A 57,671-nucleotide genomic window follows, 5' to 3' on the forward strand; every position below is an offset into this window, starting at 1 on the left:
CAATACCAGGAAGTCATCAGGGCCAACCTGCATATCTTCTTCGTGGAACTGATAAGGCAATATAACAAAGCATCCTCCGCTAATGTTAACCTCTATACACAGGAACGGCTGGAAGAATTTGTATCGCTGCTGGAAACACATATCACTCATATTAAACAGGCCTCTGAATATGCTGATATGATGCACCTTTCTCTCTATCAGCTGAATGCCATCACAAAATCAACATTGGGCAAAACGTGCTCTGAAATGATCAATGAGCATATCATCCTGGAAGCAAAACGATACCTGCTGGCCACTTCCAGCCAGGTGAACCAGGTAGCGGACCAATTGGGCTATGAAGATGTCTCTTATTTTATCCGGTTCTTTAGAAAGCACACAGGACATACGCCGGAAATGTACAGACAACAGTTCAGATCAGCCTAACAGATCACCAGGTGCCACAACTTCGCACAAGTTCCATTCAATTACATTTCTGTCCTATCCCTGAAATGTTCATGTATCCTAGCTTTACCGGCAAATAACAACAATACTATGCAACAGAAATGGGATGAACGTTATAAAGAACCTGAATTTGCCTTTGGTAAAGCCCCTAATCTCTTTTTCAAAGAATGGCTTCCAAAATTCACCCCGGGCAAGATACTGATGCCGGCCGACGGAGAAGGACGTAATGGTGTTTTCGCAGCGCGGCTGGGATGGGAAGTGACAAGCTTCGATTATAGCATAGAAGGCCAGTCAAAGGCTTTACAACTGGCAAAAGAAAACCAGGTCAGGCTTGAATATATTGTGGGCGACTTTGATGATCTCCATTTTGAGAAAGAAACGTTCGATGCTATCGGGCTTATTTACGCGCATTTTTCAGCTGATAAAAAATCTCTCTTCCACAGGAAATTAAATGAGTATCTAAAACCCGGCGGTGTTATCATACTGGAAGCATTCAGCAGCAGGCACCTGTACTTCAACAACCTGGATCCGAAGGTAGGAGGCCCAAAAGAGATAGACATGTTATATTCCGAAGCGGAAATAAAGGCCGATTTTGACAACTATGAAATGCTGCAGCTGGCTGAGGAAGAAATTCAGCTGAATGAGGGCAAATATCATATTGGCAAAGGCGCCGTGATCAGGTTCGTAGGAAGAAAGATCAGGTAATGTTCACGATCATTCCCGGACATACCTGTTTACTTCCCCATGATCTCTTTGCGGTGTGCCAGCCCCCAGAAATGCAGTTCGTCCAGCACCTTTTCCAGGGACATACCATGCGCTGTGATCGAGTACTCCACAGCCGGCGGGAAGGTATCATGCGTTTCACGCTTTACCAGCTTATTGGCTTCTAAATGCTTTAATTCCTTAGACAGCATTTTATCGGTGATACCACCGACTTCCTTTGATATCTGTTTAAATCGCTTCGGACCAGCGTACAATGAGAATAAAATCAGCAGTTTCCATCGTCCTTCCAGCGCCTCCAGGGCATCTTTGATAGAAAGCATCGTTTTAGGGCATCCTTCCCGTGTCAGCATTTCTTATTTCTTTTAGCAGTTTACAGTGTTCACGTTACTATACTGATGGAAAGCGCTATCCGCCGGGATAGCGTTTTCTTCTGAAAAGCAAACATAGATACTTTTGAGCCGCTAACGAAAAATCCTTATTTGCATGACAAATCAACAGCCATCTTCCAGGGCACTGAATATCGTCCTCTGGATAGCGCAGGTATTCCTGGCAGCCGGTTTTCTCTGGGCGGCCGCTATGAAATTATTACAGCCTATCGAAAAACTGGCAGCCATGTGGCCATGGACCGGGGAAGTACCTTCCCTCATTGTAAGACTGCTCGGAATAATAGATCTCCTGGGCGCTCTCGGGCTAATACTACCTGCTTTACTGCGTATTAAACCAAGGCTTACGGCAACTACGGCGCTGGCCATCATTGCACTCATGATATGCGCCAGTGTCTTTCATATTGTACGGGGGGAAGCAGCTGCAATATGGTTCAACATCTTCTTTGCTGCTATTGCGGCATTCATAGCCTGGGGAAGAGGGAAAAAATAAAGGTCCCGCTTCAAGGAAGTCATTGACAATCGCCGGGAGGTACGTCAAACAAGAAAAATCCTTAATTAATTTAGTAACAGCAGTCCGTTCTGCAAACCTTACTAAACTAATTAAGGACTATAAATAATACAAACGCTATCAAAAATAAAATGTAAAATATCCAGGTAAATACACGCACTAACTCTGTTTCCTCACATACTGTGTCAGGATCACGATCACCTGCCCTTCTATTTTGCCCTCTATCTGCGCGGTATTGTTCTCTACCAGGCGGATATTCTTCACCACTGTACCCATTTTAGCATTCAGTGTAGAGCCTTTAACATCCAATGACTTGATAAGCACTACCGCGTCTCCGTCCTGCAGTACCTGACCGTTACAATCCTTGTGCAGCTCTACTGCGGCATCGTTCTCATGATCGCCGGTCGCTTTCGCCCAGGCCAGCCGCTCATCGTCCAGGTACATCATTTCCAGGTTCTCCATGGCCCAGCTTTCCTGCTTCAGGCGGTTCAGCATACGCCAGGAAACAACCTGGATGCCAGGCACCTCGCTCCACATGGTTTCCGATAAGAAGCGCCAATGATTGCTGTCCAATTCGGCCTTCTTTTCCAGCTGCGTCCTGCATGTATTACAGATAAGGATACTATTGTCTGCATCTGCACCTGAAGCAGGCGGCACCTCATAGATCTTTAAAGCCGCTGTCGATTTGCACAGTTCACATTGATTTTCACTTCTTTTCAGTAGTAGTTCGTCCAGTTTCATTGCTAGTTTTATAAAAATATGCGCGAATGTAAAGCTTTTGCCCTGGCAAAAAAGTGATATAATGCAGGTACGATGCTGCTCATAGCGCCCCAGGGGCTACCCGATCGCTTTTTTTGCTTATCTTACCTCCATGTATGCCAGCCTCATCTCAGCCATCGAATATTTCATCCGTCTTGACGATACGGAGAAGGAATTAATATCATCACTTGCCATTCCTAAAACATTTGCAAAAGGTGATTATTTTTTGCGGGAAGGCCAGGTATGCCGTGAGGTGGGCTTTATTGAAAAGGGACTGATCCGCTATTACATGACCAACAACAATGGCGAAGAGATCACCCAGTCCTTCGGTAAGGAAAACGAATTCACCTGCAATTATCAAAGCTTTCTCGATCACTCTGTATCCACATTGGCCATCCAGTGCCTGGAGCCCAGCGAAATACTGGTCATCCCCTACAATAACCTGCAAAGGATATATGAAGAGGTGAAAGAGGGGCAGAAATTCGGCCGGCTTGCCTGCGAATATATCTACCTGCAGGCGACAAGCCAGTTAAGATCTATGTATACGGATAACCCCGAACAGCGCTATATCAATTTCGTAAATAACTATCCGGATCTGCAACAGCGGGTACCCCAGTATTATATTTCCTCCTTTGTCGGCGTGAAGCCGCCCTCGCTGAGCCGTATAAGAAAAAGACTTATCTTATGATTTATAACCCGGAGCAGCGCTATATCAATTTCGTAAACAACTACCCGGATCTGCAACAGCGGGTGCCTCAGTATTATATTTCCTCCTTTGTCGGTGTGAAGCCGCCCTCGCTGAGCCGTATAAGAAAAAGACTTATCTTATGATTTATAACCCGGAGCAGCGCTATATCAATTTCGTAAACAACTATCCGGATCTGCAACAGCGGGTGCCTCAGTATTATATTTCCTCCTTTGTCGGCGTGAAGCCGCCCTCGCTGAGCCGTATAAGAAAAAGACTTGCCTTATGATTTATTAACCTGGGTGAACGAACAGGTCTGAGGGCGATCCTACCTTTGATACATCAATTCAAAAATGTATCAAAAATGAAAAAAACAAGTGCTGCAATCGCTTATGGGCTCACCTTCATTACCGGTTCGCTGCTCATATTTATCGGCGCCCGCTTTTTCCTCTCACCCGATGTAGCTGAGCATGCCTTTGGTATACAGACTGTTACCGGCAACGATTTTTCCTTTCATTACATCAAAGGCATACGGGATCTTTCGGTTGGCATTGCCATACTGGCGATGCTGCTGACACGTACCCAAAGGGGCCTGGCTATCCTGTTGCTGGCCGGATCTCTCGTTCCGGTCACCGATTTCCTGGTCGTGCTGAACGCTCCCACCCATCTTACATCACAATTGTATCCTCATTTAACGGCCATTGTACTTGGCCTGCTGCTCGGATGCTATTATCTCTTCACCAAACCTCAACCTGCTTCATATGTTGCTCTTTAATACCATACTCCTGATCCACTTTTTGTGTTTTGCCATCTACTTATGTGTACTACTGGCCCAATGGCGGGATTATGATACCCGTGTGCGGAACGCCTCCGGCCTGATCCTGGGTATCATTCTGCTGATCAGTGGTATAGCGCTGGTAGCATTGAAATATCCTCACGTGAACTACTATAAAATTGTTCCTAAAACCAGCTTATTTGCACTGGTCACTATTATCAATATTCGTTTCACCGGGAAGCCATATACAAAGCAGGCCTATTATGCACTGATAGCCATTGCCATACTGGCCGCATGTATTGCTGTATACCGTGTTTAAGGCATTAGTTCCGGTTTTAGGTAAGCGTGTGTCAGGATAAGTTCCATACTTTTTTCTGACACACGCTTTGTTATAGTCCCCCTGATTTCTATATTTAACCCCTAATAGGCAAATATTGCCATACTCAGGTCAATAAACTTTTCAAAATTATGAGGAATTCCACCGCAGGTCCTTTCATGCTTGGGCTTGCCATGCTATTTGCTGCCACGTCAGGTAAAGGGCAGTCGCCAGGCAGCTACACGAAATATGTCAATACTTTCGTGGGCACAGCGCCGCTTACAGATCCGAAGATCCTGGGCTACCAGTTACCGGAAGGCTGGCGCTCCTGGGCAGGCCTTACATTTCCCGGCAGCTCTTTGCCGAATGCGATGGTACAGTTAAGTCCGATGACAGAATACGGATCAGGCGCCGGATATGAATACGAGGATACCGTTATCCTGGGCTTTACGCATACCAACAAAGGACACTGGAATCTATGTAACATTCCCATCCTGCCGCTTTCCAATCCGGGCGCTACATTCGGCTCGAGGTTCTCGCACAAAAAAGAAAGTGCCTCCCCTGGCTTTTACCAGGTGTACCTGGACGACTACAACGTAAACGTCAATCTGACCTCCACGCTGAGATGCGGCTATCATCAGTACACCTATAAAAACAACGCAGGAAGACAGATACTCTTTGACCTGGCCAAAGCCAACAACAGGATCTCCGACTGGCATATTGAACAAGCGGGCACCTCAGCTGTACAGGGCTATCAGCGTGCAGGCGGTAATATCTACTTCTATGCCGTACTGAACACCCCTATAGAAAAACTGGAAAAAAACCAGGAAGGCCAGCTTAACGGTTATGCCATCGTTCATGTAAAGGACGGCAGCAATGGTCCTGTTGAACTGAAAATAGGATTATCATTCGTCAGCACGGAAAATGCGAAGCAGAACCTTGAACAGGAGATCGGCAACAGATCATTTGCCGATATCCGTAGTGAAGCGAACCGTACATGGGAAAAATTACTATCCTCCATACAGGTAAAAGGCGGTACTGAAAAACAAAGAAGGATGTTCTATTCCTGCCTGTACAGGTCATTCCTCTGGCCGGCCTTACGCAGTGATGTAAACGGGGAATTCACGGATGCAAAAGGCAAAGTGACCAAAGCCGGTTTTAACTACTATACCGAGCCTTCTCTCTGGGACACCTACCGCAACAAAGATGTGCTGTTGGGACTGATCTCTCCCCAGGTAACGCTCGACGTCATCAAATCCATGAAAGACGTGGGCGATAAAACAGGATTCATCCCCACCTTCTTCCATGGCGACCATGGCGCGTCTTCCATTGCAGGGGCCTATCTCCGGGGTATCGACAACTTTGACGTGAAAGGCACCTATGAAATATTACTGAGGAATGCCAATGTAGAAGGCGCCCGTCCGCACCTGAAAGAGTACATTGAAAAAGGTTATATCTCCGATCCGGATATTGCAGATCCGCATGTAGAAACAAAGGCAGCAGCAGGCGTATCTAAAACACTGGAATATTCCTACGACGACTATTCCCTTGCCCAGATAGCCAAAAAGCTGGGCGATACCGCCAATTACCGGATACTGATGGCAAGATCCAAAAACTACAGGAATATGTTTGATCCCGGCACACGCTTTATGAGAGGAAGACTGGCGGACGGATCCTGGATCAAAAACTTCAATCCGCAGTACCCCTACTACGAATATATGTACCGGGAAGCCAATGCATGGCAGGTCTCCTTCTTCGCCCCTCATGATATGAAAGGCCTGATCGAACTGTATGGCGGAGCGAAAGGATTTGAATCCAAACTGGATTCTCTCTTCACCCTTCCATGGAACCCGCAGTACATTGCCAGGAATGTGGAAACCATGATAGGCCAGTATTGCCATGGCAATCAGCCAGACCATGAAGCGCCCTTTGCCTATTATTTCATCGGTAAACCGGAAAAATCACAAAAGATGATCGACACCATCCTCAATAGCCTGTACGGCATTGGAGAAGAAGGTATCGCCCTCTGCGGAATGGATGATGCAGGAGAGATGTCGGCATGGTATGTATTAAGCGCTTCGGGCCTGTATACGTATTCCGCTACCGATCCTGAATACCTTGTAACCGTTCCGCTTTTCGACGAAGTGAAATGGCGGACCAGCACCGGCAAGCTGCTGACCCTAACAAAAAAGGGAAAAGGCAGAGCCCTTACAGCCATCAGCGTGAACGGAAAAGAACAGAAAGGATACTTCGTACCTCATGACCTCTTCAGGAATGGCGGGAAGATTGAGATCGTTACCAAATAAAACAACGGAAAAAACAGAAAATTAAAGAAAAGGTACTTCATATCTCGTGACTTGTCCGGGATTGATAAGCAGATTGAAATGGTCACGATATCCTGTTCTGATCCACAACAACAGAAAGAGGCTATCTCCTGTCTATACAAACAGCAGATAGCCTCTTTTTTTTCGCCTCTATAAAATGAGGGCATAAAAAATGTAAAAGACGTCGGTAAAAGAAGCCACCCAACAACCCAACAACCCAATAACTCAATAACTCAATAACCTAATAATCTAATAACTCAATAACCCAATCAGCAGCCAGGAAAGGCTGCAGGTGGAGATTCCTGGCCTAAGTTATTTGAAGCATGCTGACATGCTTCACCAGGGGTTAAATCGACAAACCGATGCCCAACCAACCTACCAAAGCCAAATACCTGGAATGCTTCAAAGAACTCAGCCAGGGGTCCCACCTGCGAGCCTTTCCGGTAAGCCACCACAACAACACCATTACGCCTTGTGATATGGACGACAATAACCAATATCAGCAGCCTTTCTGTTTAGCCCACCATCACAACACCAATTCGCCTTGTGATATGGACGGCAATAATTCAGTCCGAACAACTAAGCTTCCGGCACCTCACATATGTAATCAAGGACGCCCTTTCGGCTTAGGGATCACCTTTGTACCCTGCAGCTCAGGTATATAAACCCCATTCACCTTCTTATCTATTTTCTCAGTATAAGCGGCATCAAATACAATACGCCCTTTTTTGATCTCGTAGAACTTCGCCGGAACGTAATACATTGAATCCGCAGCAGGATAAGCCTCGGTCAGCTCACTTCCGCCGAACTCCAGCAACTCATCATGGTCCCAGTCTTTGATATCAGAAGCCACGGCCGTCATCAGCGAATCAGCCACCGAGTTATTAATACCGAATATAACCAGCTTATTCCTGCCCGGATTAGCTGTAACCTCTAAAAACAAAAATACATTGCCACCATCCTCCATCAGGCGGTTACGTTTGCTTTTATAAACAATATTGTCTGAAGCAAATTTGAAGGTCTTGTTGCCATTCACAATGATAGTGCCTTTGTACACCGCAATTTTCTGTTGTTTGCTGCTTGTAAAGTGCAGATTGTCCTCTGCCTTCTGGGCAAAAGCCGGTAGGCCGATGAACAGCAGCAGTAGATGTCTGAGTTGAAGATGCATAGGAATATTTTTTAATCAGGTGCCGAACTTAAACAATTTTTCCCGAACCATATCATTCACAAAGCGGGGATTTTTACAAGGTGGGCAACCTCACCTCACCAGGTGAGGAAAAAGCTTCTCATCGATCCTTTTCTTTTGTCGCAGATGATGCCTCATATGCATTTCCGCAAACTGCAGCCATTCAAAGGCATCAAAGAACGCAAACCCCGGATGTTCTGTTTTTCCGAGTGCGGTTGACAGGTCAATGTTATCAAACAAGCTATTCACTTCTGCTTTAATAGATGTCAGCGCCTGCACTAATTCATCCTTACTTTGCGGCGGTGTTAAATTGATATCGTTAAACGGATTCTCAAGCGCCATATCGGGGAAATCATTGTTCTGAAACATGATCCTGGCACGTGAACGCATACTTCTTTCAGCATAGCGGTTCTTTGATGCCAGCGCCGCTTTCATCTGCTCCAGGTAGAAATTGGTATCTTCTATAATGTGCACATACACCTGTCCCAGCGACCACCCATCAGCCTGCGGCTGTTGAAGCAGCATGTCGATTGAATAGTGTTCCAGTTGATCTATCCAATGCTGTGTAGTATGATTGAATTGTATAAGTAAGGCTTTTACTTTGCTGGTTTCCATATAAAATTGGGGTTTAATATCCCTGTATATCAACTGCAATTTATCATTTAACACAATTCATCCCAAAGATATTAACGCGCTCATCAGGAAGAACAGTAACCATTGAATAACAATCAGTTAACCAACATGCAGGTAAATAGTTCCTACCTTTATTGCACTATTACCAACTAAACGCTGAACGATGAAAAAATACCTATTGCCAACGGCAGCACTACTGTGCTGTATATTGTCATATGGCCAGCAGAACAGTACGCTCAGTGAAGTGGCCACTCTTCTATTCAGAAATGCAAAAACGAATTTAACAACAGCAGAAAAAAACCAGATCGCCACGAAACTTGGCTTCGTTCTTTCAGGCAATAGAGAGCTTCCTTTTGCCCAGGACATGGAGAGCAGGGCTTATCCATTTAACGCCATCGTTTATCCGACCGACCTGAATAAGGACGGTAAACAGGAGATCTTTGTCTGGTTTGGCAACTCCTACACGTCAGGCAGTGCAGGCTCCAGTATCTCGCTGTTCATTAAAAATTCCGGCGGCGCTTATATAGATCATCTTGGCTTTCCCGGGCTTGCGCCCGACGTGCTGACCACGGTCAGCAAGGGATATCCTGACCTCCTTATCGGAGGCCCCGGGTTAGAATTCCCCGTGCTGAGATGGAATGGCAGAACATACGCCAATTTCCAATCCGTCAGGAACGAGGATTATGACAAGCTGAAGAAAACGGGTGTAGAGGCCTTCGTCGTAAAAGAGTAATTGCCCGGCCAACTTACAGCTACCGGCCTGTCGTTCCTGTTAACAATGGTCCGGCAGGGGGATATTATTGACAGAGATCAGGCTGTCCAGCCTGATCACAAGCCCGTTATCCATCCTCATATATTCCACTTTGTTCAGGGCATATACGTCTGCAATACGTGCGCTAAGGTCCTGCTCTTCGCCTGCTTCATCTCTGAATACGATCCTGCAAATAGTGCGCATGGTTGCCCAGGCCTCCAGTCGGTCATAGTAATTGCAATCAATTGGCTGATACGGCATATCTGGCATGTCCATTAATTTACTTAGCATAAAGTTACCTTTTGCCCGCTTATTTTTCCAACAATTATCCGATGCAGACCGCTCATAAAGCGTAACGCTTCCCCCGCAGACATTTTACTAATTTGGAAGCACCAACAATAAAGGCTATACTATGAAGACATTGTTCCTATCGCTTTACCTGCTGGCCGCCGGTTGCCTTACACCGGTCTTCGCTGCCCGGCTGGAAAGGGTAAATCAATTATCTGCAGGCGGACCATTACCCGCTTCCCTCTCCGATACCAATCTCACTATGTTCGGGCGTGGCATGTATCCCGGAGATGATACGACTTATGAGCACCTGAGGAATTCCGGTTTCAATACCGTGATCCTCTCCAGCTTCTACATCCACGCCAATGGAGACGTTTATTCCGGTGATGACCACAGGAATCCTGTCATACATGACGGTCAGTATGTAGGGAACAAAGCGTGGCTCAAATACGTAGCCTCGCTGAAGCAACAGCCTTCCTCTGTAACACGTATTGAAATATTGCTGGAAGGCAGGTGGTACAATCAGCCGCCCAATACGTACGACTACATACAGGACTGGTATGACTCCACCCGCACTGTGGACGGCATTGTAACAGGCATCGGTCCTAACAGCACCTTGTACAAGATCATCCGGGTGATGAAGGAAGACATCGGCGTAGATGCTATCTGTATCGATGATGAATCTGTATACAACAGCGAATCCATCGCCAAACTGGGAGAACTGGCGGGCCATCTCAACCTGCATATGACACTATGCCCTTTTAGGAAAACCGAATACTGGAAAGACATCATCTGCCGTTCCCAGCCCGGCCTGATAGACGCCATCTACCTGCAATGTTATGATGGCGGCAGGTTCAATGTGCCTGGTACCTGGAAGAACAAGCTACAGACCATGCTTCCGGTATATCCCATCTTCCTTTGCCGTGGCGCCTTCAGTACCTGCAACCCGGTACACAACAGTAAAACACCGGCCGATATCAAAGCTGAAATGATCAGGTTCAGAAAGGATTATCCCGAAATGAACGGCGGCGCTATCTGGCAGATGGCGGATGTAAAAAACTATATCAGGAATAACTGCGCTGTGCAATATCCGGAATCCGGCACATCCACCACATTAAGCCAGTATATCCTCGACCTCCGGAATAGCCTGAAGGACGGTCTTAGCGAATAGATCCTGCCACGCTTTCAATACAGGCAAACATATTTTCTATAGAAGGCCTTGTGTTCAACAGACACAGGGCCTTTCTTATATACCTCCCAGGGTAGCGACAATTTTGTACTGATCTGGCATCCCATGGTTAAATATTTCTTAAAATGACCATTTACAGACGGGGGCATTAGCAGCAGCACAGGGATCATACTATATTTAGGCCATCACTGAAATCCCGATATATGCTGCAACTGGCAGATTTCGAAAAGGCGTACAACCACACGCCCGTCCTGCAAATTCCCCGGCTCGAAATAGGACCGGGCATCTACTGGATCAAAGGAGCCAATGGCTCGGGAAAGAGCACATTGCTAAAGGCGATTGCCGGTATTATTGACTTCTCAGGAAATATCCTGCTGAATGATACCAGTATCAAGAGGCAGGCGGTCGACTATCGCCGGCGTATCAGTTTTGCGGAAGCCGAACCAGTGTTCCCGGAATTCCTGACGGGCAGGGAAATGATAGCGCTTTTTATGACTGCCCGGCAGGCACCCGCCGGACAAGCAAGTCCTTACCTGGAAAGCATGCAGATGCAGGCATACCTCGATCAGCCTTTAGGCGCCTATTCCAGCGGTATGCTGAAAAAGCTGTCACTCCTGCTGGCATTTATAGGTACGCCCAGCCTGATATTGCTCGATGAACCACTGATCACTTTAGACACAGCCTCACTGGCGATTCTTTACGACTGGATCAGGGAAAGACAAGCGGCCCAGGGCACTTCCTTCCTTCTCTCCTCGCACCAGGCACTGGAACAAAACACCCTGCACATCAGCGGCACGCTTCAGGTGGCAGATAAAACCGTAAAATGGCTTCCGGCATGATCTCTCCGCTCACTATCGTACTGACTAAAATATTCTCCCGCGGCTTCTACCGGGCAAATGCAGGATCGCTGCTGTTCTTTTTTGTGGTGGTGATCAGTTACGCCATTTTTATCACACCTGCAGGCACCATGTCGCACGAAACCTTCCAGTTATACGAGGTGATTGTGATGATGACATTGATCAGCAACCCGGTAGCAATGAGCGTGATCTTCTTTGCCTGGCTGCTGTATACCATAAAAAGCTGGCAATATGTAACAGGGCAACTGACCGCTGCGGAAAATGGCTTCCTGTACTATAGCAGTACAGCATTGAGTAAATTCAGGCAAGTCCGCAGCTGGTGGTGGATGCAGTTCGTGATCACACTACCCCTTACAAGCTACGGACTTTTATCTGTCGGATTCGGCATCATTTATCATCACTATCTGCTGCCCTTGATCACCATATTGTACCTGTTCCTGCTCATCACCGTCAGCGCTGCACTTTATGTGTGGCTGGCCAATCGCCTGTCGGCCGGTACACCTGCCACTGTTAGCCTGCGATTGCCCATACGCTGGAAGAAACCCTTCTTTAGCCTGTTCCTTTATCACATCGTTCATAAGATCAAACTGGGAGCGCTGCTCACTAAAATATTCTCTCTTTTCTGTCTTGCCAGCGGCGCTTATTCACTCTTCAGCGGCAACCGCCATGATACCCGTGTTGCCGGACTGCTGGTACTCACTGCTACAACCGGTCATCTTTACCTGCTCTACCAGGAGCATCGTTTTGAAGTAATGACACTGGCCTTTTCCAGGACCTTCCCTTATAGCCGTAACCGGCATTTCCTGTATATGGTGTTGCGCTATTTGTTGTTATTCCTGCCGGAGATCGTTTTCCTGGTTGCTACCACTCCCCCACCTATGGCCATCCTGCTGCCAGTATACGCCATCAGCGTCATGTTGTGCTTCCGGAGCTTATTATATTGGCTGGGACTGAATATGAATATTTACCTGCCGTTGATTTTCGGGTTATATATAGTCCTCTTCTGGCTGATCATGTACGGATATCTATGGCAGTCTGCTGCTGTAATGTTACTCCTTGCCTATGGGCTTTTCTACGCCAGGTACTATAAATTAGCGCCTGCTGAGTAAACAGCAACCCTGACTGCGACTATAAAAAATATCATTTAAATGTCCTTTTAACACTTTTTTATTACTACTTTGGAGTAATGAAAAACACGATACTGATCATTGCCTTTGTTCTTTCAGGTTGTACTGCATTTGCACAACAAAAGAGCGATTTCCACACCTGGGCAGCCACGCCTCCGATGGGATGGAACAGCTGGGATTGTTATGGCCCTACTGTTACTGAGACCGAAGTAAAAGCCAATGCCGACTACATGTCGCGTTACCTGAAAAAATACGGATGGGAATACATTGTTGTAGACATCCGCTGGTATGTGGCCAACGACAAATCCCACGGTTATAATGAAAATAATCCCGACTACAATATAGACGCATACGGCCGCTTCATACCATCTGTCAATCGCTTTCCTTCCGCTGCAGGCGGTAAAGGCTTTAAGCCGCTGGCCGATTATCTGCATAGCAAGGGACTGAAATTCGGTATCCATATTATGCGGGGTGTGCCGGTGATCGCTGTAAAACAGGGACTGCCCATTAAAGGAAGTAAAGCCACTGCCAGAGATATTTATACCGAAAAGGACCAGTGCAAATGGCTGCATGATATGTATACCATTGTTCCCGGTAAAGAGGGTGCACAGGAATACTACAACTCTATCTTCGAGCTATATGCCTCCTGGGGACTTGATTTCGTAAAAGTGGATGACCTGTCTGCCCCTATTTACTTCGCGGAGGAAATAGAAATGATCCGGAAAGCCATTGCGCGTACCGGCCGTAAGATCGTGCTAAGCACCTCTCCCGGAGAAACGCCGGTTGCACAGGGGGCGCATGTACAGCAACATGCGAATATGTGGCGTACCGTGAATGATTTCTGGGATAACTGGAAGCCATTGAACGAGCATTTCGAAGTATTTGAGCGCTGGAATCAATGGCGTGCGCCAGGTGCATGGCCCGATGGAGATATGTTGCCGCTGGGACGTATCGGCATCCGCGCAGAAGTAGGAAATCCGCGTATGACTGCTTTCACACACGATGAACAGTACACCCTGATGACACTCTGGTCTATTTTCAGATCGCCGCTGATGTTTGGCGGGAACCTGCCCGATAATGATCCTTTCACACTTTCCCTGATAACGAACAAAAACGTATTGTCTGTCCTGAACAAGAGTAAGAACAATAAGCCCGTTCTTACTGACGCCACCAGGGCAATCTGGACAGCAGAACCGACCGACAAAGCAGGTAAATACCTGGCTGTGTTCAACAGAACAGAGCAGAAAATGGCCATTACAGTTGAGCTCTCATCTTATGGCTTCCAGTCTCCGGTTACCATTACAGATCTCTGGACGGGTAAAGTACTGGGCCAATTCACCGGCACTTTTGCGCCGGATATCAATGCCCATGGAACGGGATTGTATCTCGTTTCGGGTAAATAGACTACATGCTGGCTGCCTGCCGTTTGAACTGGTTGGGGCTGAGGCCCACTTCTTTCTTAAACAGGCGGGAGAAATAAGGAGGATTTTCGAATCCCAGGTTATAGGCAATTTCTGCCACCGTCTGGTCAGCTGATTTCAGCAGGTTCTTTGCCTCTGAGATAAGAGAAATATGGATCAGTTCTATGGCAGTTTTGCCTGTTTCCTGTTTCAGCAGGTCACTCAGATAACGGGGAGAGAGATGTAACTGGTCGGCCATGTAATTGACAGAAGGCAGGCCTTTATCCTGCAGGAGCCCTTTATTGAAGTATTCCTCCAATATACCATTGAATTTAGAAACCGTCTTTCCGGATACTTCTGTACGATGAATGAACTGCCGTTTGTAAAAGCGCTGCGCGTATTGCAGGATGGAGCCGACATGCGCCAGTATGATATTCCGGCTGTATTCGTCCTGGTTATTGTAATATTCTATTTCAATCTTCTTATAGAGGTCCCAGATGATCTCTTCCTCTTTAGGCGAAAGGTGCAATGCCTCATTCACCTCATAGTCAAAAAAACTATATTTTTTGATGTCTGCATGCAGCACATGACCATTGATGAAATCTTCATGAACGAAGATGAGGAACCCGTCCTCTTCAAATTCAAGTCCCGTCATTTGTATAACCTGCCTTGGTCCCACAAATGACATAGAACCATTCTGATGATCATACTGCGTTCTTCCGTACTTAAAAACACCCGCCTTCAGTTTTTTAAAACCGATCATATAGAAATTAGTCGTGAATGCCCGGTCACCAATGGTGCAGGACCTGTCGCAGCGCGCCAGGCTCATTAACGGATTTTCCGGGAGGGCAAACCCATTCTCACGGTGCAGGTCGGTCAGGTTGCTGTAATGTTTCATATGATCTCATTTAAAGCCGGGACTATGTGTAGAACATAGTTCCGGCAAGTATTGTTGTACGTTAATGTCATTAATGACCATGGGCGGTTATGGAAACATCTTTCCACTCCTCTATGCTGGCCAGGCGTTGTGCATATACATCCTTTACAAAATTGTACGCCACTTTACCGAACAACACGCGCAGTGGCGGATTTGGACTGTCTACGACTTTCAGGATGGCATCTACGGTTGCTTCCGGCTTACCCCAGGTATCGGGAGTAGCGCCTTCTGAGAAAGCCTGTTTCAGCGGACTATATAATTCCAGTGCCTGGGTCTGGAAAGCGGAGGCGCCGGACCAGTCTGTCGAATAGCCATTTGGTTCAACCAGGGTCACATTGATACCGAATTGCTTTACCTCTGTGGCCAGTGTTTCGCTCAGTCCTTCTACTGCAAATTTGGATGCATTGTACAAACCAAGTACCGGCAATGTTACCAGTCCCAGAACGCTGGATACCTGGATTATATGACCACTTTTCTGTTCCCTCATCACCGGCAGTACTGCCTGGCTAAGCCAGAGCAGGCCAAAGAAGTTTGTTTCCATCTGCGCTCTTGCTTCCTGTTCGCTGGTTTCTTCCACCGCGCCAAACAGACCGTAACCGGCATTGTTGATCAGTACGTCGATCCTGCCAAAATGTGCTTTTGCCTTTGCTACCGCTGCAAAACTCGCTTCCCTGCTGTTTACATCCAGTTCCAGGGCCAGGATATTATTGCCGTATTGCTTTACCAGGTCATTTAATGTGTCCAGGTTCCTTGCCGTAGCAACTACTTTATCTCCTCTTTTCAGAAATGCTTCTGCCCATAACTTACCAAATCCGCGGGACGCGCCTGTTATAAAAATTGTCTTTGCCATTGTTTGATGATTTAATGACACAAAGCTATTTTAGACCGCCCGGTTTATTTTATACAAAAGTAGGGAATAAAGATACATTTTCACGTAGGGGTAAAAACACCTTGCAGGCTATTATGCTGTTTTTATTCAGATTCAGTCACCCCGATGATCACGCCAAAATTGCCATCTGCCTGTACCCAGTGCTGCGCAGGAAGATACGTCCTTGATACAAAACCATCCAGGTATAAAGCCTGCTTACAGCCAAGGCGCTTAAAGTAATCCGCAAAATCATAGAAGTTGATGCCCGACTTAGACATCGCAAAGACAAGTTTGCCGTCAGGCAGTAAGCCAACGCCATTTCGGACATTTACATTAGCAGAGCCCTTTTTAAAAGCAGGATGGATATCCCCATCAATGAGCAGCATTGGCCCTGACTGCGTGGCAAACTTTATCTGTTTACTATATTTAAATGCAGGAGTGACGGATATGCCAGCTTTGCCGTCTTTCGTAATATATAACACACCATTGGGCTTCAGATAAAAATTCCCGTTCCCTGAGCTGGTATCCAGCGGAGTCTCCATAACGTGCTGCATAATAAAAAGCCCTACCGGCGACTGGTCAGGCTTAAACATACCACCATTCATGGCAAATACCAGCTTGCGATGTTCTTTCGAAACAAGATCTTTCAGGCGCTGAATACTGCCCAGCGGCTGCCCGTTTTCGTCTTTCCAGTAAAAGCGGAGGTCCTGTACTGCCGGATCCACCGTATAACTTACCATGTCATCGTCAATGGCATGCTTATGTATAATGGCAACAGCAATGGCTGTTAACAAAACCAATATCAGGGATAAAATGGTTCTTTTCATATACCTGCAATTTATTTAAAAGGGCTTATACCCGCTGTAAACTTCGGTGTAAAGAAGGCCAGCCGTCTATCCTTCGATACATTACCGATGCCATTCATGTAACGGTGATCAGGGAAAACAACATCATACCTGCTGTAGCCTGCGGTAAAAGATTCCTGGATTCAATCCTCACGCTATAATGTCAATGCAGCTGCAATCAGGGAAACAACATCACACCTGCTGCAACCTTCCGCTAAAAGCGCTCCAGGCATCCAGCCTGCGCTGCATCAATTGTTCTACCAATATCACGGCCTGTTCAAAACGTTCCTCCCAGTTACCTTTGACCTCTTCAATGCGAATACCATAGCGCTGTAACACGCGGCGGTGCGACTGGTCGAGCAGATTCCGCTCTTCCTCGCCCAGCCGGGTTCCGTCTTGTATATATGGCGCGTCATTGTTCAGATAAAGATACAGGTCGGCCCTATTGCGCTCAAAGATGGACGGCGCAATGTCCAGCACTGTCCCAAAGGCATGTTCGCCATAAGACAGGGTGATATGAATATCGGTGTCGATGATCAGTAATGGGCTCTCTCCCGTAACCTGCCTGTCAATGCGCCTGGCATGTTCTTCGGCTATCAGGTACAGATCGTCGATCCCGAAATCATTGGAGTCAGCTACGATATCCCTGCCGGCCTCCATTACAGCGCTGCAGTTAAAGTGGGCCGCCAGCCGGCCGGTGAGTGTGGTCTTTCCGGTCGACTCCGTGCCGAGTAAAACGACTTTAGTGATCAGGGATGCCCTTACACTATCAGGCAGGTAAGCCCAGCTGGCGGGCAGGTTCGCCCTTATTTTCGTTGCAGACACCGGGTACCGGCTTTTCTGCATATCAAAGGGGATATGTGTGATGCCCATATAATCCGCTACCAGTTCTCCATAAGGCTCTGAAGTAACGACGATATGGTGATCAGGGAAAAGCTGCTTAAACTGCTTTGCCCAGACGGCAGACACAGCTGCAGATGTTTCAGAAGTATTCGGTAACAAATGTTCGTCATATCGGTATACCAGCACCTGTACCCGGGGCTCATCCCGGAAAGTAGCTGCTACCCACGATTCACGTACGGCGGCAGGCAATGTTTCGCGGTTACTGCAACAAACCAGTACAGACACGATGTCGCAATGAGACAGGGCAAACCTGATCATTGCCTCATGCCCCTTGTGAAAGGGCATAAATTTTCCGAAAACAAAGCCTTTACGCATACGTCATTTTTTTCCGCCATTGTAATAGTCCGTAGGTGGCCAGTCCTAAGAACACCAGGTATTCCAGTGATAAAAAGTAAACCCCTTTTATAAGATATAATACAACACTCACCACATCCACTACGATCCATAGTATCCAGGTCTCTATCCGTTTCTTTGCCAGCAGGAATGTAGCCAGCATGCTTGCCACCATTACAAAGGAATCTGCAAAAGGATAGGTAGCAGGTAATGGAAAATAAGCAGGCATCCAGCGATGGAACTGCTGAATAATGAAGCCTGTCAGGAGGGTACCCGCCAGCAATGTGATGCCGTATACAGCCACCATCCGGGGCCACATACGGCTGATGGGTACTTCTTCCGTCTTATTATGCCAGTTATACCAGCCAAAGACAGTTACCACCAGGAAGAAAACCTGCAGCAGCATATCGGCATACAACTGTATCTGGAAGAACAGGCCAAACAAAGCCACTTCATTCACGATACCGGTAGGCCAGGTAAGTACATTAGCTTTTGATGCATAGTATACAGAGATCAATCCAAACAGGGTCCCTATCAGTTCAATATAACTGATGGGGTAACCCAGTACACGGATCGCGATATTGGTAACATCAAAGAAATTCATCAGAAGCTGTATTTGAATGCAACATACATATTCCGCGGCGCCTGTACAAAATACATGCGAGTACCATCCGCCGCTACAGCGCCGTTATTATAATACCGGGCGCCGGAAATATTGTTAACGAACACTGAAAGCGTGCATCCGCCCAGAGTATACTGCGCTCTCGCATTCAGCAACACATATTCCTTCACCGTCGCTTCGTTTGCAAAATCGATATATGCACGCTGCTGATACCTGCCTGATACGGCCAGCCCCAGACGCTGGTGGCTATAAGCCACTTCCTGGTTGATGATCAGGGCAGGCGTCAGTATAGGACTGAAGGACGTTGCCTGTTCCTTAATGCGGCTATGATTGAATGAAGAGTTGTTGGTAAAAGTAAAAGCATGCAACTGACAGGCGGCATACAGTTCAATACCTGTGCGGTAACTGCTTTTCACCTTATTGGTCAGGAGCAGCCCGTTCGGGCCTGTCTGTCCATTCAACACTATTTCATTCTTAAAATTCATATAATAGCCATTCAGCTGCAGGGTAAAATGGCGCTGCTGAAAACGTAGGCCCAGTTCATGATCTACGACCGACTCTGCGTCACGGTTATAGATAATTGCCTTACCGCTGCTGTCTGCCGTCAGGTCGTCATTGCCGCCAAAGATGTCGTTGCGCGTCGGTTCCCGGCCGGTCCTTCCCGCACTATAATAAATACTGGCATGATCATTCACAGCAAAGCTCACACCGGCCTTGGGGTTCAGGAAATGCCAGTTCATTCTGTCAAAGGTCACACTGCCTTTATAATCGAAAGTGGTATACCGGTATTGCAGGTCCGCATACAATGTAAAACGGTGCAGCGAATATTCTATCTTACTGAATGCACTGATCTCATTTTTATAACCGTCATTTTTATACAACTCCCCCAGCCAGTTGTCAGTGCCCTTATGCTGACGGGTATACAGGTTGCCGTGTATGCCGCTGGTCCATTTGAAACGGTCGTAGGTCAGCGTATAATTGCTGAAGAATCCTCCGAAATGTGAACGGAAATGATAGGTGAACAGGTTCCCTTCAGAGGCAAGCCCCAGGTAATTGTTCAGGTCAAAATCATAACCGCCTTTCAGGTAAGTATAATAGAGGCTGGAACTAAGCGTTACATGACTGCGGGGTTGCCACACGTTCTGTAATTGTACCAGTCCCTGGAAGAAGCGGTCTTTTTCATCCCTTGTATTCGCGTTGGACCTTCTGTCTTTGGCGATCAGCGAATCTGCCACTGCCAGCCAGGCCATACCATTCTGCTGATGCCCGGCCACTACGTTGAGCTTCCAGGTGCTTTTATCATAATACAGTCCGCCGCTCACAAACACCGACTGCGAGTTGTTGGATGAATGATATTTATAGCCATCTGTGTATACCTGCGAAGCGCGTACATACAATGACTTCCTGTTCTTTATGGCGCTCTGGTGCTCTGCGAATATCCTGAAGCTATTGTAGGAGCCATATCCTATACCCAGGTTGGTACTGGCGGTATTCCCTGCTTCGGGAGAGAAGAGTTGCACACTGCCGGCATAACTGGCAGCCCCGTTCTTGGATGTACCTACTCCCCGCTGTACCTGCAGGCGGCTCACAGAATTCAGGATATCCGGGTAGTTGGAAAAATAGGCTCCCTGGTCTTCCGGCTCGTTCAGCGGCATCCCATCCAGGGTGGTGTTGATCCGTGTCTGGTCCATGCCCCTCAGGCGGTAATACGAGTAGCCCTGCATGTTACCGGCATCAGAATATACTGTAATGGAAGGTGTTTCTGATAAAAGAAAGGATGGTTCCTGGCCGGTATTCTTCTCATCCAGTACTTTCATATTGAAGTTCTGATAGGTTACCGGGGTAGCTTTACCGGCCTGATAGGTAACGATGATCTCCTTTAAATGCTGGCTGCTGTCTTTTCCGTTCGGTAAAGTATCCTGGGCATTGGCTAACAAAGGCAATAACAGGGCGGAGACGGAAATAGCGCTCACATGACTGAAAACGGGCATAGGTAAAAATTGTAATAATTACACAAATGTATTAAGACAGCTGGGAGATCGACTAACATGTTCGTGTTAGTTATTTTGAAAAATGACACTCCGGGTGAAAATAATGTTTATATTTATCGTCCGGCGCAAGCTATGCCACACCGATCAATCTCTACCTTAGAATGCGTATTATCCCAATAATTTGCGATATGAAAAGCGATGCACCACTCCTCAACAAGCTGGAACAGAATAGAAAATTCCTGTTAGGATATCATCTGGCTTTTGAAACGGACACGCAGAGAAAGAACTGGCGACAAATTGTGCTGCTATGGTTTTCCGCCGCTTCGGCAGGGCACCTCAGAGCGCAGTTCTACCTTGGCACCTGCTATGATTATGGTCGTGGTGTTGAGAAAAATCCTGCTATTGCCTACAAATGGTATTTAAAGGCCGCCCTGAAAGGCCATATGGAATCGCAGTATAATGTCGGTTTCTTTTACCGCGAAGGCGAAGTAGTGAAACAAAACGACAGGAAAGCCGTGTACTGGTACAAACTGGCGGCTGCCCAGGGCGACACTGAAGCTGAAAGAGACCTGGGATACTGTTACTTCTATGGTTATGGCGTAAAGAAAGACGAGCAGAAAGCAGTCTTCTGGTATAAGAAAGCCGCGGCCAAAGACGATCCCAAAGCCCTCTACAACCTGGGGCTGTGTTATAAGCACGGCGATGGCGTTAACAGATCCCAACGCTGGGCGAAATATTATTTCGAGCGCGCAGCCAGGCTGGGAAACAGTGCTGCCTCCATGCAACTGCGGGAAATCACGATCACCGGCCAATTCTCCTGAAAACACCCTTTACCGGCTCCTACCCCTATTCCTCCCCTGCCAGCCGCAGGAGCCAGGGAATGTATAGTCTGTCCCTTTCCCGATGCACTGAGCTTCCACCCGTGTAAAAAAAGCTACATCAATCATCCTCCTGACTTATATTGGAATACGTTATTGTATCGTCCGCTTTATTATCACCTCTCCATAAAATATGACCATGAGATCTTTCAACATGCTTGTACTGTTTCTATTCCTGTTGTGCCCCGGAATAGCAGCAGCCCAGTCCACAAAGCTGATCACGAACCACGTAGGGTACGAGTTCAGCAAATCCAAACGTGCCATCATCATGGCGGAAACCAAAATCGCCGTAGGAAATTTTGAACTGGTGGATGCAGCAACTGGGCGGAAAGTGTACACAGGAAAACCCGTTTACAGTGGTCCGGTCAGTAAATGGAAGAACTGGCTGTTCTGGACCATCGACTTCAGTGATTATAAAACGCCAGGCACTTATTTCTTAAGAACAACAGCCGGCGGACAGCCCCTTCAGTCCTATCCCTTCACCGTTGGTAAAAATGTGCTGGAACAGGCCACTATTTCCGATGTGATCTATTATTTCAAAGGGCAGCGAAGTTCCGGCCTGCTGGACCAGGCAGACCATCACCTGCTCTTGTCAGGACAAACAACCGATACCATCGATGCGCATGGCGGCTGGTATGATGCCACGGGCGACTATGGCAAACATCTCTCCCACCTTTCCTTTTCCAGTTACTTTAATCCGCAGCAGGTATCGCTCACCGTATGGAGCCTACTGAAAACTTATGATCTGCTGAAAAGGAAACCGGGTACCGACTACCGGCAGTACATCCGGCGGGTGCTGGATGAAGCGATGTATGGTGCAGACTATCTCGTACGACTAAAGGCGCCGGGCGGCTCTTTCTACCGCTCCGTATCGGCGCCTGGTCCCGGTAAACTGGCCAAAGACCGCACGATCAGGGCGGAAGACAAAGGCTACAGGATCAAACAATCCAAAGATCAGTCCTTTGGTGCAGGCCTTGCAACAGCAACCAGCAACTGGCGCAGCTACCAGTCCAGTTACCGCTCCGGCGCCGGTCTTTCCATCGCAGCTTTGGCAATCGCCTCCACTTACGATACTGCGGGTGAGTTCACCAACAAGGATTACCTGAAAGCAGCGGAAGACGCCTTCGCCTTCCTGGAAAAAGAGAATGCACTGATGACCAACGATGGTAAAGAGAATATTGTAGATGATTATTGCGCCCTTAGCGCCGCAACAGAGCTCTATAAAGCCACGAAGAAGCCCTTATACCTCGAGGCGGCTAACAAGCGCGCAAATCGCCTTATAAACAGGTTGATCAGCAAGGGTAAATACAACTATTTCAGGGCCGATGAAAAAGACAGGCCCTTCTTCCATCCTTCTGACGCCGGACTGCCCATCGTGAGCCTCCTGCATTACTACCCGCTGGCCAGCACCGGCGTGCAGGCATCACTGAAAACGACTATCCGGAAATACATGCAATATGAACTGGCGGTGACAGCTGAAGTGAACAATCCATTCGGATACAGCCGGCAATATACCGAAGACACGGCCGGCATCAGGAAAACAGCCTTCTTCTTCCCACACGGCAGTGAGGCTTCTCCCTGGTGGCAGGGCGAAAACGCCAGACTTGGTTCCGTTGCCACCGCCGCCAGGATGGCCGCGCAGCTCTTTAAAGACGACAAGCCATTCCATGACAGCCTGGAGAACTTCGCACTGAACCAACTGAACTGGATACTGGGACTGAACCCCTATGATGCCTGTATGTTGCAGGGCACGGGGCATAATAACCCTGCCTATGGTTTCTTTGGCACTTTTGAATATACCAATGCACCGGGCGGCATTGTGAACGGGATCACTTCAGGACTGGAAAATGAAGATGATATTGACTTCAACCTGTCTTATGCTGTAACAAAGAAAGACTATGACTGGCGCTGGGCAGAACAATGGCTGCCACACGCGGCCTGGTACCTGCTGGCTGTTGCTGTCAATGAATAATGACCGACCGGGTGCGCCGATAAAAAAAGCCTGTCCGCCTTTTAGGCGGACAGGCTTTTAAATTAAGTTCCTTTTATCACTAGTTCAGCAACTCTGCCAGCTTCTTATTCAGTGCTTCTCCTCTCAGGTTGTTTCCGATGATCTTTCCGTCAGGCCCGATCAGGAAACCCGCCGGTACCGCTGTTACACCATAGAGTATACCTGCTTCATTAGACCATCCCTTCAGGTCAGACACATGAATCCATGGTACGCCATCTTTTTCGATCGCTTCTTCCCACTTCTTTTTATCGCTGTCCAGGGATACCGCCAGTATCTCAAAGCCTTTCTCCTTGTACAGTCTGTACTGCTCCTTCAGGTTAGGGTTCTCTGCGCGGCAAGGGCTGCACCAGCTGGCCCAGAATTCCAGCAGCACCGTTTTCCCTCTCAGGTCTTTCAGTGAAACAGGGTGTCCCTTTACGTCTTTCATTGTAAAGACCGGCGCAACGGCGCCTTTAGTGGTCAGCTGTACGGACTTGATACGCTGATCTACCTCCTTCCCTTTCTTGGAATTACGGTATTTCGCATTCAGCGCATTGTAGACAGGTGTGATCTCTGCCATGTCCTTTTTAAAGGTCAGCACTTCTGACAATGCTACCAATGCGAACACGGAATTCGGATGCTCTTTGGCGAACTGTAACTGCTTCTCTGTTCTGTCAGCCACACGCTGGCGGAATTTTTGATCAACAGCCTTCAGGAAGTTGGAATCAGCCCGCTGTGCTTCCGTACCGGAGGAATAATCGTAGTTTGCATTTTTGGTAATAGCCATGATGGTACCGCCAATGGCCTTGTTATAGGCATCTTCCTCATCATGTACTTTGGAACCGGTAAATACAGCATTGCTCAGTGAATCTTTCGAGCTGATAACAAAGTTCTCCGGGCCAAACTGGAAATAGATCACATCTCCTGTGTACACTGCCTTCATTTTCCCGTCTCCATGATGCGCGAGCGCCATACGGCAGGTCGCAATACCAGACAATTCCCCGGTGAATTTGAAGGTACCGTCCACTACATCTGCAGAATCTTCCCTGCCACCTCCGGCATTCAGGAAATCAGTGTAGTCGAAATAAACCCGGGCAGGTGCGTTGAGATGACCTATTTTACCTGTAATGGTAAAAGTGTTGGATTGCGCTTTTGCGAGCATGGGTAAAAGTGCTGCAACAAGCAAAATTTGTTTTTTCATGGTTGATCTGGTAAGTTGGTTGGTTTGCCTCTAAACTAATAAATGAAAACAATAAAGATTGTTAACAGATATTAAAGCTGCAAACATCCTCTTCCTGTTGACGTTACACACAAACAAGGGCATACCAGTCTATCAATAAACTATACTATCAGCCTGTTTATTTACCCGGGTATTTCTTTTGCAGATATACTGCGGATGCTTCTACCAGCTGTGCCAGTACCTGTCCATCTACATCAGACAGTTTTTTGATGTAGAGACAACCTTTACCGGCCTTATACTTCCCCAGTTTGTCCAGCAAGGCCGGTCGACTGTCAAAGTTCATCACATACAACGAGATATTCTGTTTACGCGGAGAAAAACCAGCCAGGCAGGCATCACCTTCATGCCCGCTTTCGTATTTATAATGGTACTGACCGAAACCTACTATACTGGCGCCCCACATCCTGGGAGGAAATCCCGTTGCTTTTTCCATCAATTGTGCGAGCGCAATGCAGTCCTTCCTTACATTTTCATCTGTCACGCCTTCCAGGAAGCTTGTTACTGCCTGTTCGGTTGGTTTGGTTTTCTGTTCTGCCATATGGGGGTCATTAATGCTTGTACATAAAGTTAGGATAAAAAAGATTGCCCCTCTCACCAGTGCAGATGAGAGGGGCAACCTCAACTCAAAAACCACCAACTGATCACACAGTATCGATGATCAGCGGCTTATCTTTCAAAAATAACAAATTCAGTTCTGCGGTTTGCCTGATGTTCTGCTTCGGAGCAGCGCACGCCATTGGCACAACGATTGATCAATCTTGTTTCGCCATAGCCTTTCGCTGTCAGTCGTTTCTTATCGATGCCTTTAGCCAGGAAATAAGCCAGGGTAGATGCAGCGCGGCGCTGAGACAGTTTCAGGTTGTAACTGTCATCAGAGCGACTGTCTGTATGGAAGGACATATCCACTCTCCAGGATGGATTTTCCTTCAGCAAACTTATCAGCTTATCCAGTTCTCTGGCTGCATCCGGACGTACGTCGGCCTTACCGAGATCGAAATAGATGTTCTGCGGATTGAATTTACCTGCCAGGTCGATCTTTTTGGGAACGCCTATTCCCTTAACCGGCACAGGATCTTTCGGCTTATTTTCCACAGTCTCCACTTCTATCTTTTCCAGGTAGAGGTCGCGGTGTAGTACTGCAGATTCTGTTAATCCTTTAGTGATAACGGCAACCCCTGTTTCCGGTCTGAACAAGGCCTTTTCGCCATCCAGGCCATAGGCAGACAAACTGTCCAATGCAAAATGAAAATTCCCTTCGCCGTCGGTCGTGAATTTCTTTACGGCGCCGGTTTCCTTATTGCGCAGGGTGATCTCTGCACTACCCAATGGTGTATTCGTTTTCTTATTCAGCGCTTTACCTTCCAGGCTGAAGACCAGTATTTTCGCCGGCGTAAACCGATAAAGGTCGTCACTGCCTTTTCCGCCTTTCCTGTTGGAGGAAAAGTACAATGTGTTGGTGCCGTTATAGGCGGGTGCAAAATCGTCCTGCGCACTGTTTACCGGTACGCCCATGTTCAGTACTTCCCAGGCGCCGTTCATCTTGACGGCCCTGAATATGTCCAATCCACCCATACCAGGCCGGCCATCGGTCGAAAAATAAAACACACCGGTGCTATCGAACATCGGCGAACGTTCATTGCCGGCGCTGTTGATGCCAGGCCCCATGTTAACAGGCTGCTGCCACTGTCCGCTGGCGTCTTTCGTACAGTAATAGATATCTGTGCCACCCTGTCCCTTTTCGCCATAGTCGGCTACAAAATAGAGCGTTCTGCCATCTGCGCTGATAAACGGGTCTCCTACAGAATAGTTAAAGATCTCGTTATAAGGGAAAGCGGGACCCTGTTGCCAGGCGCCTTTGTTGTCATCCCACTGTTGTGTTCTGAGCTCGATATTCAGAGTATAGGGCTGCTCTTTCCCCAGCAGGCTGCCACGCTTCCTGGCCAGGTTGGTCACTGCATAATAACAGGTCTTTCCGTCAGCTGTATAACTGGCATCTGCACTGTGGTAATCGCCATTCACTGCGCGCGCCATCGTCATTACGTGCCCGCTGTCCAGTCCTTTGCTTTCATACAGGTGCAGGTAACTGTTACCGGTATAACCATAGCGCTTTCTTTTGATGTTGGTGTTATTAAAAAGTGCGTCTCGCCGCAGCGAATCGTAAGGGCGGTCGGAGGCGAAGATCACTTCTCCCTGTCTGAAGGCAGTGCTCCAGTCAGACCATACACTGTTCAGGCCTTTCAGGTTCTCCATATCCCCTCTTACGGGAGCTGCCAGCCATTTCACGGCGCTGTCACAACCCGCCTTCATACTCTCCGCTATTTTATCGCCCGGTGTTTTACCCAGGTAGCCGGTCAATACTGTTTTGGCAGCTGCATACTGCTCATTATTCATCAGGATGCCCGCATAATGCAGTTCATCGGCTGCCGTATGCTCCGGCATCGCCACGAGCTTTTCATACCAGCCTGCAGCAGCTGTATAATCTTTCAGCCGCCGGTAGCCGTCTGCCAGTCCGCGTGCGGCTTCCACTGTTTCTTTCTTCCTGTATGCTTTCTGGTATAAAGGAATAGCAGCAGCATAGTTATATAATGTAGCCTGGTTGTTGGCCTCCTTGATAATATATTGTCCACTTGCACTTGTAAACATTCCCATCACCAGCATAGCACTTAAGAGTGCCGGAAGGGTATAGTGTTTTCTATTCATAATGGCTGTAATATTCAGTTTTAAAAAGCAATGATCCCCGCAGGCTTAGAAATATCGTGGAGATAACATCCTTGCTTTGGGGTTTGCCCAGGTGTAAGTCAATGATACCTCATGAGTAGAAAAGCTGTTCGCTCCCGTACCGTTTGTAGTCTGATCATAAGCATAGCCAATGCGTAGCTTGCTGTTGATGAAGACATCGATCATACCGGCAATAGCGCCTGATTTAGTCAGAGAGTTTTCGATCTCTCCTTTATTAAAGACGGCAGTACGGTAGGAAGCCCCTATCCACAGCTTCTCATGAAACAGGAAAAAGGCGTTCAGATCTGCACTGGTAGGACCGGCAAAATCTTCTTTTACCAGCAGGGATGGCTTGAATGAAATATTTTCAGATACCGGCAACAGGCCTCCAACCGTCACAAACAGGTTCGGTTTCAGCGGGAGATAAGTTCTGAGTTTATCAGATTTCTGGAAAGAGCCGGAAATGATATTATCGGCAGATACACCAGCAAACAGGCGCTCGCTATTATAGAAGATACCTACACGGGCATCCGGCATCATAGAAGTACCTTTTGCATTCATCAGCAGTGCGTCGTTCTGTGAAGCGGGATTGAGTGCTTTCAGGTCCAGTCGTTGCTGTATAAAGCCTGCGCTTACACCGATCGCCAGGCGTTTGTTGCCATCAGCATCCAATGGAATGCGATAAGCATAGGTACCATACAGGGCGGTATTTTTCTCAGCCCCCAGCTGGTCGTTTACCACCTGGAGCCCCAGTCCTACCCTGCCGTCATTGATCACTCCATCGGCCGCGGCGGAGAAGGTCTTAGGCGCCCCCGGCAATCCTGCCCACTGGGTACGGTAGAATAAATTGACGTTCCATTGCTCTTTGTAGCCTGCATATGCCGGGTTGATGTACAACCCGTTAAACATATACTGGCTGAATTGTGCATCATGCTGAGCATGCGCAGACTGGAATGATAGGAAGAAAGCTATTGAAAGAATAATCTTATAAAACTTGCTAGTCATGATCTCTTTTTTTTACGTTTAAAAGGGAGTGGCATTCATAACAAGACTGCCGGCAACTGCCGACAGTCTTGTTTTACTGCTGCTTATCGCAACAGCATGATGTAACCATTGTAGGTATGCCATTGTCCATTAGCGTCCAGCCCCTTCAAAGTATAATAATAGGTACCTGCGTTCAGTCCTTGTCCATCCCATTCACCCTGGTAATTTTGCTTCCTGAAAAGCACATTGTTCCAGCGGTTATAGATCACGATCTCGTTCTGCACAAATTTCTCCAGTCCTTTGATCACCAGTTTATCATTGCTGCCATCACCGTTTGGCGTGATCACGTTCGGTACTTCTACTTCATTCGGGATGATATTCAGGTTCACTGTTGCTACGTTACTCCAGTTACCGTGCTGGTCTTTCACTTTATAAGTGAAGGAATCCGGGCCGGTATATCCTTTTTCGGGAGTGTATACAACAGTGCCGTCTTCATTGACTACAATTGAGCCATGTGCAGGCTGTTGTACGATTTCCAGCGAAGCAGGATCAAGCGGTGTATTGGGATTTCCCGGTGTATCGTTGCTCAATACAGGAATGGTCACCGGGTTGTCGGCCCTCACATCGCCATGATTGTCGGTAGCAGCTACCGGCAGTGGTTCAGGTGTAACAGGAGCCGCAGCACATGCCGGGCAGGCCGGTGCAGGATCAGGTGTTTCACTGGTCACAGCAGCCACATTCACCAGGCTGCCAGTAAAGCCTTCCGGCGTTAATACTTTCACCTCATAAGTCACCACAGCCGCATTTGGCATCACGGCGATAGTCTCATCAATATCACCGCTGCCGCTGGTATGAGGCAGGGCAACAGTACCATTGGTCACAGTAGCGGTCCAGCTGCTGATAGTAGTACCCGCCGGTGCGATGTCCTTAATATTCACCTTGGCAGCATCGCCCGGGCCATTGTTGGTCACAGTGATCACATAGGCAACTTCCTGACCTGCAACAAAAGTGGTTTGTGCTGCATCTTTCAGTCGCTTTACCGTTACGATGTCGGCACCTACTACAGGTGTAGGATTGATACCTGGCGTAGTGCTGGTATTATTGCCGGGAGCAGCATCCGGAGTGCTGCTTTGTACAGCGGCGCTGTTGCTCAGTGTACCTGTAAAATCAGCCGGCGTCTTCACGGTTACTTCGTAAGTAACGACTGCTCCATTCGGCAGGGTGGCAATTGTCTCATTCAGGTTACCAGTACCGCTGGTGCTTGGCAGGGTAACAGTTCCTGTCTTTACAGTGGCAGACCAGGCACTGATGCTGGTTCCGGCAGGCGCGTCGTCTTTAATATTGACAGTCTTTGCGTCACTTGGACCGTTGTTGGTCACGGTGATCACATATACCACATCTTCACCAGGTACAAAAGTTGTCTGACTTGCATCTTTCAACTTCTTCACAGTAACGATGTCAGCAATCGCGGCTGGCGTGATAGCTGGTGTAGTACTGCTGTTATCTGTCTGATCATCATCCTGGCTGCTGGTGGTTACAGTAGCTGTATTGCTCAGATTAGCTACATAGGAAGCTGGTACAGCTACCGTCACTGTATAGGTCACCACGGCCCCATTAGACAATGTAGCAATGGTTTCATTCAGGTTGCCGGTACCGCTGGTATTAGGCAGGCTTACAGTACCTGTTGTTACCGTTGCAGTCCAGGAGCTGATAGTTGTACCTGTTGGTGCATTGTCTTTAATATTGACAGTCTTCGCATCACTTGGACCGTTGTTCGTCACAGTAATGGTATACACCACATTCTGACCAGGCGTAAAGCTAGTAGCTGCGGTTGTCTTCACTACAGACACATCGGCTTTTGACGCTGGTGTAACAGAAGAAGAGGTATTACTGTTATTACCTGGTGTAGGATCGGTTGTTGTACTTGTTACTACAGCAGTGTTGCTCAGGCTACCAGAGAAGGAAGCAGGCGTTTTCACGGTTACTTCGTAGGTAACGACTGCTCCATTCGGCAGCGTGGCAATGGTCTCGTTCAGGTTGCCGGTACCGCTGGTATTAGGCAGGGCAACAGTTCCTGTTGTTACCGCAGCATTCCATGCGCTGATTGTGGTACCATTTGGTGCATCGTCTTTAATATTGACAGTCTTCGCATCACTTGGACCATTGTTAGTCACAGTGATCACATATACCACATCCTGACCTGGTACAAAGGTTGTCTGACTTGCATCTTTCAACTTCTTCAGGGTAACGATGTCAGCGATAGCAGCAGGTGTAATAACTGGTGCGGTGCTGGTATTATCTGTCTGATCATCATCTGGATTTGTAGACGTTGCAGTTGCTGTGTTGCTTAAGCTAGCCGTGAAGGAAGCTGGTACACTTACCGTCACTGTGTAAGTCACTACAGCGCCGTCAGGCAAAGTTGCAATGGTCTCATTCAGGTTACCGCTACCGCTGGTATTAGGCAGAGTAACTGTACCTGCTGTTACAGCTGCACTCCATGCACTGATAGTTGTTCCTGCTGGCGCTACGTCACTCACATTTACATCCTTCGCATCACTCGGGCCGTTATTGGTTACTGTAATAGTATATACCACATTCTGTCCAGGCGTAAAGCTGGTAGCCGTGGTTGTTTTCATTACAGATACATCGGCTTTCGGAGTCGGTGTTGTAGAAGAAGAAGTATTATTGTTATTACCTGGTGTAGGATCGGTTGTTGTACTTGTTACTACAGCGGTGTTGCTCAGGCTACCAGAGAAGGATGCAGGTGTTTTCACTGTTACTTCGTAAGTAACGACTGCTCCATTCGGCAGCGTGGAAATTGTTTCGTTCAGGTTACCGGTACCGCTGGTATTAGGCAGGCTTGCTGTACCTGTCGTTACAGCAGCACTCCATGCACTGATAGTTGTACCTGCAGGTGCTACGTCGTTCACATTTACGTTCTTCGCATCACTTGGTCCATTGTTAGCCACAGTGATCACATATACCACATCCTGACCTGGTACAAAGCTTGTCTGACTTCCGTCTTTCAACTTCTTCACAGTAACGATGTCGGCGATAGCAGTAGGGCTGATAGCCGGTGTTGTACTGCTGTTATCCGTCTGATCATCATCCGGAGTAGTAGATGTTACATTAGCGGTATTGCTGATAGTGGCAGTGGAGGAAGCCGGTACACTTACCGTTACTGTATAGGTTACTACAGCGCCATCAGCTAAAGTAGCAATCGTCTCATTCAGGTTACCGCTACCACTGGTGTTAGGAAGGGTCACTGTACCTGTTGTTACAGCCGCTGTCCACGCACTGATAGTTGTGCCGGCAGGTGCTATATCGCTCACATTCACATCCTTCGCATCGCTTGGGCCATTGTTGGTCACAGTGATGGTATAAACTACATCCTGGCCAGGTGTAAAGTTAGTAGCTGCGGTTGTTTTCGCTACAGATACATCGGCTTTAGGAGATGGTACAATAGTAGTTGCTGTGCCGCTGTTATTTGCCTGATTATCATCCGGAGTAGAAGATGTTGCAGTTGCTGTATTGCTCAGACTAGCCGTGAGGGAAGCTGGTATGCTTACCGTCACTGTATAGGTTACTACAGCGCCATCAGCTAAGGTAGCAATCGTCTCATTCAGGTTACCGCTACCGCTGGTATTTGGCAGGGTAACAGTTCCTGTTGTTACAGCAGCACTCCATGCACTGATAGTTGTTCCTGCTGGCGCTACGTCACTCACATTTACATCCTTCGCATCACTTGGACCATTGTTGGTGACAGTGATGGTATATACCACATCCTGACCTGGCGTAAAGTTAGTAGCTGCGGTTGTTTTCACTACAGATACATCGGCTTTAGGAGTCGGTGTTGTAGAAGAAGAAGTATTATTGTTATTACCCGGTGTAGGGTCGGTTGTCGTACTTGTTACGACAGCGGTGTTGCTCAGGCTACCGGAGAAGGAAGCTGGTGTTTTCACTGTTACTTCGTAAGTAACGACTGCTCCATTCGGCAGCGTCGCAATTGTTTCGTTCAGGTTACCGGTACCGCTGGTATTAGGCAGGGTAACAGTTCCTGTTGTTACGGTTGCACTCCATGCACTGATCACAGTACCTGCAGGCGCTACGTCGTTCACATTTACGTTCTTCGCATCACTTGGTCCATTGTTAGCCACAGTGATCACATATACCACATCTTCACCTGGCACAAAGCTTGTCTGACCTGCATCCTTCAACTTCTTCGCAGTAACGATGTCGGCGATAGCAGCAGGTGTAATAGCTGGTGCTGTGCTGCTATTATCTGTCTGATCATCATCCGGAGTGGAAGATGTTACATTAGCGGTATTGCTGATAGTGGCAGTGAAGGAAGCCGGTACACTTACTGTCACTGTATAGGTTACTACAGCGCCATCAGGCAAAGTGGCGATGGTCTCATTCAGGTTGCCGGTACCGCTGGTATTAGGCAGGGTAACTGTACCTGTTGTTACAGCCGCTGTCCACGCACTGATAGTTGTGCCGGCAGGTGCTATATCACTGATATTTACATTCTCCGCATCACTTGGGCCGTTGTTGGTCACTATAATAGTATATACCACATTCTGACCAGGCGTAAACTTAGTAGCTGCGGTTGTTTTCGCTACAGATACATCGGCTTTAGGTGCTGGTACGATAGTAGTTGCCGTGCCGCTGTTATTTGCCTGATTATCATCCGGAGTGGAAGATGTTGCAGTTGCTGTATTGCTCAGACTAGCCGTGAGGGAAGCTGGTATGCTTACCGTCACTGTATAGGTTACTACAGCGCCATCAGGCAAAGTGGCAATCGTCTCATTCAGGTTACCGGTACCGCTGGCATTAGGTAATGTAACAGTTCCTGTTGTTACGGCAGCGCTCCATGCACTGATAGTTGTGCCTGCAGGTGCTATATCGCTCACATTCACATCCTTCGCATCACTTGGACCGTTGTTGGTCACTGTAATAGTATACACCACATCCTGTCCAGGCGTAAAACTGGTAACTGCGGTTGTTTTCACTACAGCTACGTCAGCTTTCGGCGCAGGCGTCAGCACGCCTGAAGTACTGTTGTTATTTCCGGGTACATCATCCCGACTGCCGGTAGTTACTGTCGCAGTATTGCTCAGGTTACCGGTATGGTCAGCAGGTACGCCGACGGTCACCACATATCGTACTACCGCTCCGTTTGACATACTGGTAATAAGCTGGTCAATGTCACCCATACCACTGGCGGTCAGCGGAGATACCGTACCTGTTATTACACTGGCAGTCCAATTCCTGATGATAGTACCCGCAGGCGCTACATCTTTGATGTTCACATCCTTCGCATCAGCAGGACCATTATTGGTAACTGTGATGGTGTAGATCACATCCTCTCCCGGCGCATAAGTGGTTTTTGCAGCATCCTGTACGACTTTCACCGCAGCGATATCTGCACCTGGTTCCAGTGTAATGGGCGTAGTTGTGCTGGTATTATTACCCGGTGTTTCATCCAGTACCGGACCGGATGCGGAAGCTGTATTGCTCAGGGCACTGTTATACCCAGCGGGTAATGTTACCTGTACTACATAGGTTACCGTCTCTCCTGCCGGTATGGTGGCAATCGTCTCATTAATATTGCCGGTGCCACTGGTATGCGGCAAAGCCACAGGACCAGCAGCAGTAGCCGTCCAGGCACCGATGGTAGTACCTGCAGGTGCAACGTCCGTTACATTAACATTTGTTGCTGTGCTGGGACCATTATTCGTGACAGTGATCACATAGTTCACTGTTTCACCAGGGGCGTAGGTCGTCTTTGTGGCATCCTGTGTTGTCTTTACTACCACAATATCCGCGCTCGCCACAACAGCTACACCACTGTTATATTTAATGTTATTACAATTCTCTGTAGTTCCGCCATTCTTACATTCCACATGTGGATCTGTAGGTGGCACTGCAGCATTAGGATTCGTTGCATCAGGATCGGTCACGTCTTTCGGACGCATGATACTGGTTTCTATATTGATGTTGCCGCCCGCCAGAGAAGGACCTGCTGTACCTGTGAGATTGAAAGTAACGATACAGCCATTCGGCAGATCAAGCAGGGCGGTATAATTACCTGAAGCATCCAGCGCAGCATTCTTCACGGTGCCGCAACTTGTGCTGGCAGTAACTGCCGACAGGTCAGCAACAGTAAAACCGGCAGGCACTTTAATAGCAAAGGGCGCACCGGTTACATCGCTTGGACCGTTATTCACAACAACAACCTTATAAGTGACCGTTTTACCCACAGTTACCTGGGTAAGGGGTGTGGCCGGACCTACACTTTGAATAGCGAGATCTGCTTCCACGATGTTGAGCGTGGTATTCCGGGAAGCCATGTCACCAAGTACATAGGTCCAGGTATCCATTGTTTTCACGTCCCCATAGTTGTTACTCCATTTGTGTCCGTTTGTATTACTGGAAATACCGCTGCCACTGTTACCATTGGACCTGGGATTACTGGCTCCGGTCGCGGTGGCGAAGGAAGCATCATCCCAGTAAACGATGTCGCTCTTTACGGTATTATCATCGTTTAGTTGTTCTATGATAAGACCATTGGGGTTATTTTCCACATCGATAAAAGGGAAATGTATCTCAGCGCCCTGCAATTGTATATTGGCAGTAACTGAAGCTGTTCCTAATGCAGGTGTTACACCGGCGCCATCCTTACCATCCCAGAAAATGCTGTTATTGCCGGCAACAGCCGTACCTGTTATCTGTTTGGTCACAAAAGAACCGGTCCCTACCAAAGAAATACGGTAAGTACCTCCGACGCTGGCGGTGAACTTAATATAGGCGCCCTTCTTACTTACCTGTCCGGCAGTACCTTCCACACCATCCACACTGATATTGGTCACGGCAGGGATGATCTTTGTCCCTCTCAGCCAGGTTGTTTTACCTCCGGGCATGACAGACGAAGCCGGCATATCTGTAGCAGGTACATGATAGAACATTTTGTGCGTGACACTATATGTGCCGTCGTCTGACCGGGGATCCCATACATTGAAGTCCGTTCCCCTGTTCGTACCCGCCACACTTTTATAAAGAGGCTCACCGGCATCTGTAGCGTTTGTGGTAAGTCCCTTGTTGTTCACAAAGGCTACAAAGCCGATACCGCTTGATCCGTTATTATTTACTTTGTATACATAACCATCTTTCGTCAACACATAGATAACACCTCTGTAGTTACCGAAGTCCACAAACATATTCAGCACATTCGTATACACCCTTCCCGGTATGATCGTTCCACCTGCGCTTCTTACGGAAATATCCCAGGCAGCAATGGCGCTGCTCGCAGTATTCTGTGTCCATGCCGCATCTGCCGCCACATTAGCGCCCGCACCTTCTGCAATGTTGGCCGGAGGATTTGTAGATACCAGTTCTATCTTCCACACTCCCGCCTGCCCTGCACCTACTACCTGCGAAAAAGGCGTATAACCTACCCACGGTCCCTGTAGTTCCTGCGTACGATTGGCGATCTGACCTACAGTAGTAGTACCTGCCGTTGAAGTATATACGGTACCGTCGGGCGCAGTCAGGATGATCTGTCCCGATCCTATCCCCTGCGCACTGCTGGCTGCGCCCAGGGTTTCGCCCGCCTTGAGGTAAGCATAATGTACCCCCATGTTGGTCAGGGTCCATCCGGTCTTGGTTCCCGTTGTAGAGACCAGGAACGCACGACCACCTGCTATGCCGCTGGGGTAAAGGTCCTTCGAACCTTCCGCATAGCCCCGGTGGCCTGCCAGCAGGCCTGACATGATGAATAAAAGGGAAAACGTCGCTTTGTAAAGTCTACTCATAAGTATTGAATAAGTAATAAATATCCCGGCGGAAAGGCTTCCCGCACGGACATAATCGTCCCGGCACGACAAGTGTGGTTGTCATGCAAATATGTTCGTAAGAGTAATGTGTTGCGATAGCAATAGCATGGAGCCCCCTTTAGGGCCCTGGCGGTTTCCTTTACATGTTACAGTATCTTTTTTCTAAATTATTTCACAGGGTCCATAATCACGGTTTCGGGTCTTTTTCAGGATTCTTTTCTCAACAACATAGTATCTTATAGTATCTTAACATCTATACAAAACACCTATACGAAAGGTCATTTTTTCGCCACAAAATTACTTTGCCATCCCTTATTCATGCATAGTAAATATTTGACATACTTGTAGTACAATTACTACAAGCTGTCGATTGACATTACAAAATAAAATATTATAAATTTGCTCCATATGCCTTAAAGGCTGCGTAACCATATACCTATTTATCCGTTAATGAATGAACTATATCCTTATTGCCCATGAACCCACCATCATGCGTGATGGCCTTTCTCAGATCATTACCATGTTGCCCGCACCTGTTACCGTACTAATGGTGCAAACCGCAGATGACGTCATGGCAGCTATGAAAAAACAGCCATTTAACCTGCTTATCCTGAGCAGATATTTCCCGGGGGCCGAAACGCCGTCAATGATAGACATGATCAGAAAACAATCTCCTGCCACCAGGATATTGCTCTTTTCTTCCCGTCATGAAAAAGCATTGATCATCGATTCATTATACCAGGAGGCAGATGGCTATCTCTGCAAAAATTCCACAGAAGAGGAAATAGAAATGACCCTTTCTTCCCTGTTGAAAGAGGAAAAGGAAGTACCCTTATACGTACCGCCTTCTTCCAATCCTTTATCACAACTTTCCTCCCGCGAAATAGAGGTCATGAACCTCTTAATTAAAGGACTGCCCCTGTTAAAAATTGCGGCAAAAATGGAGCTGCAGCTAACAACAGTCAGCACCTATAAGACCCGCATTTTTAAGAAACTGGAAATCAGCTCAGTAGTTGAACTACTGGAAAAGATCAATATTTACGGCGCCAGGAGAGCAGTATAATGCAGCAAACAACACGGCTGGCGGGCCTTTCAGACTGATAAATTAAATTTTTATCATTTGAATATTATTTTTAACTTTATAGACCAGCTATCCTGCCAGCTGTGTATATATACTATTATTAATAGCCCCAAACCCCGGTTTCCAATGGACAAGTCATTCCGTATTGTGATCTACATTGTACTTGCACTTACGTGTATCAACGCCCTCATTACCTTCTTTGAGAAAAGCCAGTTAAAACAGATCCAGAAAAATATTGAAGCCTCTCAGAGAAATATTGACACCGCATTGAATTACATCAATGCCTCCCGCGCCCGGCTCGATTCCCTGCAGGGAGACGTTGATAAGTTCAAGTATTACATCAAGAATATCCAGGCCAACGTTTCCATTTTAAACACCAAAAAAGAAATAGAGGAAGCTAAGTCGAATGCCAAGCTGAAAGAGACACTTAATGAACTGAATGAAAAAGTAAAGAACTTTAAAGAAGAACTGAAAGCTACCGACAGTCTTCCCCCCTTTGACGTAAAACCCCTGTAAACTGATATTAACATATGAAACCATTCACCTTGCCCAGGCTATTGCTTGTGATGTGCTGCTGCTTTGCCGCCACAAAAGGATATACCCAGGACCGCCTCAAAACTTTCAAAGACAGTTCAGGCACCAGCATCTATAGCATCTACAGAGGCGACACATTGCTCATTTATTGCGATACTGCCTATATACTGAACAAAACCACTTTCAGCATCTACAAAAAATTCTATGATAAAACCCGCCAGGGCAACAGCTCTTTTGCAGGTATCATGGCCAGTTATGAAAACATGATCCACCAGCAGGATACCATGCTGCGGCAAAAAGAGATCTATTATCAGCAGCTGAAACAACAGTTTGATTCACTGTCCGGCAGCTCACTCGCTTTCATGGACAGAACAAGTACAAGCCTGCAGGGCATCTCTTCGTCTCTCGATAAAGCCACCACCAGCCTTGTAGAAACACAGAAACTGCTGGCCGACTCCCGTAAGATGCTGGAAGAAGAACGGCGGAAACGGAACTCCCGCGCCCTGAAATTCGGTATCGGAGGCGCCGTGATAGGAGCGCTTGTTGCCGCGCTCATTGCCGGCAATTAGGACCGCCTGTTTTATACAATAACATTTTTAGTAACTTGCTTCATTCACCATTCTATCGGGGAATGAAAGCCATCACTACATATAATATATCGAAGCTGTCAAACATCTTTGCATTGACAGACAGGCGTGATGATTTTCTTTTCATCGGGGAAGAAAATTACACACCATCCACAGAAGAGCCTTTCAGAACAGATACATATGCTATTGCCTTTCTGAAACAGGGACAGCTAAGTGTTACGGCAGGGCTGAATACCGGTGTCGTTACAGGTCCCTCCCTGCTTACGTTCGGACCATACATTATTCGCAGCATCCATAAAGTGGAGAATAATCCACGCCTGGACCTCATCTTCTTCAAAGAAAGTTTCTTCCTGGAAAACCAGTCCGATATCTTCTATCTGCTGAAGTACAGCTTCTTTGATAATGAAGATTCACATATCATTCCCCTGTCGCCGGAACAATTAAAGCGGTTTTCCGCTATCTATGACCTGCTGCGTGCTACCATGCATGAAGGTCATCCACACAGGGACAACATCGTCAGAAGTTACCTGAACATCCTGCTCTGCGAAACAGACCTCGCCGCCGCCCCTTTAAAAGAAGCTAACCCGGGAAATACCAGCAGCACACACCCTTTACTGGCTAACTTTAAAACCCTGCTGACTAAAGAGGTCTTACAGCAACACTCCGTCCGCTTCTATGCTTCCCGGCTGAATGTAACTCCCAAATACCTCTCTGAGCTCATAAAAGAACAAACCGGGAGGACCGCAGGGGAATGGATAGACCAGACCCTCGTCCTTGAAGCCAAAGTCTTGCTCCAGCGAAAAGACCTCACTATTGCACAGATCAGCGACCTGCTCCACTTCTCCGACCAATCCGTTTTCGGTAAATTCTTCAAGGTAAATACCGGCATGTCTCCGCTTAACTACCGGAATTCCCTCACCTGATGACCATTCTTACCTTAAGACCAGGACCACGGAAAAAACAACCCATCTGTTCCCCCAACCGAAAAAATGACGAATAAGGCCGTGTTTCCACCCTTCCCTGTGGCCCCTTCCTGTGTGACCTTTGTTCTGACAAATCAACGGGATCATGAAAGAACAGAAAAATCGCATCAAAGACCTGCTTCTCATTACAGCAGAAGTGATGTTTGCGGAGAATGGGTATGAGGGAACCACCGTCAGGGATATTGCTGCCAAAGCGGGGATCAATCCTGCTCTGATCTATTATCATTTTGAATCAAAAGAGCATCTGTATAGGTCCATCTTTGAGCTGAGGCTTCGCCTGCTGACAGACGCGCTCAATGCCCTGCCGGTGAATACAACAGCCGGCAGCTGCGAAAGACTGCTTAACTATGTAACTATTTATATCTCGGGTATCAGGGACAATTTTTATTTCTACCGCATTCTGAACAGTGAGGTCTTTTCCTTCCGGAACCCCTCCTTTAAAACAGCCATCCTCGATACCGTCAAAGCCAGCAGCGATATGTTCAGAGAGGTGATAAGGACAGGCGTTGCAAGGAAAGAATTCCGCGACATTGATACAGACCTGTTCCTGATGACGCTATTCCATTTGCTGCATCAGATCATCGGCCGGTCTCCCCTTGCCAGTGAGCTGCTCAACCTGGAAGAGATAACAGAAGAAAAGATTGCCGACCGCATAAAGAACTTCATCAGTCATCAACTCTGTCCACCGCATACAACCTTGTCACAACAGCCATTATAAAAGCATCAATTACCATGAAAAGTATCATTAAACAAGTGCTTATCATCCTGCCTGCGGTCCTTTTTTCTTTCCCTTTGCTTGCACAGGATTCCGTCTATAGAATGTCCTTGCGCGATGTCCTGGAACTGGCCAGGCAAAAGAACAGGCAGATCAATATTGCACAAACAGAAGAAGACGCGGTTGATGCAGACCTGAGAGATGCGCAGCTCAGTAAGCTTCCGCAGGTAAACATCAACGGCAGCTACCAGCGTTTCAGTAAAGTGACACTTTACGATGGTGGCCTGTCTGACGGACATAGCATCAGGCGCCCTCCAACGCCCAACAGTGCGGCCCTGGGAATGGAATCAGCCTTTACCCTGTTTGCCGGTGGCAGGCAAAATGCTGCTATCAGGGAACAACAGATCCGGAAAGACCTGGCATCCCTGAATACACTCGACCTGTCCGGTAATATATTCCTCCAGGCAATATCAGCCTATCTCAATATCATCCGCCTGCAGGAACAGGATACCGTGATCAATGAACAGATAAAACGTGCAGAAACACGCGTCAAAAATATAGAAACACTGTTCCGTAACCAGCGGGTAACAAGAAGCGACCTCCTGAGAGCACAGCTCATACTGGACAACCAGCGCCTGAGCCGTGAACAGAACGAAAACGATCTTGCCATTGCCATCTCCAGGCTGAATGTATTACTGGACCTTCCCCGGCGTACACAGATCATTCCGACAGATACGGTAAATGGCGAGCAGCCCGGACCTGCCTCACTGGCAGATCTTGTTAACAATGCCCGGGAGACCTCCTACGCCGTATTGAGATCCCGACAGCAACTAAAGCTGCAGGAAAACAGGATCAAAGCGATTAAAGGCGCTTACCTGCCTACCCTTCAATTGTATTCTGCCTATGGCGTGAACTATCCGAACAACCTGGTATTCCCACCGGTCGATCAGGCATATTCAGTCGGATTTATAGGTGTAAAGGCGCAATACAGCCTCTCTTCATTATATCATAATAAGAATAAGGAAAAAGCCGCAAAGCTCCGGCTGAACGCATTGCAGACCCAGGAAGCAGCTGTCAGGGACGATGCGGACCAGGAAGCCAATGCGCTTTACATCAAATACAATGAATCGCTCAACAGGATAAGCGTTGCCAGGTCATCTATAGAACAGGCCAGCGCCAACTACAGGATCGTCAGTGCCAAGTACTTCAATCAACTGGCTTTATTGACAGACCTGCTGGATGCAGACAACCTGTACCTGGAATCAAAATATAATCTTATTAAATCACAGACAGATGCGCTGGCCTTTTATTACAGGTTGCTGTACACCAGCGGTAAACTCTGATGTGCATCTCTTTACTTATTCTTAAACCTTTCACGATATGTCACAAGCAAACAATACAACAAAAGCACGGATCAGCCAGCGGATCATGACCACCCTTGCCATCATTATTATACTGATCGCGGTTGTCTATTTCTATCAAATGTTTAATAACGCACGGCTCTTTGAAGAAACCAACGATGCCCAGGTGGAGGCGTATATCAACCCGGTATCCGCCAGAGCTGCAGGTTATATTCAACGGATATTGTTTGAAGAAAACCAATGGGTGAACAAGGGCGATACCCTCGTCATCCTCGACGACAGGGAATACAGGAACAAAGTACAGGAAGCCGAAGCAGCATTACAGGACGCCTATGCCCAACAGCTTGTGCTCGATGCCGGTATTTCCGCAGCGCAGTCAGGCACTTATATCAACAAAGACCAGATATCTTCTTCACAGGCCAGGCTATGGCAACAGCAACAGGATATCAAAAGATATGAGAACCTGGTAAAGGAAGAAGCGGCCACGGGACAGGAATATGAACAGGTAAAAGCGCGCTACGATGTAGCAGTCAGTGAATTTAATGCTGCCAACAATACACTTAAAACCAGCTATTCCAGGATTGATGAACTGAAAAGCAGGAGAAGCCTGCTGGCGGCAGACCTGAAAAGGAAACAAACACAACTGGACTTTGCCCGCATCAACCTCGGATACACGGTGATCACCGCACCCTACAGCGGACGCCTTGGCAGAAAGGTGATCCAGGAAGGACAACAGATCCAGGCAGGACAACCACTGGTCTCTATTGTAAATGAAAACAGTAAATGGGTCACTGCCAATTTTAAGGAGACACAGATGGCGGCTATGCGTGAAGGTAAAACCGTGGACATAAAGATCGACGCTATTCCCGGTAAAGTGTTCAAAGGAAGGATAAGCTCCGTCTCCCCCAGCACCGGCGCTAAATTTTCGCTGTTGCCCCCTGACAATTCAACGGGCAACTTCGTAAAGATCACACAGCGCATACCGGTAAAAATAGCATTTACCGATACCAGCCTTACCGATGTTAAAGTAGGCATGAATGCAGTCATCATCGTTAAAAAACAGTAGTATGAACGCACCGGACTTTTTCAAACCCTGGGTAAAAAACAGGAAAGGACTTATCTGGATAGGCCTCTTCCTTATTCTCCTCTCCGGCATCGTCCAATTCGGCCTTTATGCACTCAACCAGAACTATGTGCTAAGTCACTTCGGCGCGCAGGCGGAAGACGTCAGCATGTCCCTGCAGCTCACCTATGCCGGCATTCTGGCTATTCTGCCGGTACAGTTCAGGTTTCTGCGGTACTTTGAAAGAAGGTCCTATATGCTCTTTATTATCATGGCCGGCATACTGCTCAGCATTGCCAGTATGTACACAACGGATATCTCCGTTTTTATGGGCCTGCGGCTCATCACAGGTATAGTAGTAGCCTGTATAGCAGGATCGGTTTTAACCCTGTATTTTTCCAGCCTGCCTCCCGCCAAAGCTACCGCGATCGCCTCTACCATTTTTTATACCACCATCCTGGCCAATACGGTGATAATAGGCTTATTGAGCGCCTGGGTCACGGATAATTATGACTGGCCTGCTGTCTATAAATACCTGATCGCCTTCCAGGTTTTTACCCTGCTCATTGTATTGCTGCTGCTGAACCCGCGAAGCAGTATGAAAAGATACCCCCTGTACCAGATCGACTGGTTCGGGTTTGTGGCGATGTTATCTGCCGGTATCAGCCTGGCTTATACTTTTATCTATGGACCCAAATATTACTGGCTTACAGACACACGTATAATATCGTCTGCCCTGATTGCGGTGATCAGCATTGGGCTGCTGTATTACCGGCAAATGACACTGAAAAGGCCATACCTTCATCCCGCCGTACTCAGGTCAAAACAGTTCATCAGGGGGATCCTGCTGCTGGTAGTATACTTTGGCGCAAAAGACAGTATTAACCTGGTATACGGCTATTGCGCCGCTGTGCTGAGATGGGATACTTACAAAGTTATGTGGCTGGCAGCGTTTAACTTTTCAGCCATCTTCATCTCCACTATGATAGCAATATTATTACTGAGCAGGAAAGTGCCCTTCCGGGTGTTGTTCATCATTGGATTAACATCACTGGCTTCTTATCATATCTGGATGTATTTTACTTTTACGCCCGATATAACATTCTCTGATCTCAGCTGGCCTGTCTTCTTCCAGGGTATGGCCTCGGGTTTTCTTTTTGTGCCTGTCATTGTTTATGCGGTATCCGGGTTACCGGCTTTCACAGGTTATACCGGCATCAGCCTGGCAGCCATATCGAGGTTCATTACAGGCCTGAACAGCGCCGCCGGATTTTACACACTGCAATTGTATTTTAATCAGCTGAACAGGGAAAAATTCCTGCCTCATATTACCGATGTGGATGACAACTTCTCACAAAGGTTTAACCAGTTTGTACAATTGTTCCGCTCCAAAGGATGCAGTATGGATCAGGCATATGCATTGGCCCATACCAATATCAACAGGGCGCTCACGGTACAATCCCAGTTAATGACCAATATGTACGTATTTAAACTGATGTTCATTATTTCTGTAGCGGCACTGTTGATCGTGATAGCCGGGCCATTGCTCACCAAAGCCCTCCGCCCTCTTGTCTCTCTTAAAAATGTGCCCGCCCTGAAGTGAGCACGGGGATATACCAGTGGAATTTCTTAAACCAGGATAAGATTTTTACCTGTTGTAACATCGACCTTTGTCATTCCAAATCATCAACGATATGAATACCAATACGATCAATTTCTCACAGGCATTTCTGAGACTGGCCTTTGCAGCAGCGCTTTTATCGGCCGTAGCAGACAGACTGGGTATATGGGGCCCTCCGGGAACCCCCAATGTATCCTGGGGCGACTGGGAGCATTTCCTGGCCTATTCCAATACACTGAACTTTTATGTTTCTCCCGGGATGGGCAATATCCTGGCTATCCTGGCAACAGTACTGGAGGTGATCTTCGGTGTAATGTTGCTGGTAGGCTACAAGACCAGACTCGCATCATGGGGCACATTCCTGTTAATGGTGATCTTTGCATTAAGCATGACGGTTGCCATGGGGGTTAAACCACCGCTTTCCTATTCCGTATGGACATCGGCAGGAGCTGCCGCCCTGCTGGGATCCATCAACACCTATAAATGGAGCATCGACAACCTGAAATAAACGGATAGTGTTCTCTTGTTTTAATATCAGCCTGTCTTAATATAAGACAGGCTGTTTTATTTAATAGCAGTGGTTTTTACAAGAATATTCCTATATTTGCGTAACCAGTTACATAACTAACTACATAAACCGTCTGATATGAGCTTTTTTGACACTGTGGGCAAGTTTGCCGTAGGGAGCAGGCTTCGCTTATTAACGGAAAAAATCACAGAAGATGCCACGCAGATCTACAACATGTATGGCATAGATATGAACCCGAAATGGTTCCCCGTATTCTATGTACTGTCGCGGGGCGAAGCCATGACCATTACAGCCATTGCCAAAGAAATAGGGCACTCCCACCCTTCCGTAAGTAAGATCATCAGTGAAATGGTAGAGAAAGGCCTGGTAAAAGAGAAAAAAGATAAAACCGATGGCCGCAGGAATATGGTCAGCCTTTCTGCCAAAGGCAAAGAGATCACAGGTAAAATAGAAGAACAATACACCGATGTAAGGAACGCCATAGAGGCCATTTCTGCAAATACCACGCACGACCTGTGGAAAGCCATTGCCGAATGGGAATTCCTGCTGGAACAGAAAAGCCTGCTGCGCTGGGTACAGGAACAGAAAAAAGAAAGGGAGAGCAGGAAGGTGAAGATCGTCGATTATCAACCAGCCTATCAGCAGGCATTCAAAGAGCTGAACGTCGAATGGATCTCTACCTATTTCAAGATGGAAGAAGCTGATTACAAAGCACTGGACAATCCGCAGGGATACATACTGGACAACGGTGGCCACATCCTTGTTGCCTTGTATGATGATGTGCCGGCAGGTGTATGCGCCCTCATTAAAATGAAGGATCCCGAATACGACTACGAACTGGCTAAAATGGCCGTCTCTCCTGCCGCCCAGGGTAAAAGCATCGGCTGGCTGCTGGGCAGCGCTATTCTTGAAAAAGCAAGATCATTGGGGGCGAAGAAGGTATACCTGGAAAGTAATACTATTCTGAAGCCTGCGATTAACCTGTATAATAAATTAGGGTTTGAAAAGATAGTGGGGCACCCTTCTCCGTACGAGAGGTGTAATATACAGATGGAACGGGTGTTGTAATGAGGGGCTGTAATACGTCGGAACAACTACCGCGTAATTAAATAATGCATGTAGGATGTTGTAGCGACGCCAAACATGTAATACATCCGCATAACCAAGGTATGATGAAATAATACCGTTATAGATGCAGGATGTTGACGATCGCGATAATCTCCGAGCAATGAAATAATACGGTAATAGATGCGGGGGGGCATACGTTCCCATAACCACACACGCAATAAAATAATGCCGTTATGGATACAGGGTGTGGTCAATCCCCATTGTGTCACGATTGCGGGGTTTCCAACGAATAGCCCGGCGGAATGGCATGATGGAATGGCCCCGATGGAATGACCCGATGGAATGACCCCGGGTTGAAACCCGGGGCTACAAACACGGTGCTCCTGACGGAGCGTTAATACATCAGGAGAACTACCCCATTGTAAACGACATGTTGTGTCAGGAGTTGGCAAACTATAATTTGTAGTTTCCCTTGTATCATGTATTTTTCCCCCATGCAACGTAACAGAATCCTACTCTATGGAGCCAATGGTTATACAGGGGAACTGATAGCCAGGTATGCCGGTCAGTACGGCTTAACACCTATCCTTGCCGGCAGAAAAAAAGCTGCCATTGAAGCCCTTGCAAAAGAACTCAAGCTCGATTTCCGCATTGTTGAACTGGATGACGCCGCCGGCATGAGGGCCGCCCTGGAAGATGTAACGCTGGTCATACAGGCTGCAGGGCCTTATCATATCACCGCTCAGCCCATGATAGAGGCCTGTCTGGCCACTAATACGCATTACATTGATCTGAACGGCGATCTCGACGTGTTTGAATTATTGCAACGCTACGACCAGCAGGCTAAAGCGAAAGATATCATGATACTGCCGGGCGCCGGGTTTGACGTAGTACCGACTGATTGCCTTGCATTAGCTTTAAAACAGCAGCTGCCGGATGCCGACCAGCTCACGATCGCTTTTGCGGTGATCGGCAGTGCCTTGTCGCGCGGCACCTCCATCAGTACCTTACATAAACTGGGTACTCCCGGCGCTATCCGTAAAAACGGGCAGATCGCCTATGAACCCATGGGTAAAAAGGGCATGTCAGTCAAATTCCCGGGGCATAAAGATCCTGTATTCGTGATGAGTATTCCCTGGGGAGATATCAGTACAGCCTACTTCTCCACCGGTATTCCCAACATCAGGACATACACGGCCATCAATAAAGCGGCCTGGTATTTCCTGAAAGGCCAGGCTTTATTCAACTGGCTCCTAAAAACATCCTTTCTCCGGGGTATATTGATGAGCATCTTTAAAATGCAATCTGCGGGCCCAAATCAGGCCGTACGCGACAAAGCGGTAAGTCATATCTGGGGAAAGGTCACAAATGCAAAAGGGGCGTCTGCAGAGGCCAATATGGAGACGCCGGAGGCATACTCGCTGACCGCCTATGCGATACTTGTTATTGCAAAGAAAATTATAAACGGGGAGTATAAGCCGGGATATCAGACACCAGCCAGTGCTTACGGGCCTGATCTGGTCATGGAAATTCCGGGTGTAAAGCGTGAGATAATCCTGTCTTAGAGTTTAATGACATCCAACTATTTTAAAGCGGTGGAATACCAGTGATAACGACGAGCCATCCCGCTGGCATTATACCCTGCTACACTGGTAAGCAAAAGGCCCGGGAAGGATATTACCTTTCCGGGCCTGCAACTTTTTACAATATCATTTTCGTCAGGGCTGTGAAAGCACAAAGCTGCTGCATGTTCCGTTAGACTCCAGGTTTAAAAGCTGTACGGGCTGTCCGCCGATCAGTACGTAGCAGGTAGTGAACCCGCCCGCACAGTATCCCCTGTACACACATGGGGAACCCTGGCTGGGCACCTGTTGCAGATTCGTGTACCCGCTTCCCGGCGACCTGCCGCCATTGGTGGCAAAAGCACCTGCAATGGCAAGCGCACATACGGTTACTGATAGTCCGATTTTTTTAAAATTCATACAGTAAAACTTTGAATTCAGATACATGCCTACTATTTTCTACAGGTGTTCGGCTCCGCCTGTTCTATTGCAATAGAATAATATTATTGTTTTGCGATGGTGTATGCATTCAGGACATGATCGCACAAAGCCAGCAGCTGATCGCCCTTTACAATAAAGTCAGTGATGCGTTCTTTTCCCTGAAGCGGTATGTGTAGGGTATAAATGTATGCGCCATTATCCAGCGAATACACATCGATGATCTCCGTATCACGCCTGGCCTGCCAGTGCTCATTGTCGGCCACCAGGGTAGAAAGTATATAGATCCTGTTATCCGCCACCCTTGCCAGGCTGTTTACATAAGCAGGCGGCGCGGAGAACTTGCTACCGCCGGCAGATAAACTTGCTACCTGTATCTTAGCCATCGTATTGGTATCCAGGGTATGACCGGTATAGAGCGTATGCAGGTTGGTATCCAGCGCCACAAATTCATTCCGGTAGTGGTATACATAGACCAGTTTCCCCGTCCGTCTGTCATAATCCAGTGTACCATCTGTACAAAAGATGCCATCCACCTGCTTTTGGATGATGTCCTTTCCCAGGGTTACATAAGGTGAATCTGTTTTTATCTTTGCCAGTATGTTCCGCCTGTTTCCTGTTGAATCCTGATGAATGCTCCGCGATATAAAGGAAGTAGCAGAGATATTTTGCAGCATGTTAAAAAAGCAGCTTTGCTGCAGGAAGCGGCTCATATGCAGATCGTCCAGTCTTCCCCTGTAAAGCGTAGGCGTACTTCCCTCTGCCATATATACTACAGGAGAATCTACTATTATCCTTGCCAGCTTCCAGGCATAACGTTCACCTGGCGCGAGCTGCAACGTTAACTGCTGCGTGTCTTTCAAATGCTGATCTACTGCCAGCAAATGCTGGGAAGCAGAATAGTTGCCCAGGTAAATATGTTCATCTGTATGACCCGCAATGTAATAAGCGGGATACTTTAATTCCAGCGAACTTTTTAGTGTTGCCACCGGCAGCACTTTGCGGCTAAAGCCGTTCTTCCTGTCATTCGGCTTATCTGCAAACGCGTACAGGATCAGTACAAGCGCAATACAGGCGATCACACAGAGTGCGGCAAATCGAAAGGGTTGTTGCATCATTGTCGGTTCAGTTAAACGTGGATCAGTTCAGATGAAGACGGATGATCGTCCGGCTGCTTTGTATACAACCACATGCCCAGCAGTGCCAGCAGCATAAAAACAATGTTGAAATAGAGATGCTGTGTCCAGCTCATTTGTGAAATAACGCCTCCGCAGGAGCAGGGAATTTTCTCAGATAAGGTCAGCAGCACTATAATGTAAACAGTGAAAAGTGTCATGATGGCAAAAGACGCATAGAGCCCCGCACGCCGGTAACGAGGAATGACGAGGAGCAAAGCGATCACTATTTCGGCTATGGGCACCACAACTGCCAGTACAGGTGCAAAGCGTGTGATAAGAGGAGACTGACCTATTACGGCCCGGAAATTTTCGTAATCAATGAACTTACTGGCAGCGGTATAAACGAACAATAGAATGAACGAGAGACGTATCGTCTCCATAACGAACTTTCTTAACATGGAATACTAATTTACAAAATGGAATAACGGAATAAATTTCAGGAAAGTCTTCGGGTTCACACTGGCATTCATTGGCTATTTGTCATCCTAATCTAAGAAAATATTCTGAATATTGGATGACCCGGCGGTAATTTTTTGTCAGTTTGACACATTCAAGGCCTGGAGGCCCTTTCCTGCCCAACGCAGTAGTACCTGGAGGAAAACAGCTTGTAAGGTCTTTTGAAACGCTTGCGGGGACGCAGTTAACATGATGACCGGGGCCACCTGAAACACAGAAGGCGCCAAAATTACTTTTGACACCTTCTGTATTTTCACCCTGATGCAGGTTGCCTTCGTTGAAACGACTTCTTGACCTTCATCTATGTGTGATATATTTTCTATGCGTTATTTGAACTTCAGGTTCACCGATACGATATTTGAGCTCATGTTTATGTTCTTCATATAATGTCCATAACGCAATTCGATCATATTGAAGTGTTGCAGGCCAAATACGCCCCGCGGCGGCGCCAGGCGAATACCAGCTCCCACAAAATTGCTGCTGAACTTTGAAAGGTCATAATTACTTGTGTAATACTGGTCGCTACCGCTATGTTGCTGATAAGGTGCGAAATATTTCACGGCCGACTGCGTATAATACCTGTAAAAAGGGCTTACGGATACAAACGGCGTGATCTTTACAGGCACTTCTATGTTGGCCGTATGCGATGTCAGGCCCCAGTCGTCAGTATAGAAGCGATAGTAAGTCCTGATGATGAACCTGTCGCCAAGGAAGTAGTTTGCCCTGAAGCCGACAGGTATTTTTAAACGACTGTCGGGCAGCTTCTCCTGGTGTACAGATCCATCTGTAAAATATACCCGGTAAAAAGGCATGCTCAGATAACCCGACTGGCTGACCAGGTCTGCCAGTAAGGTGACCTGCAGGCGCTGATTGATGATCTGCGAATAAGACAGGGAACCCGCGTAGGTCCTCCTGTTAGCGCTCGGATAATCATCGTCTTCCCGACCGCCCTGCCTTAGCTCTACGGGCGCGATCACTTTTACAATGTCCTGGTAGGTCTGGAACTTGACTGCGAACTCCCCGTTCCTGTTCCTTGTTTTCTGGGCAAAACTTACATTAGCACCGAACGACAGGTAGTCAAACTCTTTTGAGGAAGAGACGCCTGCTCCGAAGGTTGTTCCCTTTTTCTCATTTTCCACCGTCCATGTCAATGATGGATAGATCCTGGTATCACCATGAGATGCCGATGAATTGGCCTTCAGGTCAATCCTGTCTGAAGATGCCGAAGTATAATTATCCAGGCCGATCTCGATATCAAAAGTATGTTTGCGGTGTTTCCTGTCGTACTTAAACAGCCTTACATCAAACACATTCGCAATGTCTGTCAGCTTTTGAGAACCAATACCTCCTGTAACAGCGGCGTTCTCGCCATTCTGCTGATAATAGCTGGATACCAGGTTGATCTCCTCTATCTTTAATTTCCTGCTCTCATACCCCGTGCTGTCTTTCACTTCCTGTGCATTGGCGCGCAGTATAGTGAGGATGGCAGCGGCTGTAAAAAAAATCCGTTTCATAGATACATTATTTCATTGCTCCTGATAAATTAATTGCACCCGCATCCACCGCCACTCTTCCCGGCATTCGCGCCAGACGAGCCTTCCCGGTAGGATTGAAAGTTCAGTTCCGTTTTCTCCACCTTACGATTGCCTAATACCATTTCCGAATCATTCAGCCTGTTCTTCTGGTATTCCTTTACTGTCGTACAGGAAGAAAAGGTCAGTGCGGCTACAATAATTCCCAGTGCTACCGCTGCAGAAAAGCCTTGCCTGTTTGCCCTCATTGTAAATTGATGTTTTTTGATGTGTAGATGTTGTTGTGATCGTCTATGATAATACAACCCAGGTGCCTGATCTGATCGATCATATTCAGACCGGCCTTTATTCCCATGATCGTTACCGGCGTTGCCATGGCATCCGCTATCTCAGCATTGGGGCTGATAATAGTCACACTTTTGATACCCGTCACGGGCAGACCCGTCTTTGGGTTAATGGTATGCGAATATTTCCTGCCGTCAATGATCACATATTTTTCATAATTGCCCGAAGTAGCCACCGCCAGATCTGTAATGTTCATGTAGGAAAATGGCAGATGGGCATTATCAGGATGAGCAATACCGATCGTCCAGGGTTTATTGTCGGGCTGCAGCCCCCAGGTAGTAAGATCTCCCGAGGCATTCACAATACCGCTTTTTACCCCTTCCCGCTTAAGCAGTGCCTTTGCCATTTCCGCCGCATATCCCTTACCAATACCACCAAAACCGATACGCATGCCTTTTTCCTTCAGCAACACAGTACAGTTCTCTGCATCCAGGATCACGTTCCGGTAATTGATAAGCTTTACCATCGCTTTAGCTGTTGCTTCGTCCGGCAGGGAGGTCATAGACTTATCAAAGTTCCATAAGCGTTTGTCGATAGAGCCATAGGTGATGTCAAAAGCGCCGTCTGTAATACCTGATATCCGGTTAGCGCGTTGTATCAGGTCAAATACTTCCCTATCCACTTTCACGGCACTGATACCCGCCTGTTGATTGATCTGGTTGGTCTGGCTGTTCTCATCAAAGGTGGTCAGCAACTTTTCAATACGGCTGATCTCTGCCACTGCCAGGTCTATCTTTTCCTGCGCCCAACGCTCATCTGCTGCCACTACGGTGATCTCGAAGGTGTTGCCCATTAACCTTTGCGTCCGCTTAAATGCGGTGAGTGTCTGCTCAGTGTTTGTTAGCATCACAAATACTTTTCACCTGCCGGGTAAATGCCACTGCATCTGCCTTGGGCAGACCATCCCAGGAAGCGATCACCTTTCCATCTGCATTCAATAACACAGTAAAAGGGAATTTGCCCGCAGGATTATATTTTTCAGCAAGCGCTTCATTTTGTGACTGTATCTGCTTGTCGGGCTGATTCTTTTTATTTCGGGGAAAGTCGGCATTTAATATGATCAGCGTGGTGTCTGCCATTTTGGAAAATTCTTCACTATCAAATATTTCCTTCCTCAGCCTGATACAGGGGCCGCACCAGTCAGACCCCGAAAAGTTCAGCAAAATAAGCTGATCCTTTTCCCTTGCTATCTTCTTTGCTGTTTCAAAATCAGGCTGCCATGCGGTAAACGACATCGCTATTAGTCCGAGCAGACCGGCAAATACATATTTCATTTTCATCACATGATTATACTGTTATTCAAAATTAAAGGTCAATTCTGGATACATTCTGAAGGAATCCTGAATTGCAGTAAGAGAGACCTGAATTTAACATTCCTTTAAGCTGGCGATGCAGGCATTCCGGAGCACCCTTTCAATAAACGCAAGAGGCTGCCCAAAAAGTATTGAGCAGCCTCTAAGCCGATGAATTATGAATAGTTTGCAGGATGTTCCTTCATTCCGGGTGCATCCTTATAAATGTCGTATCGTTATTTCTTCAGCGCCTTGACAGCGGCATCGTCCGCTTCCACAACACTAATGGCGTATCCGCCACCCGGTGCACATTGTTGTGACAATGTAGACTTATTTGTCACCACCATCTTCCTGATCTCGTATGCCTGCGGGTTTTTCTCGTAATGCGCATCTTTTTTATCGCTGTAAATGGTAGCGATATATTTCTTACCTGCATCCAGGTAATCAAAACTGATCTTTGACACGCGGCCGTTCTCATCGCAGGTACTGCCAATAAACCAGCTGCTCCTGCCCTTCGCTTTACGTGCAATGGTAATATAATCGCCCGGCTCTGCTTCCAGCACCTTCGTGTCATCCCAGTCAACAGCCACATCTTTAATGAACTGGAAGGCATCCATGTATTTCCTGTAAGTCTCCGGGAAGTCGGCCGCCATCTGCAAAGGGCTGTACATCGTTACATACAGGGCCAGCTGACGGGCCAGCGTACTGCGTACCCAGGAAGTATTCTCCGGGTTATAGGCACTGATCTTCATCTGGAAAATACCCGGTGTGTAATCCATCGGTCCTCCTATCAGGCGGGTAAAGGGAAGGATGGTTGTATGATCAGGATTGTTACCGCCGAAAGACTCATATTCTGTTCCCCTGGCAGACTCCTGTCCTATCAGGTTGGGATAGGTACGGGAAAGGCCTGTCATATGCACAGATTCATGTGCATCTACCATGATATGATATTCAGCGGCCCTGGTTACAGCATACAGATAGTGATTCACCAGCCATTGCCCGTAGTGATGTTCTCCCCTAGGGATGATGTTGCCGACATAACCGCTCTTCACAGCGTTATAGCCGTTATTGACCATAAACCTGTATGCAGTGTCCATATGCCGTTCATAATTGCGAACGGAAGAAGATGTTTCATGGTGCATGATGATCTTCACACCTTTGCTGGCAGCATAGCGATGTAATTCCTGTACATCAAAATCAGGATATGGCGTCAGAAAGTCAAACACATAATCTTTTGTTTTGCCGAACCAGTCTTCCCAACCCTGGTTCCATCCTTCTACGAGCACAGCGTCAAAACCATTTTCAGCGGCAAAATCAATGTATTTCTTCACATGGGCGGTATTGGCGCCATGCTTGCCGTTAGGCTTTGTTTTGGTGTAGTCTGTAACGCCGAGTTGTACATTCTCAATATCCGTATAAGCCCAGGTACTCTTTCCCGTGATCATCTCCCACCATACACCTACATATTTCACCGGTTTGATCCAGGAAGCGGGGTCTTTATACTTAGTAGGCTCATTCAGGTTGTAGATCAGTTTAGAGGTCAGGATATCTCCTGCCTTATCGCTCACGATCACCGTTCTCCAGGGCGATTTGCAGGGCGCCTGCAGATACCCTTTATCGCCCACCGCATCGGGCGTCAGGAAAGATCTGAGAACAAAGGTTTTGTCGTCCAGCTCCAATGATAACGCTGAATATTCTATCAACGCAGCTTCATGAATATTGATATACAGGCCGTCCTTACTCTTCATCATGAGCGGCGTCTGTAAGCCGGTGGGAGAAAAGACGGTCTGCGAAGCGTTGGGCGTCACCGCTGCTTTCATCTTTCCCCTGACTTCCGACAGATTGGATGTAACGGTACTGTATTCCTGGGTATCGTAATCGCCCGGCAGCCAGAAGGCTTTATGATCGCCTGCCAGTGCAAACTCCGTCCGCTCTTCTTTGATCACAAAATAAGCCAGGTGACGCTGCTGCGGGAACTCATAACGAAAACCAAGTCCATCGTTGAACAACCTGAAACGGACAATCAGCGTACGATCTGTAGAGCGCTGGTGTAAATTCACCTCCAGTTCATTGTACTGGTTACGGATCTCTTTGACCTCGCCCCATACCGGTTGCCAGGTTTCATCGAAAGAAACGGTCTTCGTACCGGCTACTTCAAAGCTGTCTAAAAAGGAGGCATCTGCCTTTAGCTCTATACCGAGACGACTGGGTTTTATCACGTCCTTCCCTTTGTAGGTAAGTGCATATGTAGGCACCCCGTTTGGTTGTATGGCAAACTGTAAGTGCAGGTTTTTATCGGGTGATGTCAATTCCTGGGCTCCGGCCATCTTCCATAGGAAAAGGCAACAGATAAAAATGAGTTTTTTGCGCATGCTGTGTAATTTAATGTAGCGATATATACTGCTGGTGATATAACGTGAAATGTTAATTTAACCGGCAATATAATAATTGTGCGCAAAAAGTCTTCTTTTTTCAGCTGCCGCAAGCTGTGTTCCGTTTACATTTTCCCGTAAAACCGGACGCCATACACCGTCGCCACCCTACGGCACTGACATCTATAACCGTTTATTCCTCCTTTCCGAATACCTTCCTTAGCTCATCTTTGGCATCTTCCAGCACATGCTGCTGTTTTTCAGGCAGGTTCTTTCCCGCCCTGTTGATATAAAAATTCAGCATTGACATCGCCGATTGATATGGTGTGCCTTTTTTCCGCCTGCTTTTCGTAGCGGATCGTTTCAGGGAACGGGCTATCTGCTCCGGATCACTGCTTTTGAAGATGCCTCCTTTCAGGTCCAGGGCATCGCTTGTACGGGAAACACGCCCCGACCATTTCCGGCCGGACCGTTTTCTGCCTGCTTTTCCAACGGTATGTTTTTTTGTTCTGGGTCTTGGCATACTATCGTTTTCACAGGTTCCCACAAGCTTCAGGCCGGAACTATTGCTGATCCTGCCCGTCAATTCTGGCAAAAATGTTGTGAAGACAAAGCGTATCATAAAAAACTCATCAGCATGGTAACTATTTTCGACAAATGGTGGCAGACAGGTGTCATTTACCAGGTATATCCCCGCTCATTCCAGGATAGCAACGGCGATGGTATCGGCGATCTCAGAGGCATTATGAGCAGGCTGGATTATCTGCAGTGGCTGGGTATAGACGCCGTCTGGCTCTCACCGATCTATCCTTCTCCTATGGCCGATTTCGGTTATGATATTGCCGACTATACAGGCATACATCCTTTATTTGGTTCCATGCAGGATTTTGATGCTTTACTGGATGAAGTACACAAAAGAGGCATGAAGCTATTGCTTGACCTTGTGCCCAATCATACATCAGATCAACATCCCTGGTTCCTGGAATCACGCTCCTCCAGGGATAATCCGAAAAGGGACTGGTACATCTGGCATGATCCGCTACCGGACGGCGGTGTACCCAACAACTGGCTGAGCGTATTTGGCGGCGAAGCATGGGAATGGGACGCCACTACCCAACAATATTACTACCATGCATTCCTGAAAGAGCAGCCTGACCTGAACTGGCGGAATCCTGCCGTAGTAGCAGCCATGCTCGACGTGATGCGTTACTGGCTGAAAAAAGGTGTGGATGGTTTCCGTGTAGATGTGATGTGGCATATGATCAAAGACCAGCAATTGCGCAATAATCCGGTCAATCCGGACTATGCGCAGCACATGCCTACCTATTCGCAACAATTGCCCGTATACTCAACAGATCAGCCGGAAGTACATGATGTGGTACGCAAGATGAGGCATGTTATGGAAGAGTTTGAAGGCGACCGCGTGATGATAGGAGAAATATACCTGCCTATCCAGCAACTAATGGCCTATTATGGCATAGACAATAAAGGCGCTCACCTGCCTTTTAATTTCCAGTTACTGTCATTGCCCTGGGATGCGGCTTCCCTTGCGGTGGCCATCGATCAATATGAAGGCGCTTTACCGGCCCAGGGCTGGCCAAACTGGGTATTGAGCAACCATGACCAGCATCGTATTGCCAGCCGTGTGGGGCAACAACAGGCCAGGGTTGCTGCGATGTTGCTGCTGACCCTTCGCGGTACGCCTACTATCTACTATGGCGATGAAATTGGTATGCGCAATGTGGCTATCCCCTTCGATGAAGTACAGGACCCGCAGGGACTGAACATGCCGGACAAAAACCTCAGCAGGGATCCTTCCCGTACGCCCATGCAGTGGGATAAAGGCGTAAATGCAGGATTTACTGCAGGCAAACCCTGGCTGCGTTTATCAAAAACATACCAGCGGGTAAATGTAAGCAGCCAGATGGCAGACCCTTATTCTATGCTGTCGCTCTACAGGCAACTCATCGCTTTACGCAGGCGGGAGCCCTCTCTGACAACCGGCGATTATACGCCTGTGTTCTCCGACAACCAGATCCTGGCTTTCATGCGTCAGCAGGAGGGCCATCCCAGCTTCCTGATGGTGTTGAACCTGACGCACCTGCCCTGTTATTTCAGACCAGCCAATTTCTCTTTCCGCGGTCGTATTGAAGTAGCTACTTTTCCTGAAATGGAAGGCAGTATCGTAAGCGATACCATCAGCCTGGATGGGGACGAGGGATTAGTGATAAGACTGGAAAGGTAAACTCACCTGTGTGGTGAAAAGATTACCGGGTTCTGTGCATGATAAATCCCCTGTCTTCCTTTGTAAAGCCCACCTTCGGATAATAGCTCATGGCCGTGGGAACAGAGAGCAACAGGATCATCGATTGTTCTCCGATCTTTTCCCGGGTAAGGGCGATCAGCTTTTTGCCTATTCCAAATTTTTGATAGTCCGGGCTGACAGCCAGGTCTGCCAGGTA

53 protein-coding genes (2 of these 53 running past the window's edge) are annotated in these 57,671 nt (G+C 47.6%); 27 read left to right on the forward strand and 26 right to left on the reverse strand.

Annotation, left to right across the window (positions count from 1 at the left end):
- On the forward strand, positions 1–423 hold the 3' end of the coding sequence (locus MYF79_RS24710) for an AraC family transcriptional regulator (RefSeq protein ID WP_247810499.1). 438 nt of this gene lie to the left of the window's left edge; 423 of the gene's 861 nt are visible here — the last part of the coding sequence; its start codon lies beyond the left edge, outside the window; the stop codon is at positions 421–423.
- Positions 424–531: 108 nt separating this feature from the next.
- Positions 532–1,146: a class I SAM-dependent methyltransferase gene (locus tag MYF79_RS24715; protein ID WP_247810500.1), complete on the forward strand. Its 615-nt coding sequence runs from the start codon at positions 532–534 to the stop codon at positions 1,144–1,146.
- Between the two features lie 29 nt (positions 1,147–1,175).
- Here MYF79_RS24715 and MYF79_RS24720 read toward each other — a convergent pair whose 3' ends face one another.
- Complete coding sequence (locus MYF79_RS24720; RefSeq protein ID WP_247810501.1) at positions 1,176–1,514, reverse strand: winged helix-turn-helix transcriptional regulator; 339 nt, start codon at positions 1,512–1,514, stop codon at positions 1,176–1,178.
- A gap of 133 nt (positions 1,515–1,647) precedes the next feature.
- Here MYF79_RS24720 and MYF79_RS24725 point away from each other — a divergent pair, with 133 nt between their 5' ends.
- Positions 1,648–2,040: a DoxX family protein gene (locus tag MYF79_RS24725; protein ID WP_247810502.1), complete on the forward strand. Its 393-nt coding sequence runs from the start codon at positions 1,648–1,650 to the stop codon at positions 2,038–2,040.
- 177 nt (positions 2,041–2,217) lie between these two features.
- Here MYF79_RS24725 and MYF79_RS24730 read toward each other — a convergent pair whose 3' ends face one another.
- A complete protein-coding gene (locus tag MYF79_RS24730) occupies positions 2,218–2,799 on the reverse strand; it encodes a PhnA domain-containing protein (RefSeq protein WP_247810503.1) in 582 nt (193 codons plus the stop codon).
- Between the two features lie 130 nt (positions 2,800–2,929).
- Between MYF79_RS24730 and MYF79_RS24735 the strand changes: the two genes are divergently transcribed.
- The 5 genes from MYF79_RS24735 to MYF79_RS24755 all read left to right on the forward strand — a co-directional run bounded on the left by MYF79_RS24735 (position 2,930) and on the right by MYF79_RS24755 (position 6,899).
- Positions 2,930–3,505, forward strand: a complete 576-nt coding sequence (locus MYF79_RS24735; protein WP_247810504.1) for a Crp/Fnr family transcriptional regulator — start codon at positions 2,930–2,932, stop codon at positions 3,503–3,505.
- A gap of 139 nt (positions 3,506–3,644) precedes the next feature.
- Positions 3,645–3,791 carry a hypothetical protein gene (locus MYF79_RS24740; RefSeq protein ID WP_247810505.1) on the forward strand — a complete coding sequence of 49 codons (147 nt, stop codon included), beginning with the start codon at positions 3,645–3,647 and terminating at the stop codon, positions 3,789–3,791.
- A gap of 75 nt (positions 3,792–3,866) precedes the next feature.
- A complete protein-coding gene (locus tag MYF79_RS24745; RefSeq protein ID WP_247810506.1) occupies positions 3,867–4,277 on the forward strand; it encodes a DUF4267 domain-containing protein in 411 nt (136 codons plus the stop codon).
- Positions 4,264–4,596 (forward strand): hypothetical protein, encoded by a 333-nt coding sequence (locus tag MYF79_RS24750; protein ID WP_247810507.1) that lies wholly within the window; start codon positions 4,264–4,266, stop codon positions 4,594–4,596. The genes MYF79_RS24745 and MYF79_RS24750 overlap by 14 nt, the downstream gene beginning before the upstream one ends.
- A 149-nt stretch (positions 4,597–4,745) precedes the next feature.
- Positions 4,746–6,899 (forward strand): GH92 family glycosyl hydrolase, encoded by a 2,154-nt coding sequence (locus MYF79_RS24755; RefSeq protein WP_247810508.1) that lies wholly within the window; start codon positions 4,746–4,748, stop codon positions 6,897–6,899.
- A 625-nt stretch (positions 6,900–7,524) separates the two neighbouring features.
- Here MYF79_RS24755 and MYF79_RS24760 read toward each other — a convergent pair.
- Both MYF79_RS24760 and MYF79_RS24765 read right to left on the reverse strand, forming a co-directional pair.
- Positions 7,525–8,085: a hypothetical protein gene (locus MYF79_RS24760; RefSeq protein ID WP_247810509.1), complete on the reverse strand. Its 561-nt coding sequence runs from the start codon at positions 8,083–8,085 to the stop codon at positions 7,525–7,527.
- Between the two features lie 90 nt (positions 8,086–8,175).
- On the reverse strand, positions 8,176–8,718 hold the full coding sequence (locus MYF79_RS24765) for a DinB family protein (RefSeq protein ID WP_247810510.1): 543 nt from the start codon (positions 8,716–8,718) through the stop codon (positions 8,176–8,178).
- Between the two features lie 181 nt (positions 8,719–8,899).
- Here MYF79_RS24765 and MYF79_RS24770 point away from each other — a divergent pair, with 181 nt between their 5' ends.
- Positions 8,900–9,469, forward strand: a complete 570-nt coding sequence (locus tag MYF79_RS24770) for a hypothetical protein (protein ID WP_247810511.1) — start codon at positions 8,900–8,902, stop codon at positions 9,467–9,469.
- Positions 9,470–9,508: 39 nt separating this feature from the next.
- Here MYF79_RS24770 and MYF79_RS24775 read toward each other — a convergent pair whose 3' ends face one another.
- Positions 9,509–9,778 (reverse strand): hypothetical protein, encoded by a 270-nt coding sequence (locus MYF79_RS24775; RefSeq protein WP_247810512.1) that lies wholly within the window; start codon positions 9,776–9,778, stop codon positions 9,509–9,511.
- 121 nt (positions 9,779–9,899) lie between these two features.
- Between MYF79_RS24775 and MYF79_RS24780 the strand changes: the two genes are divergently transcribed.
- The 4 genes from MYF79_RS24780 to MYF79_RS24795 all read left to right on the forward strand — a co-directional run bounded on the left by MYF79_RS24780 (position 9,900) and on the right by MYF79_RS24795 (position 14,351).
- On the forward strand, positions 9,900–10,946 hold the full coding sequence (locus tag MYF79_RS24780; protein WP_247810513.1) for a hypothetical protein: 1,047 nt from the start codon (positions 9,900–9,902) through the stop codon (positions 10,944–10,946).
- A gap of 221 nt (positions 10,947–11,167) precedes the next feature.
- Positions 11,168–11,803, forward strand: a complete 636-nt coding sequence (locus MYF79_RS24785) for an ABC transporter ATP-binding protein (protein WP_247810514.1) — start codon at positions 11,168–11,170, stop codon at positions 11,801–11,803.
- A complete protein-coding gene (locus tag MYF79_RS24790) occupies positions 11,800–12,930 on the forward strand; it encodes a hypothetical protein (RefSeq protein WP_247810515.1) in 1,131 nt (376 codons plus the stop codon). The genes MYF79_RS24785 and MYF79_RS24790 overlap by 4 nt, the downstream gene beginning before the upstream one ends.
- 77 nt (positions 12,931–13,007) lie before the next feature.
- Positions 13,008–14,351 (forward strand): glycoside hydrolase family 27 protein, encoded by a 1,344-nt coding sequence (locus MYF79_RS24795; protein ID WP_247810516.1) that lies wholly within the window; start codon positions 13,008–13,010, stop codon positions 14,349–14,351.
- Between the two features lies 1 nt (position 14,352).
- On the opposite strand, the gene MYF79_RS24800 is transcribed toward MYF79_RS24795, so the two are convergent.
- From MYF79_RS24800 to MYF79_RS24825, 6 genes are all read right to left on the reverse strand, one after another.
- On the reverse strand, positions 14,353–15,246 hold the full coding sequence (locus MYF79_RS24800) for a helix-turn-helix domain-containing protein (protein ID WP_247810517.1): 894 nt from the start codon (positions 15,244–15,246) through the stop codon (positions 14,353–14,355).
- A 70-nt stretch (positions 15,247–15,316) separates the two neighbouring features.
- Positions 15,317–16,135: an SDR family NAD(P)-dependent oxidoreductase gene (locus MYF79_RS24805; protein WP_247810519.1), complete on the reverse strand. Its 819-nt coding sequence runs from the start codon at positions 16,133–16,135 to the stop codon at positions 15,317–15,319.
- A 122-nt stretch (positions 16,136–16,257) separates the two neighbouring features.
- Complete coding sequence (locus MYF79_RS24810) at positions 16,258–16,980, reverse strand: phosphodiester glycosidase family protein (protein WP_247810521.1); 723 nt, start codon at positions 16,978–16,980, stop codon at positions 16,258–16,260.
- Between the two features lie 210 nt (positions 16,981–17,190).
- Positions 17,191–18,216 (reverse strand): AAA family ATPase, encoded by a 1,026-nt coding sequence (locus tag MYF79_RS24815; RefSeq protein ID WP_247810522.1) that lies wholly within the window; start codon positions 18,214–18,216, stop codon positions 17,191–17,193.
- Entirely contained in the window at positions 18,209–18,838 is a 630-nt protein-coding gene (pnuC, locus tag MYF79_RS24820) for a nicotinamide riboside transporter PnuC (RefSeq protein ID WP_247810524.1), read from the reverse strand. The genes MYF79_RS24815 and pnuC overlap by 8 nt, the downstream gene beginning before the upstream one ends.
- On the reverse strand, positions 18,838–20,847 hold the full coding sequence (locus tag MYF79_RS24825) for a TonB-dependent receptor (RefSeq protein WP_247810526.1): 2,010 nt from the start codon (positions 20,845–20,847) through the stop codon (positions 18,838–18,840). The genes pnuC and MYF79_RS24825 overlap by 1 nt, the downstream gene beginning before the upstream one ends.
- Before the next feature lie 188 nt (positions 20,848–21,035).
- Here MYF79_RS24825 and MYF79_RS24830 point away from each other — a divergent pair, with 188 nt between their 5' ends.
- On the forward strand, positions 21,036–21,668 hold the full coding sequence (locus tag MYF79_RS24830) for a tetratricopeptide repeat protein (RefSeq protein ID WP_247810528.1): 633 nt from the start codon (positions 21,036–21,038) through the stop codon (positions 21,666–21,668).
- A 196-nt stretch (positions 21,669–21,864) separates the two neighbouring features.
- Positions 21,865–23,697 (forward strand): glycoside hydrolase family 9 protein, encoded by a 1,833-nt coding sequence (locus MYF79_RS24835; RefSeq protein WP_247810530.1) that lies wholly within the window; start codon positions 21,865–21,867, stop codon positions 23,695–23,697.
- Between the two features lie 79 nt (positions 23,698–23,776).
- On the opposite strand, the gene MYF79_RS24840 is transcribed toward MYF79_RS24835, so the two are convergent.
- The 5 genes from MYF79_RS24840 to MYF79_RS24860 all read right to left on the reverse strand — a co-directional run bounded on the left by MYF79_RS24840 (position 23,777) and on the right by MYF79_RS24860 (position 36,471).
- Complete coding sequence (locus tag MYF79_RS24840; RefSeq protein ID WP_247810532.1) at positions 23,777–24,916, reverse strand: TlpA disulfide reductase family protein; 1,140 nt, start codon at positions 24,914–24,916, stop codon at positions 23,777–23,779.
- 157 nt (positions 24,917–25,073) lie between these two features.
- Positions 25,074–25,493: a DUF1801 domain-containing protein gene (locus tag MYF79_RS24845; protein ID WP_247810533.1), complete on the reverse strand. Its 420-nt coding sequence runs from the start codon at positions 25,491–25,493 to the stop codon at positions 25,074–25,076.
- A gap of 128 nt (positions 25,494–25,621) precedes the next feature.
- Positions 25,622–27,655 carry an OmpA family protein gene (locus MYF79_RS24850; RefSeq protein ID WP_247810534.1) on the reverse strand — a complete coding sequence of 678 codons (2,034 nt, stop codon included), beginning with the start codon at positions 27,653–27,655 and terminating at the stop codon, positions 25,622–25,624.
- A gap of 45 nt (positions 27,656–27,700) precedes the next feature.
- Positions 27,701–28,678 carry a type IX secretion system membrane protein PorP/SprF gene (locus MYF79_RS24855; protein ID WP_247810535.1) on the reverse strand — a complete coding sequence of 326 codons (978 nt, stop codon included), beginning with the start codon at positions 28,676–28,678 and terminating at the stop codon, positions 27,701–27,703.
- An 83-nt stretch (positions 28,679–28,761) separates the two neighbouring features.
- Complete coding sequence (locus tag MYF79_RS24860; protein WP_247810536.1) at positions 28,762–36,471, reverse strand: gliding motility-associated C-terminal domain-containing protein; 7,710 nt, start codon at positions 36,469–36,471, stop codon at positions 28,762–28,764.
- 475 nt (positions 36,472–36,946) lie between these two features.
- On the opposite strand from MYF79_RS24860, the gene MYF79_RS24865 reads away from it, so the two are divergent.
- The 11 genes from MYF79_RS24865 (at position 36,947) to MYF79_RS24915 (ending at position 47,599) form a co-directional block, all read left to right on the forward strand.
- The gene (locus tag MYF79_RS24865; protein WP_247810537.1) at positions 36,947–37,555 is read left to right on the forward strand and encodes a LuxR C-terminal-related transcriptional regulator; all 609 of its coding nucleotides are present in this window, start codon (positions 36,947–36,949) and stop codon (positions 37,553–37,555) included.
- Between the two features lie 144 nt (positions 37,556–37,699).
- Positions 37,700–38,089, forward strand: a complete 390-nt coding sequence (locus MYF79_RS24870) for a hypothetical protein (RefSeq protein ID WP_247810538.1) — start codon at positions 37,700–37,702, stop codon at positions 38,087–38,089.
- 14 nt (positions 38,090–38,103) lie between these two features.
- Positions 38,104–38,676 carry a hypothetical protein gene (locus MYF79_RS24875; protein ID WP_247810540.1) on the forward strand — a complete coding sequence of 191 codons (573 nt, stop codon included), beginning with the start codon at positions 38,104–38,106 and terminating at the stop codon, positions 38,674–38,676.
- 62 nt (positions 38,677–38,738) lie between these two features.
- A complete protein-coding gene (locus tag MYF79_RS24880; RefSeq protein ID WP_247810542.1) occupies positions 38,739–39,617 on the forward strand; it encodes a helix-turn-helix domain-containing protein in 879 nt (292 codons plus the stop codon).
- A gap of 145 nt (positions 39,618–39,762) precedes the next feature.
- Entirely contained in the window at positions 39,763–40,395 is a 633-nt protein-coding gene (locus MYF79_RS24885; RefSeq protein WP_247810544.1) for a TetR/AcrR family transcriptional regulator, read from the forward strand.
- Between the two features lie 14 nt (positions 40,396–40,409).
- Positions 40,410–41,735 (forward strand): TolC family protein, encoded by a 1,326-nt coding sequence (locus MYF79_RS24890; protein WP_247810546.1) that lies wholly within the window; start codon positions 40,410–40,412, stop codon positions 41,733–41,735.
- 37 nt (positions 41,736–41,772) lie between these two features.
- Positions 41,773–42,819, forward strand: coding sequence for an HlyD family secretion protein (locus tag MYF79_RS24895; RefSeq protein WP_247810548.1), 1,047 nt, complete (start codon positions 41,773–41,775; stop codon positions 42,817–42,819).
- A 1-nt stretch (position 42,820) separates the two neighbouring features.
- On the forward strand, positions 42,821–44,419 hold the full coding sequence (locus tag MYF79_RS24900) for an MFS transporter (RefSeq protein WP_247810549.1): 1,599 nt from the start codon (positions 42,821–42,823) through the stop codon (positions 44,417–44,419).
- Positions 44,420–44,510: 91 nt separating this feature from the next.
- Complete coding sequence (locus MYF79_RS24905; protein WP_247810551.1) at positions 44,511–44,945, forward strand: DoxX family protein; 435 nt, start codon at positions 44,511–44,513, stop codon at positions 44,943–44,945.
- A gap of 138 nt (positions 44,946–45,083) precedes the next feature.
- Positions 45,084–46,034, forward strand: a complete 951-nt coding sequence (locus tag MYF79_RS24910; protein ID WP_247810552.1) for a bifunctional helix-turn-helix transcriptional regulator/GNAT family N-acetyltransferase — start codon at positions 45,084–45,086, stop codon at positions 46,032–46,034.
- A gap of 494 nt (positions 46,035–46,528) precedes the next feature.
- Positions 46,529–47,599, forward strand: coding sequence for a saccharopine dehydrogenase family protein (locus MYF79_RS24915; RefSeq protein ID WP_247810553.1), 1,071 nt, complete (start codon positions 46,529–46,531; stop codon positions 47,597–47,599).
- Between the two features lie 153 nt (positions 47,600–47,752).
- Here the strand turns inward: MYF79_RS24915 and MYF79_RS24920 are convergent, their stop codons facing one another.
- From MYF79_RS24920 to MYF79_RS24960, 9 genes are all read right to left on the reverse strand, one after another.
- Positions 47,753–48,016 (reverse strand): hypothetical protein, encoded by a 264-nt coding sequence (locus MYF79_RS24920; RefSeq protein ID WP_199655756.1) that lies wholly within the window; start codon positions 48,014–48,016, stop codon positions 47,753–47,755.
- 83 nt (positions 48,017–48,099) lie between these two features.
- Positions 48,100–49,152: a hypothetical protein gene (locus tag MYF79_RS24925; protein ID WP_247810554.1), complete on the reverse strand. Its 1,053-nt coding sequence runs from the start codon at positions 49,150–49,152 to the stop codon at positions 48,100–48,102.
- An 11-nt stretch (positions 49,153–49,163) separates the two neighbouring features.
- Positions 49,164–49,610: a MauE/DoxX family redox-associated membrane protein gene (locus MYF79_RS24930; RefSeq protein ID WP_247810556.1), complete on the reverse strand. Its 447-nt coding sequence runs from the start codon at positions 49,608–49,610 to the stop codon at positions 49,164–49,166.
- 384 nt (positions 49,611–49,994) lie between these two features.
- Positions 49,995–51,182 carry a DUF3570 domain-containing protein gene (locus tag MYF79_RS24935; protein ID WP_247810557.1) on the reverse strand — a complete coding sequence of 396 codons (1,188 nt, stop codon included), beginning with the start codon at positions 51,180–51,182 and terminating at the stop codon, positions 49,995–49,997.
- A gap of 29 nt (positions 51,183–51,211) precedes the next feature.
- Positions 51,212–51,448 carry a DUF4266 domain-containing protein gene (locus tag MYF79_RS24940; RefSeq protein WP_247810558.1) on the reverse strand — a complete coding sequence of 79 codons (237 nt, stop codon included), beginning with the start codon at positions 51,446–51,448 and terminating at the stop codon, positions 51,212–51,214.
- The gene (locus MYF79_RS24945; protein ID WP_247810559.1) at positions 51,445–52,392 is read right to left on the reverse strand and encodes an FAD:protein FMN transferase; all 948 of its coding nucleotides are present in this window, start codon (positions 52,390–52,392) and stop codon (positions 51,445–51,447) included. Before MYF79_RS24945 ends, MYF79_RS24940 begins: the two co-directional genes overlap by 4 nt.
- A complete protein-coding gene (locus MYF79_RS24950) occupies positions 52,376–52,819 on the reverse strand; it encodes a thioredoxin family protein (protein ID WP_247810561.1) in 444 nt (147 codons plus the stop codon). The genes MYF79_RS24945 and MYF79_RS24950 overlap by 17 nt, the downstream gene beginning before the upstream one ends.
- Before the next feature lie 254 nt (positions 52,820–53,073).
- Positions 53,074–55,209, reverse strand: a complete 2,136-nt coding sequence (locus MYF79_RS24955; RefSeq protein WP_247810563.1) for a glycoside hydrolase family 97 protein — start codon at positions 55,207–55,209, stop codon at positions 53,074–53,076.
- A gap of 193 nt (positions 55,210–55,402) precedes the next feature.
- Positions 55,403–55,732 carry a DUF3175 domain-containing protein gene (locus MYF79_RS24960; protein ID WP_247810564.1) on the reverse strand — a complete coding sequence of 110 codons (330 nt, stop codon included), beginning with the start codon at positions 55,730–55,732 and terminating at the stop codon, positions 55,403–55,405.
- A 114-nt stretch (positions 55,733–55,846) separates the two neighbouring features.
- Here MYF79_RS24960 and MYF79_RS24965 point away from each other — a divergent pair, with 114 nt between their 5' ends.
- A complete protein-coding gene (locus MYF79_RS24965) occupies positions 55,847–57,454 on the forward strand; it encodes an alpha-amylase family glycosyl hydrolase (RefSeq protein ID WP_247810565.1) in 1,608 nt (535 codons plus the stop codon).
- Between the two features lie 22 nt (positions 57,455–57,476).
- Here the strand turns inward: MYF79_RS24965 and MYF79_RS24970 are convergent, their stop codons facing one another.
- Positions 57,477–57,671 carry the end of a GNAT family N-acetyltransferase gene (locus MYF79_RS24970; RefSeq protein WP_247810566.1) on the reverse strand. 204 nt of this gene lie beyond the right edge of the window, so 195 of the gene's 399 nt are visible here — the last part of the coding sequence; its start codon lies beyond the right edge, outside the window — the gene reads right to left on this strand; the stop codon is at positions 57,477–57,479.

The organism is Chitinophaga filiformis, from assembly GCF_023100805.1.
Taxonomy (GTDB): Bacteria; Bacteroidota; Bacteroidia; order Chitinophagales; family Chitinophagaceae; genus Chitinophaga; species Chitinophaga filiformis_B.

Bases quoted from the DNA above. Each gene is read 5' to 3' on its own strand.
- MYF79_RS24715 (WP_247810500.1), top strand. From the start codon at position 532: ATGCAACAGAAATGGGATGAACGTTATAAAGAACCTGAATTTGCCTTT.
- MYF79_RS24720 (WP_247810501.1), bottom strand. From the start codon at position 1,514: ATGCTGACACGGGAAGGATGCCCTAAAACGATGCTTTCTATCAAAGAT.
- MYF79_RS24725 (WP_247810502.1), top strand. From the start codon at position 1,648: ATGACAAATCAACAGCCATCTTCCAGGGCACTGAATATCGTCCTCTGG.
- MYF79_RS24730 (WP_247810503.1), bottom strand. From the start codon at position 2,799: ATGAAACTGGACGAACTACTACTGAAAAGAAGTGAAAATCAATGTGAA.
- MYF79_RS24735 (WP_247810504.1), top strand. From the start codon at position 2,930: ATGTATGCCAGCCTCATCTCAGCCATCGAATATTTCATCCGTCTTGAC.
- MYF79_RS24740 (WP_247810505.1), top strand. From the start codon at position 3,645: ATGATTTATAACCCGGAGCAGCGCTATATCAATTTCGTAAACAACTAT.
- MYF79_RS24745 (WP_247810506.1), top strand. From the start codon at position 3,867: ATGAAAAAAACAAGTGCTGCAATCGCTTATGGGCTCACCTTCATTACC.
- MYF79_RS24750 (WP_247810507.1), top strand. From the start codon at position 4,264: ATGTTGCTCTTTAATACCATACTCCTGATCCACTTTTTGTGTTTTGCC.
- MYF79_RS24755 (WP_247810508.1), top strand. From the start codon at position 4,746: ATGAGGAATTCCACCGCAGGTCCTTTCATGCTTGGGCTTGCCATGCTA.
- MYF79_RS24760 (WP_247810509.1), bottom strand. From the start codon at position 8,085: ATGCATCTTCAACTCAGACATCTACTGCTGCTGTTCATCGGCCTACCG.
- MYF79_RS24765 (WP_247810510.1), bottom strand. From the start codon at position 8,718: ATGGAAACCAGCAAAGTAAAAGCCTTACTTATACAATTCAATCATACT.
- MYF79_RS24770 (WP_247810511.1), top strand. From the start codon at position 8,900: ATGAAAAAATACCTATTGCCAACGGCAGCACTACTGTGCTGTATATTG.
- MYF79_RS24775 (WP_247810512.1), bottom strand. From the start codon at position 9,778: ATGCTAAGTAAATTAATGGACATGCCAGATATGCCGTATCAGCCAATT.
- MYF79_RS24780 (WP_247810513.1), top strand. From the start codon at position 9,900: ATGAAGACATTGTTCCTATCGCTTTACCTGCTGGCCGCCGGTTGCCTT.
- MYF79_RS24785 (WP_247810514.1), top strand. From the start codon at position 11,168: ATGCTGCAACTGGCAGATTTCGAAAAGGCGTACAACCACACGCCCGTC.
- MYF79_RS24790 (WP_247810515.1), top strand. From the start codon at position 11,800: ATGATCTCTCCGCTCACTATCGTACTGACTAAAATATTCTCCCGCGGC.
- MYF79_RS24795 (WP_247810516.1), top strand. From the start codon at position 13,008: ATGAAAAACACGATACTGATCATTGCCTTTGTTCTTTCAGGTTGTACT.
- MYF79_RS24800 (WP_247810517.1), bottom strand. From the start codon at position 15,246: ATGAAACATTACAGCAACCTGACCGACCTGCACCGTGAGAATGGGTTT.
- MYF79_RS24805 (WP_247810519.1), bottom strand. From the start codon at position 16,135: ATGGCAAAGACAATTTTTATAACAGGCGCGTCCCGCGGATTTGGTAAG.
- MYF79_RS24810 (WP_247810521.1), bottom strand. From the start codon at position 16,980: ATGAAAAGAACCATTTTATCCCTGATATTGGTTTTGTTAACAGCCATT.
- MYF79_RS24815 (WP_247810522.1), bottom strand. From the start codon at position 18,216: ATGCGTAAAGGCTTTGTTTTCGGAAAATTTATGCCCTTTCACAAGGGG.
- pnuC (WP_247810524.1), bottom strand. From the start codon at position 18,838: ATGAATTTCTTTGATGTTACCAATATCGCGATCCGTGTACTGGGTTAC.
- MYF79_RS24825 (WP_247810526.1), bottom strand. From the start codon at position 20,847: ATGCCCGTTTTCAGTCATGTGAGCGCTATTTCCGTCTCCGCCCTGTTA.
- MYF79_RS24830 (WP_247810528.1), top strand. From the start codon at position 21,036: ATGAAAAGCGATGCACCACTCCTCAACAAGCTGGAACAGAATAGAAAA.
- MYF79_RS24835 (WP_247810530.1), top strand. From the start codon at position 21,865: ATGAGATCTTTCAACATGCTTGTACTGTTTCTATTCCTGTTGTGCCCC.
- MYF79_RS24840 (WP_247810532.1), bottom strand. From the start codon at position 24,916: ATGAAAAAACAAATTTTGCTTGTTGCAGCACTTTTACCCATGCTCGCA.
- MYF79_RS24845 (WP_247810533.1), bottom strand. From the start codon at position 25,493: ATGGCAGAACAGAAAACCAAACCAACCGAACAGGCAGTAACAAGCTTC.
- MYF79_RS24850 (WP_247810534.1), bottom strand. From the start codon at position 27,655: ATGAATAGAAAACACTATACCCTTCCGGCACTCTTAAGTGCTATGCTG.
- MYF79_RS24855 (WP_247810535.1), bottom strand. From the start codon at position 28,678: ATGACTAGCAAGTTTTATAAGATTATTCTTTCAATAGCTTTCTTCCTA.
- MYF79_RS24860 (WP_247810536.1), bottom strand. From the start codon at position 36,471: ATGAGTAGACTTTACAAAGCGACGTTTTCCCTTTTATTCATCATGTCA.
- MYF79_RS24865 (WP_247810537.1), top strand. From the start codon at position 36,947: ATGAACTATATCCTTATTGCCCATGAACCCACCATCATGCGTGATGGC.
- MYF79_RS24870 (WP_247810538.1), top strand. From the start codon at position 37,700: ATGGACAAGTCATTCCGTATTGTGATCTACATTGTACTTGCACTTACG.
- MYF79_RS24875 (WP_247810540.1), top strand. From the start codon at position 38,104: ATGAAACCATTCACCTTGCCCAGGCTATTGCTTGTGATGTGCTGCTGC.
- MYF79_RS24880 (WP_247810542.1), top strand. From the start codon at position 38,739: ATGAAAGCCATCACTACATATAATATATCGAAGCTGTCAAACATCTTT.
- MYF79_RS24885 (WP_247810544.1), top strand. From the start codon at position 39,763: ATGAAAGAACAGAAAAATCGCATCAAAGACCTGCTTCTCATTACAGCA.
- MYF79_RS24890 (WP_247810546.1), top strand. From the start codon at position 40,410: ATGAAAAGTATCATTAAACAAGTGCTTATCATCCTGCCTGCGGTCCTT.
- MYF79_RS24895 (WP_247810548.1), top strand. From the start codon at position 41,773: ATGTCACAAGCAAACAATACAACAAAAGCACGGATCAGCCAGCGGATC.
- MYF79_RS24900 (WP_247810549.1), top strand. From the start codon at position 42,821: ATGAACGCACCGGACTTTTTCAAACCCTGGGTAAAAAACAGGAAAGGA.
- MYF79_RS24905 (WP_247810551.1), top strand. From the start codon at position 44,511: ATGAATACCAATACGATCAATTTCTCACAGGCATTTCTGAGACTGGCC.
- MYF79_RS24910 (WP_247810552.1), top strand. From the start codon at position 45,084: ATGAGCTTTTTTGACACTGTGGGCAAGTTTGCCGTAGGGAGCAGGCTT.
- MYF79_RS24915 (WP_247810553.1), top strand. From the start codon at position 46,529: ATGCAACGTAACAGAATCCTACTCTATGGAGCCAATGGTTATACAGGG.
- MYF79_RS24920 (WP_199655756.1), bottom strand. From the start codon at position 48,016: ATGAATTTTAAAAAAATCGGACTATCAGTAACCGTATGTGCGCTTGCC.
- MYF79_RS24925 (WP_247810554.1), bottom strand. From the start codon at position 49,152: ATGATGCAACAACCCTTTCGATTTGCCGCACTCTGTGTGATCGCCTGT.
- MYF79_RS24930 (WP_247810556.1), bottom strand. From the start codon at position 49,610: ATGTTAAGAAAGTTCGTTATGGAGACGATACGTCTCTCGTTCATTCTA.
- MYF79_RS24935 (WP_247810557.1), bottom strand. From the start codon at position 51,182: ATGAAACGGATTTTTTTTACAGCCGCTGCCATCCTCACTATACTGCGC.
- MYF79_RS24940 (WP_247810558.1), bottom strand. From the start codon at position 51,448: ATGAGGGCAAACAGGCAAGGCTTTTCTGCAGCGGTAGCACTGGGAATT.
- MYF79_RS24945 (WP_247810559.1), bottom strand. From the start codon at position 52,392: ATGCTAACAAACACTGAGCAGACACTCACCGCATTTAAGCGGACGCAA.
- MYF79_RS24950 (WP_247810561.1), bottom strand. From the start codon at position 52,819: ATGAAATATGTATTTGCCGGTCTGCTCGGACTAATAGCGATGTCGTTT.
- MYF79_RS24955 (WP_247810563.1), bottom strand. From the start codon at position 55,209: ATGCGCAAAAAACTCATTTTTATCTGTTGCCTTTTCCTATGGAAGATG.
- MYF79_RS24960 (WP_247810564.1), bottom strand. From the start codon at position 55,732: ATGCCAAGACCCAGAACAAAAAAACATACCGTTGGAAAAGCAGGCAGA.
- MYF79_RS24965 (WP_247810565.1), top strand. From the start codon at position 55,847: ATGGTAACTATTTTCGACAAATGGTGGCAGACAGGTGTCATTTACCAG.